This is a genomic window from Enterococcus sp. RTP21361st1_A6_RTP21361_211029, from assembly GCF_040910045.1.
Lineage (GTDB): Bacteria > Bacillota > Bacilli > Lactobacillales > Enterococcaceae > Enterococcus_D > Enterococcus_D gallinarum.
Genome location: NZ_JBDGBK010000003.1, coordinates 1 through 57,671 on the forward strand (window position 1 = coordinate 1; position 57,671 = coordinate 57,671).

The window sequence follows — 57,671 nt, forward strand, 5'->3', positions numbered from 1 at the left end:
AAAAATTCGAAACGAAGTAGATAAAAAGCTGTTCCAAGCTCGAGTTACGAGTTTGGAACAGCTTTTGTCTACAGTCTGAAAAAATTATTGTTGATGTTTCTGGACTCATCCTATACGAACGTTCTTGCGAGCGGTATATATTTTAAGATGATTTGCTTCGTGTTTTTTTTAATGCTTTAAATAAGGTGTGATATTGGCCTTTAAAGGACATGGCTTGTTCAAAAATATCTTCGCCGTCATTCAGCATCTTAACAGTAACCCAACCTAAAGATTCAGTAATAGCACTGGCTACCCCCGCGTTAATGGACGCGCCGGCGATCGTACCGACCCCCGGTACGAACTTGATAATATTCCCCACAGCGCTTCTACCTAAACTAACAACAACTAATTCTTTAGAAATGCTTTTTGCGATTCCCTCGACCCACGATTGACCAAACAACTTGTGTAGTCTAGCCATCATCGTCATTTGAACAGGTACAAGGAGTATCGCATCTGAAAACGGAATAGGTGAACAACCAATGATGGCCGCCGTCAGAGAAGCGGCATGGATGATTCGATGCGCTTTCTTCTTCGTAGCATCATCCACACCCATTAAAAATTCAGAGAAGACGGCATCAAATTGGGTACGGCTTTTTGCTTGGATCTTTTCTGCCGTATGTTTTGACTTCTCAAAAGATCGACGAATGATCCCTGCCGTTTTGTTTGGTAGTTTGGTTAAAACTTCTGCAAAGAATGACTGAAACTCTTCTTGTTCTGCCGATTCTTTCACTGGTTCATCCACTTGTTGCAGCAAAATCTCTTTTTGAGATTTTTTATTTTTGGGAGTGTTTCTCTTTAATTTCATAAAAACCACCTTTAATGATTAGTTGTCATAGATTTAGTTGCTTTCTCAACCTCTTATTTTCATCATACACTAACAAACAAAAATCACCTAAAGCCGCGCTCCAGGTGTTATAATTCTTAACGGAAGCACAAGAAATCAACTTCTTTCTAACAAAAAAGCTCACATGACCGATCCAACGATACCCCCTTTAAACGAGAGTCTCTCCCGTGGTATAATGACTACTTGTTTCTTGGGTATTATGAAAGTGTCATAACCTCTATTCAGAGAAGCGTGTCTAATCGAGCGTGTTTTATTCATATAGGCAGCAGCTGCTGCCAATCCCCACAACAAATCATCAATTGATAAGGAGAAAACAAATCAATGACCTATGCACTTGAAATAAAAGATCTAAAAAAAGTCTATGCGACCGGCGTCGAAGCATTACGCGGTATCAACTTGACAGTTGAAGAAGGTGACTTCTATGCGCTTTTAGGGCCGAACGGTGCTGGCAAATCAACAACCATCGGGATCATTACTTCACTAGTAAACAAATCTTCTGGCAGTGTCAAAGTTTTCGGTTATGATTTGGACAAAGAATTGGTTCAAGTCAAGCAACAAATCGGCTTAGTTCCACAAGAATTCAATTTCAATCCTTTCGAAACAGTACAGCAAATCGTCGTCAATCAAGCGGGCTACTACGGCGTTCCTCGCAAAGAAGCGATCGCTCGTAGCGAAAAATACCTAAAGCAATCCAATTTATGGGAGAAACGCGATGTTCGGGCCAGAATGCTTTCGGGAGGAATGAAGCGCCGTTTGATGATTGCACGGGCTCTGATGCACGAGCCGCGACTCTTAATCCTCGATGAACCAACAGCTGGCGTAGATATCGAACTGCGCCGAGAAATGTGGGCCTTCTTGCAAAAATTAAATAAAAATGGTACGACGATTATTCTAACCACTCACTATTTAGAGGAAGCAGAAATGCTCTGCCGCAACATCGGAATCATTCAATCCGGTGAATTGATCGAAGATACCAGCATGAAGACCCTTTTGTCCAAATTACAGTTTGAGACATTCCTCTTTGACTTAGATACCTATGTGAAACCACCTGTGATCTCCGGCTATAAAAGTGCTTTTGAAGATGATCAAACGTTAGCAGTCGAGATTGAGCGCAATCAAGGCGTTAATGATTTGTTTGAGCAATTTACTAAGCAAGGAATCAAAGTTCTTTCCATGCGCAACAAATCGAATCGTTTAGAGGAACTCTTTTTGAAATTAACCGAAGAAAAGCATGAAGCGGGGGAAAAAAATGTTTAGTCTTTATTTTACAGCATTAAAAAGTCTAGCGGTCAAAGAAACCAACCGCTATTTACGGATTTGGGTCCAAACACTCGTACCACCAGTGATAACGACTTCGTTGTACTTTATTATTTTTGGGAAAATGATTGGCGGCCGTATTGGCGAAATGGGCGGCTTCTCCTACATGGAATTTATCGTTCCCGGGCTGATCATGATGTCAACGATCACCAGTTCTTACGCGAACGTTTCGTCTTCTTTCTTTTCTCAGAAGTTTCAAAAGAATATTGAGGAACTTTTAGTTGCACCCGTACCTACTCATGTGATTATTTGGGGATTTGTTTTCGGTGGTTTGGGCAGAAGTATTTTTGTTGGTATGCTGGTCACAGTGATTTCTCTCTTTTTTGTTCCTTTGCATGTTTTTTCTTGGGTAATGGTTATTCTGACATTAGTGATGACCGCAATTCTTTTCTCACTAGCTGGTTTGCTAAATGGTATCTTTGCCCAATCATTTGACGATGTATCGATCGTGCCAACGTTTGTCCTACAGCCACTGACTTATTTAGGAGGCGTCTTCTATTCCATTTCGATGCTGCCACCAATTTGGCAAGCTATTTCTAAAGTGAATCCAATCGTCTATATGATCTCTGGATTCCGTTATGGCTTTTTGGGCACAACTGATGTGCCGATTTTAGTCTCTGTTCTGATTCTAGTTTTATTCATAATTGTTTTGTACGGTATCTGTTGGAAATTAATTGAAAAAGGCCGCGGTCTACGCAGCTAAGAAACTGACGGCTATCTTTCAATAAAAACAGGAAGGCTGTGCCAAGAACTAAGAGAGTTCTTGGCACAGCCTTTTTCTAATTCTTTTTGCCTTGTCTTTCGGGACTGACCCAAACACCGCTGCCGTGTCCCAAAATTGTTTTGACCGCTGGTATGAAGGTCGTTACGATCGTTAAAGCATTGACCATCCAATAAATCAGCATATAAAATGGTGCAAAAATGAAATACTTGATTTTTCTGCCAGCATCGTCCACCAATAAACTAGTCAACAACTGCATGATCCCAGCAACCATTTCAAAACAAACGAATAGGAAGGCCATTGTCACCATATGATACATTCGTTCAATGTTTCCTTCGAATGCAAAACGAAGAAAAGAAAAGATGAACAGTGCTGAAGAGATCCAAAAGAAGATCGACCAAATAATACTCAATGTTTGATCCACAAACATGACGGACCGACCAATATTTTGAAATGGATGAGTGAATACTTTTTTGAAATTTGTCAGCCAGACTTCTGTACCGCCTTTTGCCCAACGTTTCCGTTGGCGATAAAGCATCTTCATGGTCTCAGGAACTTCCATGAAAAACATGATCCGCGGAGCAAACAAGGACAACCAGCCTTGGAATTGGTGATCCCAGGCAATACTGATATCCTCGGTGGCACGATTTTGGCGGAAGAGTCCCACATCGATCAAAGCATTTTTTCGATACATCGTGTTGGCACCGCTGTATGCATAGATAACACCTAGCACGCCTTGTTGCGTCCGCTTGATAATACCTACGATACTTGAAAATTCAACAGTTTGTGACTTACTGACAATCGTCGTCCGATTCTGAACGTCCATGTTTGCAGTGATCGCTGAAATATTTACCGCATCTTGGCGAATAAAGTAATTGACATATTTCCAGAGTGCATCGGGTTCCGGTACAGTATCTGCATCGTTACTCAAAATCAGTTCTCCATTAGCAAAACCGATCCCGATATTAAAGGCATGGGCTTTTCCTTGGTTTTTTTGGATGCGTACCACTCGTAGATTAGGGTAGGTTTGCTGCAAACGCTTAAGGATTTCTGGTGTTTGATCCGTTGAGCCATCATCTTTGACTAACACTTCGTAACGGGTATAATTCAGTTTATTCATTAAGTAATGAATGGTATCTTTAATGACCACTTCTTCATTATGGGCAGGGACCATGGTCGTGATCATTGGCTCTACTTCTTCGGGAATGGGGATCCATTCAATCTGTTGATGCTTAAACAAATACGTATGACAAAGGACGCCAATGAACCAAGCAAAGCCGCCTAAGATTGGATAAGTAAATAAAATGGCCACTAATAGAAAAAGGAAGAAATCCACTATCGGGTATCCCGTATCGATTTGTTCAATCATAGAGAGACCCCCTTATCTTTATACAACTTTACTATTTCTGTTTCCGTTAGATTTTGTTCCGGTTTCACTTCATAATAACAAACAGAATGCCGCATCTCTTCAGGACCAAAACGGTCATCAAAAAATTCTTCCAACACTTCTTTGCGCTGTTCAAGTTTTCTTTCATCATGCAAGACTTCTTTCCGCAATGTATGGCGAAAACGCCGATTGTTCCTCACGGTCAACAGAACAAAAAGAATAACTAAAAGAACGAAGGAAATTCCTAAAAACAATGCTAACAATCTAAAAATAGTGGCTTCCTCCACATAGGTCCTAAATCGTATTTGAGCGGCTGTTTGCGGAAAGAAAACCGGGAAAGCGACCCAAACGAATGGTACGATCACAGCAATCCACGCAAGCAGTGTCAAAAATGATTGCCACAACGTTAACTTTAAATGTCCTTTTTCAAAAAACAAATCTGAAACCAGCTGTTGACTGACTTCTTCTCTGGTGATTCTTTTTTTCATCCCACATCCTCCTTTTGGCTGTAACTCTCTTCTCCATCTATACATCGCTTATTACTAAAAAGAAGCATCAACCCTGGTAGCGGTCACAAAAACACTTAATCAATAAAAGCTATATTTGACCTCTTGTAGGACTAGGTCTAAGCGAGTATACCTACATTTTAGTTGAATCGATTCGAAAGAAAAAGAAACTAGCTTGCGCCAGTTTCCTTGTGATCCTATTCTTTTAATTCGACTTCCTAAAAAGAAAACCGCTAACAACAATTTCAAAAGTTATCAGGCAAGTCCATTTTTTTGAACACCCACGAATCTTGCTTTTTAGTACCCTTTCATCCAGACAGATTCTAATTGATTTCCGTCCGGATCAAGCACTTCAAAACCAAGCATTTCTTCCTCTGGAATCCCCATCTCTACTTGAAACGACTGTCCCCCATTGGCTTCAGCCGCTTTAGCAAAGTCTCGAGCTCCTTCAGGTGTATCAAAGCTAAATGCGAGCAAGGCAGCATTCGTCTTTTGCGTATCCGCAATCTTTCTACCATTTAAAAACTGTTCATAAAACGCATATTCTGACAGCATCACCCAAATCGTCTCATTCCACATCATTCCACTTGATGTTTCATTCGAAAATTCTTCATTCTTGCTAAAGCCCAACGCTTCATAAAAACTAGTAGCTCGCTTGATATCTTGAACAGGCAAATTGATAAAAACCATCTTTCCCATGCTGTTTCCTCCTTTGACAAACCCCAGCGACATGTCATTGCTCCTTTATTATAAAGGGCCGATCCAGATATACAAAACAATCAATTTGAAGCTATTTTCACAAAAAATGCAGCGGCATTTTTCAGGATGACTCCTTTTCTCCATGCCAGCTGCATTGTTTCATATCGATTTTTCCGTTTGTTTTAAAGACGATCCCTTCTGCTAGCAGCCGCTGCTTTCGTTCTACGGCGGTAAAGCCCACGATCTCGCCGTCTGCTCGTACTACCCGATGGGCTGGTAATGACTCTGGGCAATATTTCATGGCGCGTCCTACAGCTCGTGCACCATTCAAGCGACCTAAAGCCCAAGCTATTGGCTGTAAGAAGCCACTTTGCCATACGGAATCTTCTTTACGAAACGATACACCTCTTCATAAAATGGATTCATACCTATCAAGCAGCTCCTTTCAATCGTTAGCGAATTTGCTTGTTCGCTCAATGTACGATAACTTGCATGCCATAAAGGGCATGTTCATAAAACCATTTTGCATCTGCAACAGTCAAACGGATACACCCATGAGAATTGGCTTTTTGTCCTAGTTCTTCTGCTTCTTCTTCAATGTAATCTCCCGAAGCGTCAATCGGCACCGAATGAAACAAGTAGACGCCATGATCTTTCCAAGATACCCAATAGTTCGCTCCCTCGCCAGAAGATTCATTAAAAAAAGTTTCTCCTCTTTCAGCTTGAATGGAATAAGTTCCTGTAGGCGTTCTTCGGTCTCCTCCTGATCCGGTAGAGCAAACCATCGTATAAAGCACTCGATTCTTCCGCATGATCTTCACCCGCTGGTTTGCCAATGAGACATCGACCCAATCTCCTTCTTGTAAAACAGGATAGGCTTTCTTCTCAGATGGATGACGCCAATCTGCGACGGCTACTTCTGTCGAAGAAGAATCCTCTGAGGATTTAGACGTTCCTGATCTCTCCTTTTTAGTAATTGCATTTTTTTTCGTAGGGATCGTTGCTTTTTTAGGAATGGTCTGTTTGGTCTGTTCTGTAGACTGGTTCTTCTGACCAGCGGCTACGTTATGTGATAGGCTGGCACTAACGATGAATAACAGCACAGCACTCACAAACATACCAATGGTTCTTTTAGGGTATCTTTCTTTCATTATTTCTATCCTTACTAAGCCGTCGAAAAATCTCTCAGGCACAATTTCCAGTTCATTTTACCAAAGCTGCTTCTAAAACGTGATTTTAATCAGCAGTGACAAAACAAGTTAACAGCAGATTTCGTTTCAGCGTCTCTTAAAAAACTCTTGATAAAATGATCCATTAGCAGTTTAACGCCTTTGTAACTAAAAAGCCAGTTAAAAATGAAAGAGTAGAACCAGCCTACAACATCGTGCAGCGCTTCAAACGGATGCGGACAGGCCTCATTCAATCGGGTGGTAACTAAACCCTCGTCCTAAAACTTCAGCTACATTGCTGGCAATTACAAATGCCTGCGGATCAATGCTTTCAATCAATTGTTTGATATCAGCAAATTCTTGATCGTTGACAACGATCAATAAAACTTGTTTCTCACTTCTTCGATGAACACCTTGTGCTTCTAACAAGGTTGCCCCTCTAGAAATTGCCGTTGCAATGGCCGCTTGAATCTCGTCAAGATATTCCTCACTCATGATCATCACAGACTTCTTGCGGTCCATCCCGGTTTCGATATAATTCATCACGATCGAAGTAATCACAATCGAAAGAATCGCAAACAAAAATTCTTCAAACCCAAAAACCAGTAAACTCATTGTTACCACAACCGCATCTGTGGCTAAAAGCCCGATGGAAGGATTGATATGGAAATATTTCTGGAAGATCAGCGGCGGAATCGTAGTTCCGCCACTAGAAGAATTATTTTTATATAAAATAGCAACCCCAGCAGCAAAAATCGCACTCCCAAAAATAACAGACAGCAGACGATCACTGGCCAACATATATTCAGGCACTACGGCAATTGCTAACGGAAAAACTATGCTGCCGAACAGCACCTTGAAGAAAGGCGCTTTCCCCAAAAAAACATAGGCCAGAACCAACATCACACTGTTCAGAACCATGATCACAAGCGCACGGTCCCAGCCCAAAGCAGATTCCATCAAGATTCCAATGCCACTGACCCCTCCAGCTGCAATATGATGAGGACCTAAAAACATGTTGATGCTCACCGCTAGAATCACCAGTGCAGAGAGTATTTTACTATAAGTTATCAATTGCTTCATTGTCTTCCTCTTTTCTTTGATCATCCGAATAGAAGCTGTCATTTTTCCGAGAACTTGTGCTTTTACTATACCCTCATCTCTGAGTTGAGACAAAATTTCTGTTCAGAAGACTGAAACTTTTTTTCTTATAGGATCAAGTACAGGTAAGAAAAATTTGCTCAAAACTTGGTTGTTCAGGAACCTTTTGACTTGCGTTCTGACGTTCATTTTCTCACAGAATCGTTGGAAAAGAGAAGCATTTTTTTCAGCCTTCTCTGAAAATGATCATCCAGAATGCTGCTGCATTTCCATCTTTTTGCACTTGACTCTCTTTAGAGATTCCCTTATTATCAAGGTTAACGATTTTAAATCAGAATTTTCTGAATTTTTAGGCGAGATAAACAAAATGAGGAAGGATGAACCATTTGAAGACAAACAAACAAACCACTTGGTCTGGCGAACCCAACGAAGCAGCAATCCAACTGCTCCAGCAAGAAGGCAAAGTCATCGTTTGCCCCACTAAAGTAGGCTATATTATTGCCGTCTCTGACAAGAAAGGACTAGAACGCAAGTTTTCTGCCAAAAATCGCAAACGTAATAAGCCAGGAGTTGTATTATGCAGCTCATTGGAACAATTACAAGAATTAGCGGAATGGAACGATGAAATTGCGGCAGTTTACCAAAAATGTTGGGACAACGATGTTCTTTTTGGCGCGATCTTACCATGGAAAGAGTCTGGAAAAGCATATATTCCTGACGGATCGCAAGAATTGATGATGGATACCAGGGAAACGAGTTGTTTCGTCATCAAATTCGGCGTTCCTGGAGAACAAATCGCTAAAGCTCTTTGGGAGGAAAAGCAACAGCTATTGTTTGCCAGCTCAGCAAATCCTTCTGGTAAAGGCAATCGTGGTCTGGTGGAAGGAATTGGTGAACAAATCGCTAACGAAGCAGACCTCATCATTGAAAGCAATGACTATGTCGCTTCGATCCAACCAGATAAAACGATAGAGACCCGCTACGAACAAGGAGTCATGGTTTCTTTCGTAGATTCTGCTGGCAAATTGATTCCTCATCAAGGCTCTCAGCGATCGATCACCCCGGCGCCTGTATTGATTCGGAAGGGTTTAGCTGTAGATAAAATCCAACTGTTTTTGTCCGATCACTTCAATTCCTGGGACTATCGCCACGGCGAATACTACTAAGCAATTCATAGATTAGGACATCAGTCCAAGCATTCAACTAACCTTAGCTACGACTCTTCGACCGTAGCTGAGACTTTAGATCGAACTGCTTACAGCTGATGTCCTAATTTTTTGAGGGTAATTCTTGCATACAACAGCATTTTCCTTTCAATACAACTCTTCACAGATCAAATCATTTCTTTGATCGTCATGATAGCGCTCCAGATTTAATGATTCAGCTTACTGGTTACATCAGTCAGTCCCCTGAAAACAGCCTCTTCCTAAAGAATAGAGCTACTATTTCTTGATGATCATCTGAATCGCTTGTTCCAGCTTCTGTGCTTGTTCTTGAGGATCTTTTTCTGGATTCTCGAAACAATCTTTCAAGTTCTCTGCAACAATCATGCCCATCACACGATCGATACTTGAACGTACCGCACTTAACTGAGTGATGATATCGATACATTCCTTCTCTTCTTCGATCATTTTTTGAACCCCACGAATCTGCCCTTCGGCACGTTTTAAACGATTCAGCACATTTTTTTGATCACTTCTTGTCTTATCCATCGTCTCACTCCTTTCCCATTAGAATATACCCTACAATGGTATAACGGTCAAACATTCTATTCGTATCCGCAATGTTAATCAAATCAAATCATTGACAAATATAGAAAAACGGGGTTTAATATACCCCATACCGTATATAAAGGAGAATGTCTATGTTTTCATTGTTTCGTTCTGTCCCTTCCATCTCTATTCGTGATTTTTCCGCAGCACTAACTGCAAAAACGAAAGTTATTGATGTCCGGACGCCCTCTGAATACCGGGGTGGGCATATTCGAAATGCCGCCAATGTCCCATTAAATAAAATCGCCCACTATTCAGGAAAAAAAGAACCGTTATATGTGATCTGTCAATCAGGCGTCCGCAGCAAACAAGCTGCCAAATTATTGATTAAAATGGGCTATGATGCCACAACGATTCGCGGTGGCATGAATCAATGGCAAGGACCAATTCAAGGAGGAAAATAAAATGAAAGTACTGATTGTCGGTGGGGTCGCCGGAGGCATGTCTGCTGCAACTCGATTACGCCGCTTAATGGAAGATGCTGAAATCATTGTTCTAGAGAAAGGTCCTTATGTGTCCTTTGCGAACTGCGGCCTTCCTTACTTTATCGCAGGTGAAATTACTACTCGCGATCAATTACTACTGCAAACACCAGAGTCCTTAAAGGCACGTTTTGGTTTGGATGTTCGTCCAAATCAAGAAGTACTGGCTATTCACCCAGAACAAAAGACTGTGACTATCCATCGAGATTCTGAGACTTATGAAGAATCATATGACAAGTTGATTCTTGCTCCGGGAGCAAAAGCAATCATACCAAAAATCCCAGGATTAGACCGTGCCACAAACTGCCGTCAGTTACGAAACGTGCCGGATATGGATGCTATTTTGCAGAAAATCGATCAACATACCCGCCAAGCCGTCGTAGTCGGTGCCGGCTTTATTGGATTGGAAATGGCAGAAAGTCTGAAAAACCGTGGCTTAGAGGTAACCGTCGTTGAGAAAGCATCGCAGGTTTTACCTTCGATGGATGAAGAAATGGCTGCCTATGTCAAAAATGAATTGATAGCGAAGGGAATCAAGGTCATTACGGGCCAATCCGCAGTTTCTTTTGAAGAAGAAGGGAAAAAAATTCGGTTAGAAGATGACACTGTACTGGACTCAGACCTGACATTATTGTCTATCGGGGTCCAACCAGAATCAAGATTAGCAGCGGAAGCTGGGATCACTACTGGTATTCGAGGAGGAATCCTTGTAGACGAAAACTACCAAACGTCGCAAAAAGACATTTACGCTGTCGGAGATGCTATCGTCACGAAACAACAATTAACTGGAGAAGATGCGTTGATTTCTTTAGCCTCACCAGCTAACCGTCAAGGCCGGCAAGTCGCAGACGTGATCGCTGGTCTGCCGAGGAAAAACCGTGGCAATATTGGAACTGCTATCCTGCGAGTCTTTGGGCTTACAGCAGCCATGACCGGATTAAGCGAGAAAGCAGCAGTATCTGCGGGCTTGCAGCCAGCTGTGATTCATGTCAGCGGAAAAGATCATGCTGGCTATTACCCTGATGCTAAAGATCTGCTATTGAAATTGATTTTTAATAAAGAGACAGGTACTCTCTATGGTGCTCAGGCCGTTGGACAGAGTGGCGTCGATAAACGAATGGATGTATTAGCCACAGCCATCAAAAGTGGATTGACGGTGGCAGATTTAGCAGAACTGGAACTGAGTTATGCACCGCCTTTTGGTTCCGCCAAAGATCCAGTGAACCTGATCGGCTATGCGGCATTGAATCTAATCGAAGGGATCAGTGAGTCAATCCAGTGGCATGAACTTTCTGCAGAATTAGCTGCCGGCAAACAATTACTAGATGTCCGCAATACAGCGGAAATGACTGGCCGCTTCAAAAACGCCCTGCATATTCCGCTGAATGAATTACGAGACCGACTGACTGAACTTGATCCGACTGCTTCTTATATCGTCAGCTGTCATAGCGGACTGCGAAGCTATTTAGCCGAACGGATTCTCAAACAATCTGGCTACGAGGCAAAAAATCTAGACGGGGCTTTTGCGCTTTATCAAACCGTCAGACCGGAGGAAATCATTCATGTATCGCTCGATCACAATGCCTGAATTTTATCAAGCAAGCAAACAACAGAAGTTCCACCTGATTGATGTCAGAGAAGTCGATGAATTTATCAGCGGCCATGTACCAAATGCGCAAAATAATCCGTTATCTCACTTCACTACTGCCAATTTGGAGAAAGACCTTGACTACTACGTGATTTGTCACTCAGGTGCTCGGTCAGAGCAAGCCTGTCACTATATGGACCAGCAAGGGTTCAAGGCGATCAATGTATTAGGCGGCACTTCTGCTTGGCCAGGTGAACTCGTTTAAAACACGTTACACCAAATAAAACCCAATGACCGCTACTTTGATCCAAGTAGCAGTCATTGGGTTTTGGTTTAAACTCGTCAGCTAACTATTCAAAAACAAATTGATTGTGGTAAAGTTCGGCATAAAACCCGTTTTCTGCCAATAATTCTTGATGGCTTCCTTCTTCGATGACTTGCCCCTCCCGCAAGACAACGATTCGATCGGCATTCAAAATCGTCTTTAGACGATGGGCGATGACAAAACTGGTCCGCCCTTTGATGGCTTCATCCATTGCTTGCTGAATCTTTGCTTCCGTCACCGTATCAACATTACTGGTAGCTTCATCCAAAATCAATAAAGATGGATTGGTCAAAATCGTGCGAGCGATACTCATCAACTGCTTTTGCCCGGTACTGAATAGATTGTTTTCTTCCGTGATTGGTGTATCATACCCTTGTTCTAACGTCATGATAAATTCATGGATGTTGGCCTGTTTTGCTGCTGCAATAATCGCTTCCTCACTGGCATCCGGCTTACCAAAAGCAATATTTTCCCGAATCGTCCCAGAAAACAGTACCGAATCTTGCAACACGATCCCCACATGCTCCCGCAATGCATCTAAATCTAACTGTCGAATGTCCTGACCATCAAATGTTACTGAGCCATTCGTCACATCATAGAAGCGATTCAAAAGATTCATGATGGTTGTCTTTCCAGAACCAGTTGGTCCTACCAATGCCACCATTTCACCCTTTTTGACATGGATGGTGACATCTTTAAGGATTAAACGATCACTATCATAACCGAAATCAACATGATTCAATGCCACTTCTTGCTTGATACCAGTGATTTTTTCACCATTTGCCGGTTTTTCTTCATCCGGTTCATCAAACATCTCATTCAAACGACGGGCGCCAGTGATTGCCAATTGAATCATGCTGTAACCAGAAGAAATCTGCATCAACGGTTGATAGTATTGTTGAGAATATTGAACGAAAGTCACCACAAGGCCTAGAGCAACTGAACGTTCCAAATCCCCATTCAATGCTAACCAACCGCCAAAGAAAATCACGATCGCCGTGTTGACCAGCGACATTCCTTGCATCATTGGGAAAAGCAATCCTGAGTATACTTGTCCTTTGTAAGTGGCTTCCCGAACACTTTGGTTGTGCTGCAAAAATCCATCAATCGTTTCTTCTTGAAGACCGTTGGTGATGATGATCCGTTGGCCGCTGATTTTTTCATCAATGTACCCGTTTAGTTTTCCTACTTCATCTTGCTGCAGATCGACATATTTGCGAGCTTTTTGGATCACAATGACTGCAATCAGGATGGCAATTGGTGTAGACGCAATCGTCGCCCAAGCTAATGTGACATTTTGTCGGAACATCATGATCAAAATCCCGATCATCAATACCACATTGGTCAATACTTGCAGCAATGCTTGATTCAAGCTGTTTTGAATGTTATCCAAATCGCTGGTAAAACGACTCAAAATTTCACCATCTTGATGGGAATCAAAAAATTTGATCGTCAATTTTTCCAATTTATTGAATAACCCGATTCGCATCCGATTGGTGGATTTCCCCACCACTTGCGTGAACAAGATACTATAAATAAAGTTTGCTCCACTTGCCAATACGTAAAACAGCAGTAACTTCCAGATGACAGATACGAATTTTGACTTGTCATCTACGCCTTGCATCAATCCACCAACATAATTCGCTAATTCCTGAAAGGCTTGCCCCACATAGACCGGTGCTTGGACTTGCAGATAAGTGGCTGCAATCACGGTAATGAAAATGAAAAAGAAAGAGAGTTTGTATCGTTTTAAATAGTGATAAAAAAACTTGCTTGCTTTGATCAAATCCGTCATAGTTATTCAGCTCCTTTCTGAGTCTCAAAAATTTCCTGATAAATTGGATTGTTGGCAGCTAACTCTTGATGGGTACCTACTCCAACCAGACGACCTTTATCCAACACCAGGATGCGGTCCGCATTCACAACAGAAGCAATTTTCTGTGCAATGATGATCGTGGTGGTAGCTTGCAGTTCTTTTTCAAAGGCTTCACGAACCAGTTTTTCCGAACGAGCATCCAATGCACTCGTACTATCATCTAGAATCAAGATTTTTGGTTCCCCGATGACACCTCGTGAAATAGACAGCCGTTGCTTTTGACCACCAGAAAAATTACTGCTTCGTTCCGCTACGGGTGCTTCAAAACGGTTCGTCAATTTTTGAATGAATTCACTTGCCTGCGCGATTTCTGTTGCATGGGTCATTTCAGGGACAGTGGCGTTCTTTTTGCCGTGGCGCAGATTTTGGGCAATGGTTCCGGAGAAAAGAATCGCTTTTTGTAGAACAAAGGAAACGGTTTGACGTAAGCTTTGCTCATTTACTTCTCGTAAATCGACGCCTCCAACTCGCACGGTTCCTTCTGTTGGATCAAACAAGCGCGGAATCAATTGAGCTAATGTCGATTTCCCTGCACCAGTTGCCCCGACGATCCCAATCATTTCTCCAGGAGCGATTGAAAAACTGATGTCTGTCAAAGCATTTTTCTCATCCCCAGGATAACGGAAAGAAACGTGCTCGAATGCCACACTGCCTGCTAATTCTTGCTGTGGAACATCTTTGTAGGACAAGTCTGGTTCGGTAACCAGAATTTCTTTCAATCGTTTGAGAGAGACCGCTGCCCGAGAAGTCATCATCATCATCATACCGCCGATAATGATCGCCATCATGATCTGCATCAAATAATTCATGAAAGAAGCGATTCCCCCGATCAATGTCGGATCGTCTTTTGCAAGGTCGCTGACAAAGAAGATCGCGCCTACGACCGCTAAGTTGGCTGCCAGCATAAAGGACGGAATCATCACAGAGAAAAGCGTACCAACGATGATGTTGTGTTTTGTTAGTTCGTCGCTGACTTTCGTGAAACTGTTCAATTGATTTTTTTCTTGAACAAATGATTTCACCACACGAATCCCTAAAAGGTTTTCTTTTGCTGCACTATTGATTTTGTCGATCAAATTTTGAATGATCATGAAATGTTTGCCCATCTGTGTAAAAGAAAGACCAGTAATGATCACTACTGCAACGATCAATGCGACGATTACCCACCAAAGTTGAGGCATCGTGGTCATGGCTAAGATAAAGGCACCAATAAATAAGAAAGGAATCCGAAACAACGACTGCAAGGAGATCATCACTAAATTTTGGATTTGGGTGATGTCATTGGTCAGTCGAACCACCAGATTTCCTGCTGAGAATTTCTCGATATTACCAAACGAGAAAGTTTGGATTTTACGAAAGGCTTCTTCACGAATATCCGCACTGACTCCTTGCGCTACTTTGGCAGAGAAAATAGTATTGATGACCCCAGCCACCAGCCCAAACACGGCTAGACCGATCAATTGGACCCCAATCGATTTCATTTCATTGTCGTCTTCTTTAATGATTGCTTCCAATACTTGTTGCAGCAGCTTCGGCTGCCATAACGTAGCCAGTACCATGACAGCTACAGAAACCAGCGCAATGAAGACAGCGCCTTTGTATTTCTTTACATGGCGTAAAACAAGATCCATCTTAAAACACACTCCTTTACAGTTTGACAGGCATTATTTAACACTGTAAAATAAAGCCGGACAATAATTTACCATTTTTAGAAAAATGTTGCAAGCGAACAAAGGATGATTTTTTTATGGGACAAAAGTTATCAAAAGAATCAATTATTCATGCGGCTTTTGCCTACCTAAAGGAAACATCTGACCTTTCTCAGTTAACCATGCGCAAATTGGCAAAAGTACTTTCTGTTCAAGCACCGGCATTGTATTGGTATTTCACGAATAAACAAGAGCTGTTGCAAGCGATGGCTGAAACGATGGAAAATGATCTGCCGGATGTCCCTGCGGGTAGCTGGCAAGAACAGTTGCAAACCTTTATGGCCAATTACTACGATCTCTATCTCCAATATCCCTGTGGTGCAGAACTAGAGATTCATACGATTCCTTCCTATCCTAGCCGACTGCTGCATTTAGAGCAAATGATCACTATATTGATCGAAGCCGGCTTCACTCCTGCCCAAAGCCGTCAAACCGTTCAGGCATTGCATCATCTCTTATTGGGACACTTACTCGATCGTCAAAAAGAAGAACAATTACGAGCAAAAATTGTAACTGGCGATGAAAAATTGCGGGCACATGTCTCTGCTATGCGCAGCTATGTTGTTGAGAATCATTTAAATGGGATGGCAGAAGGCATCCAACAACGCAAACAAATCGACGAACGTCAAGTTTTTCTGGAGAGTATCGCGATTTATCTGGCTGGCTTAAACAAGCGAAATACCTCTCTAAAATAAAAAAACGCCAACAAATCTCACTAAGTTTCCTTAAATCGCTTTCCGATTTCAAGGCACGAGGCTCGTTGGTGTTTTTGTTGCGTTTTTTAAAGCGTTGTTAGTTCTTCTTTTTGTTTTTTCGTCAATTTCTGATAAACCAGTTCATAAGAGGTCAAAATCAACTGTTCAATTTGTTCGTCTGTTACCTCATCCGCTGCTAGACGAATAGAATTCCAGTGGGTTTTATTGGCATAGTATCCGGGAATAATCGCCTCAGGGTATTGTTCACGTAATTCTTCATTGACTTCCGGTTTATTTTTCAACGTAATGATCGCATCATCATTCGCTTCAGGACTCATCATACCAAGCTGTTTGCCGATTAGACCAAAATAAATCGTCCCCCAATCCTCACGATAGGCCACATTAGCACCTGCCAATGACTGACCGTAACTTTTCAGGCGATCGATTCGTTGTTGGATCTGATTATTCATTGCCATCCCTCCGGTTTGAAACTGATTTTTTCTTTAGTGTACCATATCTTAGAGGGTTTCTTTCATAAGCAAACTGTTGATTTAGATAAAAAAACAGACCCGCTAAGCGAGTCTGTGATACGTATGAATGTTTGGCTTGATTAATACCAACCGTTAGCTTCCCAGAATGCTTTTGCTGCAGACCATGAACCATAACGTGAAGCAACATAATTATCGGCTACTTTTTCTTGATTGGCCGCTGAATAGTCCCCATTCAAGTAAGAGTTAGTCAACTGATAACGTCCATAGTATTGGCCATTTGTTGCTGTATAAGAACCGCCAGATTCTTTGTTCGCGATCCATTCTTTAGCTGAAGCTTCTGAGCCTGTTGCTGCAGAACTGCTTGATGCAGATGAGCTTGGGCTTGTTTGTTGGCTGCTGGCAGGTTGTGAAGCTGGTTCTTCATAAGTGACTGATGATTCTGCAGCTGCTGAAGAACGTTCAATTGTATAGCTGGCATCGTCTGTTGGTAAGACCAGTGTTTCACCAACATAGATCAAGTTTTTGTTCGTAATGCCGTTTGCTTCAACAATTTTATCAACGGCTTCTGAGGTGCCAAAATAGTTATAGGCAATCGTAGATAGTGTATCCCCAGATTGCACCGTGTATTCTTCATCAGCAAACGCATCTTGTCCACCTAGAAACACACCCAGACCTGCAAGGACAGCTGTACTAAGCAAAACAGTTTTCAATGACTTCATAAAATAATTCTCCTCATCTTGTAGCGTTTATAGTCTATCGCAGGAGAAATCTCCAACGCATAGACTAGTCTAACACCAGAGAATATTTCATAGGTGAAAATCTCGTTACAGATGATTACGAATGCGTCGAGTTCCTTACGTTTCGTAAGCGTCGCGTAATTCCTTTTGAATCAACAACGATTATCAACATAAAAATATAAATTAGTTATTTTATTTCAATAAAAGTGAATCCCCTCTTTTTTATTTGTGAATTGTTACAAATTGGATGAATTTACACACAGTCGTAACAAAAAAAGCTGCAGCTGAACAGCGCGTTTCCATGAATGCTTGTTGCATCGATTGGAGCAGGCGTTCACTTGCTGCAGCATCTTTCGCTGACACTTTATCAAACCGTTTTTTTCACTGGAATCAACTTATTCATCACAATAGCAGCAATCGCACTTAACGCAATCGGTGAATCCAATAAGTATTGTAGAAATTGCGGAGTTTCTTGTTTGATCTCAGCCGGCATGAACAAAAGACCGATCGCTAAGATTAGCGGAACACCAATAATATAGAGTTCACGTTCAGAAAACTCTTCATTCTTGATCACTCGAAAGCCGCTAAGCAAAATGATCACACAGACAACTGCGAAGACACCACCGATTACCGCTGAAGGTACGGCATGGATCAACGCTGATAACTTGCCGACAAATGACAAGAGGATGAACCAGCAGGAAGCCATCACAAAGACTTTTTTACTGGCAACCCCAGTAATGGAAATGATACCGGCATTTGTTGAATACCCCGTCACTGGTGTCGTTCCTACTAAAGCAGCCACCAGGCAACCGATTCCTTCACCAATGACACCTTTATTGATTTGTTCATCTGTCACAGCTTCCTCAGTGACAGAGCTGACGGCATACCAAGTTCCTGTTGTTTCTGCTAGTAATACCATATAAATCACCAGCATCGTCAAAATAGCTGAAACATCAAAATGAAGACCATAATTGACGAAAATAAGTTTCGGCAAACTGAAAAATGAAGCATCCGCAACAGACTGGAAGCCTACGCCGCCCATGAACCAAGCAATCAGCGTCCCGATCATTAAGGCAATAATCACCGAGCTAATCCGGAAATATTTACCTAAACGAGGGAAGTAATCACCTAACATCGAGAATAAAATCAAAATTGCTGCTGTCACTGCAGCCAAAAACATGTTCTGATTAGCCGATAATGTCTCAGTAGCTGGATAAATGTTGCTGGTAAAAGCTGTAGGTAACAATGTCAGTCCAACGATCATGATAATCGTGCCACTGACGATCGTGGGAATAAAGTTGCGGACAATATACTTATAGATCCCTGTCATCCCTAAAAGAATAACAGCCAATGCCCCGACAATACTAGCTCCTAAGACAGTATCCATACCTTGCGCTCCAAAATAGATACCAATGATTGCGCCTACTGGTACAAAGGACGGCCCTTGACAGACGGGCAATTTCAAGAAAAAGAGAACTTGGATCAGCGAAGCAATCCCAGCACCTAAAAAGGTGGATTGGATCAGCCCGGCTGCATCCGACGAGCTCATGGCAACAGCAGTTGCAATAATAAAGGGTGGGACATACACATCCATTGCCAACACGTGTTGTAAGCCAAGAACAATGGCTTGTCCTAAAGGTATATCTTCATTCATTCCGATCGTTAAACGATTACTTCTGGTTTCCACAGTATCAATCTCCTCATTTTTCATGTACTTTTTTTCCTTGCACCCAGACCTGACGAATGTTTTCAGCCGTTGCTAGATACAAAATCTTTTGTAATTGTTCTTTCGGTTGGTTCAGTACACCAAAAGCTGGCAATGGATTACCAGAATAACAAGTATCGATCACTTGAAGGTCGCAAGCGTAGCCTTCCTTGATAAGACCAATCGGTAGTCGTAGCGCTTCGCCCCCTCCTTTTGTCGCCAATGAAAAAGCGTCGATGACTGAGATACGCGCATTCGCAACACCTCGATTCGTTTGGGGCAATGTAACATCCACACCGTCTTCTAACATGCGGGAAGACATAACAGCTTGCTTGATATTGTCATACAAACTTGGAGAAAAGCCGCCGGAGATATCTGTGCCTAGTCCAATCGTTACGCCTTGTTCTTTAAGCCGATTGATAGGGATCACACCATTGGCAAAGTACGCATTGGAAATCGGGCAGTGAGCAACAGCAGTCCCTGTTTCCACAAAGATCTCACCATCTTTTTCATCGATAAAATTACAATGAGCCATCACAGCTTTTTCTCCCAGTAAGCCAAAATCCCGCAAGACTTCTGTGTCGGTTTTACCAAATCGTTCCAAGACGTGATCGTGTTCCCATTGGCCTTCACTGCAATGGGATTGTACATGGACATCGTATTTTTGTGCGAGTTGTCCTAACCCAGCCAGACCTTCATCCGTGCAGCTTGGGACGAATCGTGGTGTCACTACTGGATAGACTCCTTGACGTGTCGTTTTTGCCAACTTTTGGACTTCTTTAATGAAGGTTTCGGTCTCTGCTAGTGCCGTAGCAGTTGAGGCATCTCGATAAAAATCTGGGTTCGCGTCGGGATCATCCATGACTACTTTCCCCACTAGCCCTCGTTGACCCTTCTCAGCACAAATCTTGGCTAATTGTAAACTTGCTTCCAAATGAACGGTCGCAAAATAAAGAACCGTCGTTGTTCCTCGAGCCAGTAGTTGCGCAACTAAATCTTGGTACACTTCTGAAGCAAAACTTGAGTCCGCGTATTTTGCTTCCAACGGGAAGGTACACTCATCTAGCCATACATTCAACGGCTCATCCAATGCAACTCCTGCTTGCGGCCATTGGGGTGCATGAACGTGCAAGTCGACGAATCCCGGTAAAAAATACTGTCCCTTCTGCAATTCAACTAGCATTCCTTGTTTGGCAGCTGCCAGCATTTCTGGATAGTCTGATTGTTCTGTTGTGACCACCCTTTTGATCATCCCTTCAGCATCCACGCAAATGAGGACATCCTCTAAGTATTCCAGCACGCCATCTGTGGGTGTATGAAATACAGAACCTTTAAAATATTTTGTTATTGACATAAGTTTTCTCCTTTAACAAACTGCATCAGACTGCTGCTTTGACATTAGCAGTTTTCATTAAAATAAGCATCAATGGTTTTATTTTACATTCATTCGGATTTTTTTCAATAAAAACCGTACATTAATCCTGACAAAAAGAATCTAATGTTCGTTTTTAAGGCAAAAAAAAGACATTTGGTGTGTTCACCAAATGTCTTTCCTTCACTTAAAGCTGAATTGTCGTACCACTATTGCCAGCTAAAGTTTCCGCCGCTTTTTCCAATGAAGCGATCACTGCTTGACGCCCATCCTTGGAAGCAGCAAATGCGATCGCTGCTTCCACTTTTGGCAACATACTACCAGGTGCAAATTGATTTCGGTCAATGTACGTTTGCATTTCAGCGACAGTGGCTGTTGTCAATCCTCGTTGATCTGGTTGACCATAGTTGACAAAGACTTGGTCAACAGCGGTTAAGATAATAAAGATATCCGCATCGATCAGTGCCGCCATCTTGGCTGCAGCAAAGTCTTTGTCAATCACCGCGTCAACTCCTTTATAGCGAGTGCCTTCATAAACCACTGGTATGCCGCCTCCGCCACATGCAATCACCACTTGACCTGCATCTACTAATGTTTTTAGACTGATTTTTTCATAAATGTCCACTGGTTTAGGAGAAGGAACGACCCGACGCCAACCTCGGCCTGCATCTTCTATATAAGTGTCGCCGCTTTCAGTCATTAATTGCTGAGCCTTAGCTTCACTATAGTAGCCACCGATTGGTTTCGTTGGATTCGTAAAAGCTGGATCAGCTGGATCGACCACCACTTGCGTCAACATGGAAACGACCGGAATATGTGCCAATCCGCGAGAAACAAGCTCTTCATCAATCGCTTGTTGCAAATGGTAACCGATGTACCCTTGACTCATAGCTGTGCATTCAGGAAATGGCATGACGTCTTCTTGCGTTTTGCTGGTTTCCTCAAATGCTAAGCGAATTTTGCCAACTTGAGGACCATTCCCGTGAGCAATCACCACGTGATGGCCGTCACTGATTAGATCAGCAATCGATTTTGCTGCCACTTGGGCTTTGGTCAATTGTTCGTGCGCAGAGTCGCCTAAAGCATTTCCGCCTAAAGCGATGACAATTTTTGACATACGTCTCCTCCTATCTTTGCGGTTGTTGTTGCGTGATACAGTGAATATTCCCGCCACCGTATACGATCTCAACTGTATTTACGCCCACAACTTCTTTATCTGGGAAAATCTCTGCTATTTCTTCAAGTGCCCGCGCATCATTTTCGTCTCCGTATTGAGGAACGATCACACCGTTGTTTGTAATTAGAAAGTTCATATAAGAAGCAATACAAATGTCGCCATCTTCTCGCGGCATGGTTCCTTCTACGTAATCAATCTTGAAATCCCCATTGATCGTGACATTTTCTACTGGGCAGCAAAGCTTATGAACTTTTAATTTGCGGCCTTTGGCATCGGTCATTTCATTCAAACGCTTGTATGCAGCTTGAGCCGCTTCATAAAATGGGCTGTTTTTATCTTCAGTATAGATACAAGCCACTTCTCCAGGACGTACAAAACATGCCACGTCATCCACATGTCCATTGGTTTCTTCCGGATCGATCCCGTCAGCTAACCAAAGGACCTTCTCACAGTTCAAGTAGTCGCATAATTTTTGTTCGATTTCTGCTTTTGTCATATGGGGGTTCCGGCCATTACTCAACAAACACATCTCCGTCGTTAACACAGTGCCTTCCCCATCGACATGGAAGGATCCCCCTTCTAAAATAAACCCTTCCGTCCGATAAGAATCCACTTGCTCGATCTCACAGATCTTTTGAGCAACTAAATCATCTTGATCCCAAGGAAAATACAAGCCATCGACTAATCCGCCCCAAGCATTAAATCCCCAGTCATTGCCTCGTAATTCGCCTTTGTCGTTGATGACAAAGCTAGGACCACAGTCACGAATCCATGCATCGTTATTGGACATTTCATAGACAGTGATGTCTGCAGGCAATTGACGACGGCAGTTTTGATATTGTTGTTGCGACACGACCACATTCATTGGCGTGAATTTGCTGATCGCTTTTGCGACTTCAGCAAATGCTTCTTGAGCTGGTTTGGCCCCATCACGCCAGTTATCCGGGCGCTCTGGCCAAATCATCCATACTTTCTCTTGTGGTTCAAACTCTCCGGGCATTCTAAACCCGTCTTGTTTCGGTGTGGTCTTTTCGATTCGTTTCGCCATGATACAGCACTCCTTCTTTTTTGATTTTTTTGATCCAGATAATGGCTTCACCAACGAGGGCAAATACAATTGCTCCAATCGTGATTGGTAATTGCTGACTCAGTGATTCAGCGTCAAATTGCAAAGGAAGCGCTGTGAAAATCAATGAGATCACGATCATGATCATCGGTAGTGCGACTAATACCTTCAAGAACAAATCGCTGCCGCTCACCTTGAAAGGTCGAGGTGTGTCTGTATCAATTTTACGTAATTTATAAAACGCAGGAAACACAGGGACATACGATAGTAGGAACATTACTAGGTTCAGTGAGAAAAATGCCCAGAATAAATCTTGATTTGGTAAAATTGGGGCGATGACGACGACGATAGAAGCAACGATACCATTCATAATCGCCGCACCAGTAGGCATGCCATTTTTTTTGCTGCGTTTGGCAAATACTTTCGGCATATCGCCATTTTCGGCCGCATAGCAAGCAGTATTATTGACCCCTAACGACCAAGAAATCATGTTGCCAAACAATGTCAGCAAGAACAAAAAGGCCATCGAAATAATGAACCAGCCGCCTGTTGATCCTGTCAATAATTTAAAACTATCCATCAATCCACTGCCGGTACTGATTTGATCCGTAGGAATCGCTACACCGATCCCGAAAGCAGAAAAAATGTAAATGGCGGCAATCACCAGTCCACCGGCAATGATCGATTGAGGAATTTGCTTCTTAGGGTTTTCCATGTCACTTGCAAATGTACAAATCACTTCGAATCCTAATAAGTTAAAAATGATTACCGAGATAAAAGACAAACTATTCAAATTGAAGCTTGGCAGCATCGAAGAAAGAGTGAACTCATTCGCAACACCTTTGGTAAGGGCCGTATAGAGACCTAAGCCACCAATCAAGATTGCTAACAGCATCTTGATCACTGCTGCCCCATTCAAAATCCACACACTGTCACTGACCGGATAAAAACTGATCCAAACGATGACCCATATAAAAATCAGTTCGATCACGATAGCAGCCACCGTGGAAAATTCACGACCTGTGATAGTCGTCAACAAGTCAGGACAGACTACGGCTAGAGAGGCTAACCATAATGGATAATTGATCCAGTAGTACCAAGAAACCCGAGAACCCCAGCGATGACCGAAAGCTTGTGTCACCCAATCATAAATACCACCATCACCAATATACGTTGTTCCTAATTCTGATGAGATTAACCCATAGGGCAAAAGGAACGCAACCAATAGAAAGATCCACCAAAAAAACTGTGAATTTCCGATTGCTGCTACCGGTGCAGCCGCTTCTGCCACAAATACAACACAAATAACCGATAAGATAGCACTCATCAAACTAAATTTTTTCTTTTCTCCCATTGTTTTCTTCCTTTCCGGTACAAGGGAATAAGGGTTGACCAACGATTGAAGGATTCTTGCAACTAGCGGATTTCTCTCTCGTGAATCCCAGTTCAGCACATAAGCTGCGACATTATTAGAACGAGCTTCCGCTCAAAAGAATCGATTCGCAGTTCGTTGGCCCCTCCTCAAGAACCAAAACAGTCTTCACGCATCCCCTTGATACGCAGACTATTTCCTTTCCTCATCTCTTGCGTCTAGTTTCATCTAACAAAACTTCCAAGTCTTTTTCAGCCGCTGCTTTTTTGGTCTCGTCGATTGGATTTTTATCCGCATAATCTCGCATCAAGTACACTAAGAGACCGCGAATCGACGTTAACCGGTTTTCTGCTTCATCAAAACAGATCGAGTTTGGTCCATCCATGACCTCATCCGTGACTTCTTCTCCACGAGTGGCAGGTAAGCAGTGCATAAATTTCGCTTGTTCACCAGCGCGTTTCATCAAGTCAGCGTTCACTTGGTATTTAGGGTAAAAAATACGCATGCGTTCCTCTTCTGATAATTCTGCTTCATACAGTCCATACCAAACATCTGTATAAACAAAATCCGAACCTTCGATCACATCGATTTGATCTGATATCGTATAGGAACCGCCAGAATCTTTACAAATCGCGTCTAATCGTGCGCGATGGTCTTCGTTTAACTGGAACCCTTCTGGACCAAATTGAACGAATTCCATCCCCATTTTTGTTGCAATCAATCCTAAAGAGAAACAGACTTGTGTGGCATCACCAATAAAGGAAATCTTGCAGTCTTCGATTTTTTTGCCTGCTGGAAGATGTTCGATCATGGTGCAAAGATCGCCAAGTTCCTGCGTTGGATGGTTGAAGTCAGACATACCATTAATAACTGGGATCGTCGCATTCGTTGCTAAGTCATACACACTATGATGCCGTTCCACGCGAGCCATCAAAATGTCAACTAAACGAGAAAGAACACGGCTTGTGTCTTCTATCGTTTCATGACCACCCAATTGAATTTGTCCTGGTGCGAGATATTCTGCATGTCCTCCTAATTGTGTCATTGCTGTTTCAAAAGAAACCCGAGTTCTGGTAGATGATTGTTGGAAAATCATCCCTAATACTTTGTTCTTTAGTAAAGGGGGGTAATAACCATTTTTGATGGCCGCTTTGATTTTCAATGACAGGTCAACGATTTGTTGGATCTCCTCCTTCGTGTAATTTTCCGTTGTAATAAAATCTCTTTTTTCCATAATGAAACCTCCTAAGTGATTTGTTTGCTTTTGCATCTTCACTTTAGGTAAAAAAGGCGGAGTTTACGATAAGCTATTAGTTGTAAACGTTATCACACTTATTCTATACTTGCTGAGGACAAGTTTATTTTTGGATATAAACCAGTTATTTTCCAAGGGTTTACAAAAGTTTAGAGGAAAGTTTAGCGGAATTAAAAGTAAAGAAAAAACAAATGGTGTTATAATTAGGATAAGAAAATTGGTGTAAGAAAAATTGAAAGGGGATTCAATATGATAGCTATTTTTATATACAATATTTTATTGATCATTCTATATTCAATCACGATGACTTTTGCTATTTATTCTTACTTAAAAGAAAAAAACAAATTATTTCTTTGGATTAGTTTGTATCTGGCATTCTTTATTTTTGACAATACAATTATTTATATGACGGAATTTCTCAATTCCTTTGCCCAAAGTTATGATCAGGCATTTATGAGTGCACCAGCAGTTAAAACTATTATATTTATGGGAAATGCCTTTTTCTCCATTTCTATTCTTGCCGAACTACACAAAGAAAAACTCTCTCCCCTCCATTATACGCTATTGATCGTTTTGGCCATTTGGATGATTACGACCCCACTGATGGAAAACTCAGCATTTAAAGTTTGGCTCTATTATCTGGGTAATCAACTCTTCCTTTTTTATCTAGGAATTTATTGTTGGCAAGGGACCAAAAAGAAGCTCCCTCTACTGAACAAACACTATTTAAAACAGTTGATGATCATCAATCTCTTCTTTAGTATTTTGATCATAATTGAAGATAGCTTCGTGATTTTCAATGTCGACCAGTACAGCTCGTTAGCGACAAAGATTTATAATCGCAGTATTTCAGAGGATATCTTTTCGATTGTTGTTTGTATATTATTACTGCACTTCTTTATCAAAGAACGCCAACCACAGGAAGAAAAACCGCAAGAGCAAGACGCCTCTCTCTTGATTCAAAACTTTTGCCGTATTCATCAGTTTACCCAACGAGAAACGGAAATCTTTGCGTTGCTGTTGTCCCATCAAACCAATCAGGAAATCGCCGATCAGCTCTTTCTTTCATTGGGAACGGTCAAAACCCATGTTCATAACATTTTTATCAAACTTGAGATAAAAAAACGCACGCAAATTATGATTCTTTTTGAAAAGTACAAAGAGACCCATGAGGCAGCTGCCTAAAAAAGACCTGGAAGGATCGCTTCCAGGCCTTTTAAAGTTTAAAAACCAGTCATTCATTGCTCTGAACGGCTTATTCTTCCATATATGCATACTTGATGATCGTTGACGGTCCGAAAGTTGGATAGTACACACCTTTCAGGGAAGGATTGACCATAATACTACGAGCTCTTTGGTAGATTGGGACAATCCCGGCGGTTTCTTCTACTAATAGTTTTTCTGCTTTGATCATCGTATCCCAACGTGTCGCTAAATCATTGGCATAGGTCGTATTGCTATCAGCAATCAACTGGTCATAGTCTTTATTTTCATAATTCGTGTTATTCGGTGAAACGAGATTGTAAAGGTACGTCATCGGGTCTTGATAATCTGGTCCCCATGTTCCGATAGCTAACTCGTAATCGCTTTTTCGTGTCAATTCAATCGAATTATTCAATGGGACAGACTTGATTTCAACGGTCAAGCCCGGTAAGACTGTCTGTAACTGATCCTGGATGAATTCAGCCACTTTTTTATCTGCATCAGTGTCTTTGGTTAACATCTCGATGGAGATCTTATCCCCAATATCAGCAGTGGCTTTTTGCCAGTAAGCGAGTGCAGTGGCTTTATCCGGTCCTTCGAGAGGCGCATCTTCTCGAAAATCTTTGCCAGTTTCCGGATTGAAGACAAAGTTATTCGGAATAAACCCATTGATTGCTTCTGATCCATCTGATAAGACATCTTTGACTAAAGCTTCTTTATCAATCGCATAATAAACGGCTTTTCGTACATTTTCATTGGCAAAGATCGTATCTTTACCATCTCTTTTCTGATTCATCTTGAAATAGTGGATATAAGAGGTCAGCACCGTCTGTAGTTCTTCGTTAGCGGCATTTTGCTTCACGTATTCCCCATAAATATCCGCCATATCCAACTGTCCTTCGTTGAAAAGATTATATCCTGTAACAGCTTCTTTGATCACTTCATAATGGATATTCTCCAGTTTGATGGCATCACGATTGTAGTAGTCTTCATTTTTTTCCAAATCCCATGTAGAGGAAGCTTGATCCCAATTTTTCATCAAAAAGGGGCCATTAGTTAAAATATTTTCACTTGATGTGCCATAAGCATCCCCTTTTTCGGTGACAAAAGCTTCATTTTGTGGAAAAAATGGAGTAAAGGCCAATATCGAAGTCAAATAAGGAACTGGCTGTTCCAATTGGATCTCGATCGTGTACTCGTCCGTAGCTTTCGCACCTAGTTCAGAAGGGTCTTTTTCCCCATTGATGATTTCGGTGCCATTTTTAAATGTACCGTCCAATAAAAACATGTAGTTTGCTTGATTGGCTGGCGTGGCTAGCCGTTGCCAAGCATAAATAAAATCTTTAGCCGTCACTGGCTCCCCATTACTCCAAGTAGCATCTTCTCTCAACGTGATCGTGTAAGTCAGACCATCGTCGGATATGTTGGGGAAATCTTTGGCGATAGCCGGTGCGACCTTATTGGTGTCATCGATTTGATACAATCCATCAAAGACATTGACTTGGGCATTGATACTTGCCGTATCTTGTGTAGAGAGTGTATCCATTGATCCGATTTCGCTTTGTTCCATCAAATTGACCACACTGCTCGTTTGGGCAGTCGCTTTGGATTCTTTCTGATAACTACAACCTGAAAAACCGATGACGCTAGCAACAACCAACAAAAACATCATTCTTTTTTTTCCTTTATTCCTCATTTACGTCCTCCTTTTTTACATGCGTCCCAACCGCTTATCGAAGCGCTTTTTCTAAAATCGTCATCTCAATCAATTCAGCTTGCCAATCCAGCTCATCATATCGGTAGCCTTTCTTGGCAGACTCAAATTCTCCCCGCTGATTGTCGATGGGGTCTGCTCGTAAGAATTGCTTCGCTACGGTAAATCCCCCTTGAATACAGTTATTAGCAGGTAAGCGAAAAATATCTAGGTTTCCAAAATAATAAAGCCAGCGCTCTTCATTTCCGCCTCGAAATGCGCTGCCCCCAAACGAAACATCTACATAAAGCCAACCGTACTCTGGTAGATAGAAGCGCGCCCAGTCATGAGGGCCCACAAAAAATTCTGAAACATATAAACCCGACTCCCATTCAGCTGGGATATTCGCCATACGACACAAAGTGATAAATAAAAGTGCTTGAACCCCGCAGTCTCCTTTCTGATTGACTGCGCAGTACTCACTGATATTCGGAATCGCATAATATTCTCGCATAAATGAATAGGTCACTTTGGTGGTCACAAAATGATAAATCGCATACGCACGTTCCAAGGGATTTTTTGCTTCCGGCAAAATTTCCTGCAATAATTGCTGTAGAAAAGGCGTAAATTGAATATGGGGAGCGAATTCATTGAGCGCTGATGCAAATGCGTTTTTTTCCGACTCAGTCAACTCACGAATCATGGTTTGCTCATCCAACAACTGGAATAAATCCGTATAAACAGCCGTCAATTCATAGCTGTGTTCCACAGTCGCTTCAATTGAGGAAGGGTCGTTGGTTTCAAATGCGATCGTTCGCTGTGGTGCAGCGAAGGGATCAATCTGCTTGACCGCTCCTTTTGTCTGAAGAATCTTGGCATTTGCTACCTTTCCAGTGTCTCGAGGCAAAGGAATGTGCGTCAAGAAAGGACCGTCTTCTTTATTAAGCGTTGTTAGTGGTCTAAGTGATTGTTTCAAAACGATTCGAGCAGTCCTTTGTCCGAGTTGTTTCATTTTTTCTACATTCTCATCCAGTTCTACTTGTCTGGCACTGTCAATTCCGTTTTCTTCCTCAAATAAATAGCGCGTATAATAGTCTGAGCGCGTCTTAACGAGATTAGCAATAAAGCGTTCATGGAAAACTTTTTTGCCGTTCAAGTAGATCCATTCAACCTCTCCTGCTTCCACTAAGCGATCCAGTTCTTCTCGCTGAAAATCGACAAAGGACTGTTGCATCATCTCCAGAGCTTTGGTTTCTTCATAGGGATATTGCTTTGCTTCAAAAACAGTCAAAACCTTTAATTCCGTGTGCAAACGATCTTTTAAGACTTCACTGATACGGGCATTGTTCAACTTCTGATGAATGAGTCTACGTGTTAAAGAAAAATCACCAAAATCTTTGGCTCGTTGAATGTCTTCTGGCAAAGGAACCACTAGATTGGATAGATCATTAGGATCCATACTCACTGCGCCACCTCCTCTTTTTGTTTAACGCCTAATCCAGCCGCTTCATTAAGTTGAATCACCGGTGTTTTTTCTGTACCAACAACCCCTTCATACGCAAGAACTGCTAAATCAAACGTCGCGTCGAGGTCAGCGAAACGAACATTTTTTTGTGCAGCAACAAAGTGAGCTGCCGCTGCGATACTAATATTGGTCTCCCCTGCCATACAACCTACCATACACGGGATATTCGCAGCTTCGCAAATACTATTGATCTGTAACGCTGGATAGATGCCGCCACATTTCATCAATTTGATATTGACAGCATCTACTGCATCTTTTTTGATCAATGATAACGCATCTTGGGGTACAAATGCCGCTTCATCTGCCATGATCTGTTGGTTGACTTGAGTTCTGATAAAGGCTAATCCATCAATGTCACTAGCAGGTGTTGGTTGCTCAAAAAAAGCGATGTCATATTTCTGCAACTGTTCAATCATTTTTATTGCCTGCTTTGCTCGCCAACCTTGGTTGGCATCAATTCTCAATTCGATGGCTGGACCGACAGCTGCCCGAATTTGTTTTACTCGTTCAATATCGTCTTTCTCATCCAATCCGACTTTGATCTTCAGTGCAGTAAATCCTTGTTCCACAAACAATTGAGCATTCTCTGCCATCACTTCTGGAGTATCGATGGAAATCGTCATATCTGTCTCTACTTGGTTATCCTGACCGCCTAACAACTGGTACAAAGGCAGTCCTGTACTTTTTCCCAATAGATCATAGCAAGCCATATCGAGAGCTGCTTTGGCAGACCCATTGCCTTTCATGCACTGGTTCATGATGCTATGGATCCGGCTTAATTGCCGTGGATCTTCTCCAGTTAATGCATCAGCCAATAACTTTAGAGCAGCTTCACAGCCTTCAAGTGTCTCCCCTGTCACTAAGGGTTCAGGTGTTGCCTCACCGATCCCAAAGTCCCCTGTGTCAGTGATCACTTTAATGGTCAAATTGCTGACCTCAGTAATAACGCCTAATGCAATTTTAAATGGCTTGCGCAGCATCATTTTATTTGCAGCAATTTCCACACGTTCAATTTTCATCTTCATTCCCCCCTCTAACTTAAAACTGACTATATCATTCCGTTTTTTTCTTTTCAACACTTTTTCTGAATTTTCTGAATTTTATTTTTATACAGATTATGCATAACTCTACCAACTTATCTCCTTTGAGCAGTAAATTTAATAACAAAAAAAGAGCAAAAATTTGCTCTTTTAATCAGATAATTGTATTTTATTAATAATCGTCGGATGCCAACGAACATTGATTTGTTTGATTGTATCAAGCGGACACTTTGGTTGTCGATCAGCTGTTAACAAACCGTTTTTTTCCTGTTCCACATCCGTCAACTGCGTATAACAAAAGCCGTGAAGAATTTCTGACTGATAGACAGCATCAATCACCCGCTGATAGTCCTGAATAAACTCTGCTTCATTAGCTGCATTGGTATATCCCCAGCCTTGAGCCCCTGTATCATAGCCGATCCCGCCAAATTCTGTTAACAAGATAGGAACATCTTGATGTTGAAATCCTGGACAATAAATTTTTCTGCGATTGGGTTCAGAAGTTAAAATCGTATCTTTTGTTCGCAAACTCGCCGCAAAATGGTCGTATTTCTCCAGTTCTTCTTTCGTTCCATGAACATAGCTGTGAATCCCACAAATATCACTTTCTGTCATCTCCCAGCCATCATTTGAGATAACCAATCGAGTAGGATCTAAAGAATGGATCAAGTGATAAATCGCCTGCGAAAAATGCTGTTGCTGACGATCGACACTAATGTTCGGTACCCCCCAGCTTTCATTGATCGGTACCCAAGTTGTGATACAAGGATGATTGTAGTCACGGTCGATGATCTCTTGCCATTCAGCCATCACTTTCCCCCCGCTAGTTCGTGTATAAACACTCGGTGAGGCACATTCTCCCCAAACAATGAATCCTAACTGATCTGCCCAAAACAAAAAACGGGGGTCCTCTACTTTTTGATGTTTGCGACAGCCGTTGAAGCCCATTGCTTTGGCTAATTCGATATCTTTCTTGTAATCTTCATCTGTAGGAGCTGTCATGAGACTTGTGGGCCAGTAGCCCTGATCCAACACTAGTTTCTGATAATACGGGCGGTTATTTAAGTGGACCATGCCATCTTGAATATGAATTTTTCGCATGCCAAAATAGCTTTTAACGGTATCGATACACTTTCCTTGTGACCAAACATCAAAGACGACATCAAAGAGATTCGGGGTCTCTGGAGTCCAAGTCCATCCGCGACCGTGAAAGTCACTGCGGTCGATCTTTTGATTGAATAGACTGTAAGAGCGTGTGAACTGGTGCTCGGTCAACTGCTGGCGATCAGAAACGATCAGCTCTTCGCCGTAATAAATTCTGGTACACAATTCTTTATCCGTCAAATCACCAGCATAATGATAGGCGATCTCTACGGATCCCCGATCAAACTCACTGGTATAAAAGACCTTTTCTAAATAGCCGTTTTTGTCAACTGCCTCCAACCACACCGTCTGCCAGATACCCGTTGTTCGGGTATACCAGATAGCAGCAGAATGTTCCTGCCAATATTGCTTGCCTCTTGGTATTTCTTCATCTGTTGATGGATCAAAGACCTTTAGTGTGAGCAGATCTTTGTCAAAGGTCAAATAGTGAGTCACATCAAAAGAAAATGAGGTGTGTCCGCCAATGTGTTCCCCTACTAACTGATGGTTGATGTAGACCCAGCAATGGTAATCGACAGCGCCGAAATGTAACAATAAACGTTTGTCTTGCCAAGTATCTGGCACCATCAGCTCTCGCTGATACCAAACACCGTCATGAAAGCTTTTGATTTCAATTCCACTTTGCTTGGACTGAAAGACATAAGGAACTTCGATCATCTGTGTCAATGCTTGTGGCTGTTGTTCCTCTAAGTTGTCGGTAAAATCAAATTGCCACTTACCGTTTAAATTCAGCCATTTCCTTCGTTCAAATTGTGGGCGCGGATATTCTGGTCTGTTCATAGTCGTCCTTTCCTTTTCAATTTTTTTTATTACGAGGCAAACTAGCCTTTGCTTCCAGAAGTAAGACTGATTCCTTGAATGAAATACTTTTGACCGAAGAAAAACAAGACTAACGCAGGAATCGTCATTAATGTAGAAGCCGCCATCATGATATTCCATTGAGAAGAAAATTGCCCTTTTAGTTGCAATAATCCGAGAGCTAATGTTTGTTTGCTAGGATCATTCAAGTAAATCAAGGGGCCAAAAAAATCATTCCAAGTATTCATAAACGTAAAAAATCCTACAACCATCATGGCAGGTTTAACTAACGGAAGCATGATCTTATAAAAAATCTGCCAGTGGGTTGCACCATCCAGGATCGCCGCTTCATCTAATTCTTTTGGGATACCAGCAAAAAATTGTCGCATCAAAAAGACATTGAACCCACCACCGCCAAAAAAGGCTGGGGCGATCAAAGGTACAAAGGAATTTACAAATCCTAATTTATTCCACATCATAAATGTCGGAATCAACGTCACTGCACCTGGAAGCATCATTGTCGCAATGACCATCGCAAACCACATATTCTTGTATTTAAAGTTCAAGCGGCCAAATGCGTAACCGCATAAGCAAGAAGTAAAGATATTCCCGATAATGCAGGGAATAATAATCAAAAACGTGTTAACGAGATAGGTCTTTAGATCCAAAACTTGAAAGACATCTGCGTAGTTAGAAAATAATAATTGATCAGGCAGCCACTTAGGGGGGAACTCAAAAATTTCATAGGAATCCATAAACGAGCTGCGTACTAGCCATAAAAATGGAACCAATGAGATCAGTCCAATCACCACTAATGGAACATACATCATGTATTTTGCTTTTCTCATGGTCATTTTTCTTGCCCTCCATAATACACCCAATTTTTTGCCGTACCAAAAACCAGCATCGTAAACAAACCAATAATCACAAATAGGATCCATGCTAATGCGGATGCATAACCAAACTGATTTTCTTGGAATGCTTTCCGGTAGATCAACAATGCGTAAAACAAGGTCGCATTATTGGGGCCGCCTCCAGTCATAATGTATGCTTGCGAGAATGTCTGGAAAGACCCAATCAACCCCATCACCAAGTTAAAGAAAATGATGGGAGAGATGGCTGGCAATGTCACATACAAAAATTTATGGCGCCAATTGCCGCCATCTACTTCCACAGCCTCCATTAGGTCTTGGGGAACATCCTGCAGCCCAGCTAAGAAAACCAGAGCGGTACCGCCACATCCCCATACGGCCATTAAAATCAAAGATGGGATCGCTGTTTGTTCATCAAAAATCCAGTTAGACGGCGGCAAATGGAAAAATTGCAAAACAGAATTCAGCAAGCCAAAATCCGGGTTGAATAACCACATCCATAAAATGTTTGAAGCCACCGCTGGAACTACCACCGGCAAGTAGAACAATGTTCGAAAAAATGCCTGTCCTCGAACTTTGACATTCATCAACAATGCGATCACTAGTGCAGCGATCAAACTACTTAGCGTACTGCCAAAAGCAAAGGTGAATGTCACAACCACCGATTTTTTGAAAAAAAGATCATCCATAAAAATCGTACGGTAGTTATCGATGCCGGTAAATTTGAAATCACCGATGACATTATAATCTGTAAAACTAAGAATCAGACTAACGATCATTGGGATGATGGTAAAAATCAATAATCCGAGAATTGCAGGGGCTGCAAAAGCATACCCTGCACGATTCTCTTCTTTGTGTAAATCATATTGTTTCTTTTTAGATTGTTCATCTGTTTTAAGTGTGATCATTCCTTCGTCCACCTACTTCACATACTCGTATTTGTCCCCGAACTGTTTCTCTAGTTTTGGCAAAATGTCTTCCTCAACTACTTCTCTTGGAGCTTTCTTGCCAGTCCAGACCTGTTCTAACGCGGGGTTCACGATTTGCTCGATCGAAGCAGCATCTTCACTGTAGAAGGCCTTGTTTTTTGTCAACGCTTGCTCTTTCGCTTCAACCAGTGCTTCTTTTTTATATTCTGGTGAACGATCGCTTACGGCCCATTTTTGAAGGTACGTTTCATCTGAGAACCAATTGTCTTGGTTAGGTAACCATAATCCTGAATCGATGACATCTAAACTATTCTCAGGGTCTAAAAGATACTCTAAAAATGTTTTGGTTTCTTCCCAATGTTCTTGTGTGTTTTCATTATCAAAAACCACGATTGGCGGACCAAAATTCATTTGAACGACTTTTCCCATTTTTGGTAAAACACCCATACCTAACGCTAACCCTTTTTGTTCGATAGCGTCCCCCAGGGAACGTAAGTCCCAAGATCCTGTGATCGTCATCGCTACTCTATCTGTCAGCATTGCGGTATCAGTTGAAGGAATCGTACTTGCCTGTGAGGGTTTCGGCATCACATAATCTTTGTACATCAAATCCTGAATTTTCTCTAACGCTTCAATCGAAGCATCTGTTCCAATCAGGATTTTTTTGCCGTCCTGACTAAGCACCCCACCGCCATTGCTGATTAAGAAAGATTCATAGCCTAGACCAGTAAAATTGGAGATCCCATAGGTTTTGATATTTTTTTCGTCAAAACCAGCATCGCCTGGATGATTGCCATTTCGGTCGACTGTCAGTTCTTTCAGAATGGATACAAATTTATCCCAATCCCACGCTTGATTGACGTCATGAGGTGGAACTTCAACCCCCTTTTCTTCAAAATATTTCGTACTGTAGAACAGTGTAAGCATTCCTGGCCCTGCAGGCGATCCAAAGATTTTCCCGTTGTACTCCGAGCGTGTCTCTGCGATTTTGTTCTCAAATGGTCCTCCTGATTCATACAGCTCTGTCAGATCCCTTAAGTTGCCGCTCTTCCCCCACTCTGCCGTGCTTGTTTCAACCATATAGCCGACATCTGGAAGTGTTTTGGTACTAGCTTGTGTGTTTAGCTTCTCCATATAATTGTCATAAGGGATCTGCTGCGCTTTTACTTGGATCTCGTCTTGTGATTCATTAAAGTTTTTGATTAATTTATCGATCGAAGCTTTCTCCAATGTATCGCCCCAAAAAGAAAAATTGAGGGTAACTTTACTCGCTTGATCACCAGCATCATCATTGCTCCCACATCCCGATAATAAAAAACTTCCGCCTATAACCAATGTGGAAATGAGTAGACCAATTTTTTTCATCTTCTTTGCTCCTGCCTTTTTATATTCCATTTGTATGCGCATACAATAGTTCAAAAAGAAAATCAGACGGATTATTTTTTACAAAATGATTGCTTCATGTTGCCAAAATAATGCTGTCTGTTTTTCTTTACAATTTATACTATACAAAACGAAAATACATATTTCTTCCCGAGTTATGTGTTCCTTATTCCCGATTTTTGTTTGGCTCTATTTTCTAAATTAGAAATCGATTACATTTATTCTATCAGGCACATCACACAGTAAAATAAAGAGAGCAACACCGCATCACTATCTATAGAACAAAGGAGTAGAATACATGAGCTTATACTTGGAAATTCCTGAAATCAATCCGCTGTTCCCTTTCAAAACCTTTACAAATGAAGGGTGGTCGATCACTTATCCTCACTGGCACAAAGAAATTGAATTTATTTATTGTTTGGAAGGAACTGTCAGATTAGGGGTGGATGACGAGATCATTCAAATGCATGAAGACGAGATCTATTTTTTTTCTAGTGGTGAACCGCACTTCTTCTTGTCTTCGCCAAATAGTGAACGAATCGTTTATCAATTTGATATCAAACTCTTTCAAGGGCATGACAATATCTCGCCAAATGATCGTCCATTGGCCAAAGTATTTGAGACCGTCGTCAATTACAGTAAAGATTGGCCTACCCCGATCCAAAAAGAGATCCAGACTATCTTGCTTTCTATTTATCATGAAAACCAGAAACAGCGTGAAGGGTATCAATACAGTATTTTGAGCAGTTTGTATAAATTAGCGAATCTCTTGTACCAACTGCCATTGAAGAACAAAAAAACAGAAAAAGCCGCTTTAGATAGTACATTAAAAAATCGCGAGACATTGTTCCAGATCGACACCATCCTCGACTATATTGAGTCCAATTATTTACATGCGATCACGATTCAGGATGTTGCTGATCATGTGGGGTTTAGTCCTAGTTATTTCTCACGCTTCTTCAAAAAAAATATCGGGATGTCTTTTACCAGTTATCTGGCAGAATACCGCATCCATCGGGCAAAGTATATTTTAGGAACAGAGCTGGTTCCCATGGCAGAAGTAGCTGCCCGCTCAGGTTTTTCTAGCGTCAAAACCTTTCATCACGTCTTTAAATCAATGGTTGGCACTTCTCCTATGAAATTTCAAAAAAATATTTTCGGCTTTCACTAAATAACTACGCAAACAAAACCGAAATAGATTCCAAATCGTTGAAACCGCATTTATCATTTTTATCTAGAATAGGCAATAGTTCATCAGAGAAAAAGAGATCGGAGACTTCCAGATCTCTTTTTTGTTCTCTCGAAGGAGTAATAAAAAAGCGGGGGAGACAGGAGGGTTAACTGCCGAGATAACAGAGGACTCCACGAAATTTGCTTTTCAATTTTTGGGGTATTTTGACTTATTTTCGAAGATGCTGCTTCTGCTCCCGCTGTGTAGGCGTGTTTAGAGCGTGGAACAAAAGGAAAAAACTTTTGTTCCACGCTCTAAAGAAGAATGACTTGCTACCCAAATGCCTCATCTACACAGAACTTCCTTGTACGGATCAAATAGAATAAACAGCACTCAATTAATTGGTAGAGAATAAATAGTCCCCCGTTTTTACTTGCTCTTGAATCGTTTTAGCAAAACTACCATGTTCGGGAGTATTTGTGACAATGACAGGTATCGTTACATCATATCCCGCTTCTTTGATTTGTTGTCTGTCAAAAGAGATCAGCGGTTCACCTGCTTTCACATATTGATTTTCTTCCACATGAAGAGTAAAGCCATCCCCCTCCAGACGTACCGTATCGATCCCAATGTGGATCAAAAGTTCCACGCCATTCTCTCCTCTTAATCCGATAGCATGTTTTGTTGGGGTAGTCATGATGATGTAGCCATCGAATGGAGCATAAACGACGTCATCCTCAGGGAGAATCGCAATGCCGTCTCCCATCATTTTCTCTGAAAACATCGGGTCATTCACTGATTCCAAAGAGACAACCGTTCCTTTTACAGGGCTATTTATTTTTACAGCTTCATTCGCCTGATTGAGTTTATTTTCTCTAATACGCTTCTTTTCCATGAAAACAGTGAGAGTAAATGAGACACAAATCGCAAGCAGAATAACAATGATCGAAAACCAGAAGTTTGCGTTAAAGCCAGAGCCATCTGTTGGGATGAATGTCGGAATGGCAATTAATCCTGGTGATACGACTGCGTACTGCTTCAGTTGAACAAATCCAGCTAAAATACCGCCAACTGCTCCACCTGTGATTGCCCCGATAAAGGCACTGCGGTAATTGATCAAGACACCAAAGATAGCAGGTTCAGTGATTCCCATCACGCCAGTTAATCCAGAAGAGAGTGCTAGGGCCCTTTTCTCGGTATTCTTTTCACTATACGCAATCGCTAACGCTGAAGCACCAACGGCGACATTCGCTGCTAACATTGCTGGCATGACAAATGAGTCATAGCCATAATCTCCTAGCATTGCAAAAACGAGTGGAAACAATGCTTGGTTTGTTCCTGTCATCACAAGTAAAGGTGTCGTTGCCCCCAACAAACCAACGGAAAACCAGCCTAATTTATCATACAAAAAGCTCAAGCCATTAGCAATATAGCCTCCCACTTCATTTCCGATAGGACCTAATAGAATCAAGGTTACCGGTACTGTGATCAAAATGACAAGCAATGGTTTAACAAAGTATTTGATAGACTGGGGAATCAATTTATCCGCGATTCGATCAATCACTGCCATAAATAATACCCCGAATATCACTGGAATCGTTGTGGTATTATAACTCATTGTCGGTACAGAAAGGCCTAAGAAGGTAAGTCCTTCTATACCATTGATCAGTGAATGAACAAGAATTGCCCCTAGGAACATCCCCATCATGCCATTGATACCTAATTTGCGAGCAGCACTAAATCCAATATAAATAGGCAAAAAATAGAATCCAGCATCATTCACTGCATTTAAAATCGTATAAGTTCCACTTTCTGCAGATAATCCGAAAAAGGTCACACCAATAGTTAAAACGGCAGATACCAATCCGGCTGCTACAAGGATAGGCAATACTGGAACAAAGGTACCACTGATAAAGTCAACGACTAATGCCCCATAATCTTTTAACCTTCTTTTTTTTCGATCAGTGGATGTGTTTTCACTTTTATGCTCTAATTTCTCCATAAACATTGCATATACCTTAGGGACATCTGGTCCAATGATTAATTGAACATCGTGATCTCTTTTTACTGTACCTAAAATCAGTTTATTTTTCTTCAGCTGATCATCATCGAAGGCGGATGGATCATTCAATTGGAGTCGTAATCTAGTAGCACAATGGTTCGCTGTTTGCACGTTTTCGATTCCGCCGATGTGATCGATGATATACTCAACTAGTTCACTATAATTTGTCATAGCCGATTCATCCTCATTTCATTTTATAAATCGCTTTCATTTCATTTGATAATCAAAACTGGATCATCTGTTTCTTAGCAAACTGCCTATCCGAACGATACTGATTTTGCTCCTAGGAACCGCAAGATCAGTGTCATAAAAATACGATTACTCGCACCGTTCAATGACTATCGTTCGGATAGTATAGTGTCTACTGTTTTATGTTACAAATTTATAGTTGTACCCCGTTTCCTTCTCACTCTGGTCGTTTCAGGGACTGCCCATTTGAATGAATCACTTCTTTGTACCAATAATAAGAATCTTTAGGAATTCTTCGCAAATCAAGCAATTCGTCATCTGTCGTATTGATATAGACAAGTCCGTAACGTTTTGCCATGCCATTTCCCGTGCTCAATAAATCCGTAAAGGACCATGGATTGTAACCAAATACTTTTGCCCCATCTTCAATGGCTAGACCAACTTGGTAGATTTGGTCATTCAAGAATGCAATTCGTTCTTGATCATGGACTTTGCCGTCTTCTCCTAACGTTTCATGGGCACCGTAACCATTTTCCGTTATAATCATCGGCAAATGATAATGATCCTCCATATAGCGTAATAAGTAACGCATGGCAACGGGATCGATCTCCCAGTCCCAATCCGTGGTCTCTACAAATGGATTCACTGTTTGAGCAAAAATACCTGGATAATTTGGATAAACGAATTCTCCTTTTTTCCCAGACTTATTCAACCCAATTTCTTGACGTTGTGAATCAGCTGGTGATTCTTTTGCAACATTGCTGCGATAACAATTAATGCCAAAGAAGTCAATTTTTGCTTGGGCAACGAGTTCCATGTCTCCAGGGCGAATATCTGGATCAATATTGTGTTCTTTCCAGTAACGTTTGATAAATCCATTGTATTCACGATTGGCATTGAAATCATTCCAAATTTTTTCGGTTAATTCTTCGGCATTCATTGCTGCAATCTGATCTTCTGGTTTAGCAGATTCAGGATAAAACGGAACCATCCCAGGAACGGGTCCAATTTTCCCATCCTCAACTAACTCATGACAAGCAATAACTGCTTTAGCATGACAGAGATTCATAATATGGTTGACTCTCCATTTGTCTTCGAACCACGTCTCTGGATACTTACAGACACCTAACCAATCACCATAGACGATCTGCATATTTTGTTCATTGATTGCTAGCCAGTATTTTACACGGTCTCCAAACGCATTGAAGCAAGTTCTGACATACTGATCGAAGGCATCGATGATCCCACGATCATACCAACCATTAAACTCTTCATCTACCCATACCGGCATGTCATAGTGATACAAGGTAACGATTGGTGTAATCCCATGAGCAACGAGTTCATCAATCAACTGATTATAGAAATCAATGCCTAATTGATTCGGAACACCAGAATTATCTGGATAAATTCTAGGCCAAGCAATAGAGAAACGATAAGAGGTAAATCCTGCGTCAGCCATCAATTGAACGTCTTCTTTGTATTTATGATAATGATCAGCTGCAATCGAATTATCGGTATAGGGCTTTTTTTTCTTACTATTCAAGTCAATGATCGCTGTAGAACGACCATCCTCTGCCACTGCGCCTTCTACTTGCCAAGCAGCGCTTGATGCTCCCCACAAAAAATTATCTGGAAATGTTGGTTGATCTTTAAAATGCATGACCTTAGCCTTCTCTCTTATATTTAAGTAAATAACCGTTGAATAATAAATCAAGGACAAAATCAATGCCATAGGTATAGTAAAGCAACTCATTGATTTCTTTCTCATGTGTTTGTGAACTTAAATGATATAATTTGTCAAAGTAACGATTGTAAATTGGGTTGCGGTTGTTGGTAAACAAGATCGCTGTTGCTGGAATCTCTTTAAATACATCTAGCATGGAAGAAACAAATAGACCCGAAAGTGAAAAAACAATGATCAGTGGCTCTTTATAAGTGGTTAATGCGACAGTTAGATCATCTTTTGAGGTTAGTAATGTGATTCGTTTGCCAAAAATAACCATCCGTTGCTGAAAAGTTTTGACGCTCCCTGCGATATTGCTGGAGCATAAAATCATTACCTCCTGATTGCTATTGATCAGTCGAACCAAGCGATCGACTTCTTGTGTGTTAAAGCGTAAGCTGAGTTCTTCCATTAAAGAAACAATGTTGCTTTGAAGCTTCGACAAGAAATCCTCATACCCATAAAATTTCTGAAATTCACTGATGCCATCATCAAATGTTTCTGCGTTTCTTTTCATTTCCAAAAAATTTTCGTACCCTAATTGTTTGGCAAACCTTCTAATTGAAGCTCGCGAGACATGCTTTTCTTCCGCAATTTGATAAATGTTCCATCGTGCCACACTCTTAAAGTTATCCAAGAAAAATTTTGCCAACTCAAATTCCACTGTTCCTACTTCATTTTCGTTCACAATATGATTCAGCTTATAAATAAAATTCAATCGATTATTATCCATTTTTTTAATCTCCCTTGGCCAAGTTTGATTGTATCCATAGTATAGCGTATCCGTTTACAAAAATGGGGTGCATATCTTGCACCCACAAGGAATATCCTAGGAAATCAACTAAGTTTGTTGCCCTTCCCTTCCAGTTTATCAATCAATCACGACTCCTTGATTAGAAGATTCATTGCATGTCACCTGAAGATAGCTTTTAAACAGTTCGTATTGCTGGGGCATAGAGTTTGAATAAAATGGGGGCCTTTTTACGAAAAAAAAGAATCAATTGGTTTTTTTACCAATTGATTCTTGCGAATGATCCAGCAAACAGTTGCTCACGGCTTACAACCTCAGAGCGGTTGCTGACATCTGCTCATTATAGAATGTTGTCATGCTCTATTTACAGACCTTCTTTCAGATGTTCTTTGCTAGTTTTTCTCACCCAGATGTCTTTACCAGTTTGTTCAATAAATACTTCAGTTTCAGGAGCTAGCTGACACTCAACTTTACCTTCCTTTAAAGTAATTCGCAATTCTTCCCCTTGATAAAAAAGCTTAAAGGCAAGTTCTGTTATTTCTTTTGGTAGGTGATTGGACAAGCGAATGCCTTCATCATAATAAAGACCAGCAAAACCATAAATCAAACTTAGCCAGCTGCCTCCCATATTTGCCCCATGGATGCCATCGACGACGTTTTTTTGCAGATCAGTCAAATCCATCAATGCCGTATCCATGAAATAGCGATATGCTTTTGCTGTTTCTCCGATACGACTAGCCATCACACTGAAAATCGAACGAGACAGCGAAGAATCATGGGTGGTGACTTTTTCATAATACTGATAATCTTGTTTTAGTTGTTCTAGGGTAAAATCACCCGTAAAAAGCATTTGCGCTAATACGGTATCCGCTTGTTTGCAGACTTGATGTTTGTAAATTATCATCGGATGATAATGCAACAATAAAGGATAGTTAGCAGCTGGTGTCTCTTCAAAAGGCCAGACAGATTGTTCAAGAAACTCATCATCTTGCTTGGTAAGTCCACGAGACGCATCATAACCGAAATACATGAGGTCTGCGGCTTGCTGCCATTGATCGATCAGTTCCATATGCTTTTCGTATCGTTTCGCCAGTTCAATGGCATAATATAAATTGTTTTGAGCCATTTTGTTGGTATAAAAGTTATTGTTGACCAATGCACTGTATTCATCAGGTCCGGTGACCCCATTGATACAAAAAGAAGGTTTGCCGTCTTTTTCGATGAAATCACCATAACTCAACCAAAATTTTGCCGTTTCGAAAACGACTTCACTGCCGACTTCTTCAATAAAGCGGACATCTCCTGTGACCCGTTCATAGAGTTGAAAAGCATAAACGATATCGGCATTGATATGCAGTTGTGCGGTTCCGGCAGGATAATAGGCACTCGTTTCTTGACCATCAATGGTGCGCCATGCAAACAGTGCACCGTCTTGGCTCAGCTCTTGTGCCCGTTTTTGCGCTTGCGGTAAAATAGTTGCTCGATAAGTAAGCAATGCTTTCGCAGTATCTGGATTGGTGTAAGTAAAAAAAGGCAACAAATACATTTCAGTATCCCAAAAATAATGACCTTCATACCCTTCACCTGTCAACCCCTTGGCAGCAAAATTGGTTCTGCCATCACGTCCTGCCCCCTGATTCAGGTGAAACAGATTGAAGCGGATCCCCTTTTGTAGTTCTTGATCACCCATGATCTCGATATCACTCGCTGCCCAAAACTGCTGATAGCTTTCCCTCTGTTCGGCAACAAATGTTTCAAAATCAACCGCTTCTTGATAAAAGGGTGCGCCCTCTGCTTCTTGTAATCGCAGTTGAAAAATCGTCGTCAGGGATTCTCCAGATTGGATTTGCCCATCGCCGCCTATCACCCGAATCGCCAGTTTTTTTTGACTATGAGGGGCTGTCCAAATGGCATAGTCGCCATGCTCTTCTTTCAGAAGCTGATGCTCTTTATTCGCAACACGAGGATCATCTGTTTGATTGACTGTGAAGCGCTGGTCCAATGGATGGGAAACAGTGATTGGCTCTGTGAAATTTGCATTTTTGATTGTGTAACGACAAACATAAAATTCACTGCGCGTCATGGAGGCAAAAGATTGCATCTCAAGATCAAAGCTTTTTCCTAATGGGGTTTCTACATGGTAAGACTCATGAAGGATGCCTTCTGCCATATCTAATGTCAGCTGGATTTGTTCCGTCTGCCAAACGCTGTCCGACGACTGCTCTTGTCCGATTCTTAAAGAAAGCCCCCGCAGGTTGGGTAACTTGCAGATGGTTTGGTGTTCTTTAGCATAGCCATAAGCCCATTCGCCGTATTGGATCGGTTCACTGTCAAAAAAACCATTGACAAAAGCCCCGGGATTCCCAGGATAGTTCGCATTCACTTTAAGGGGATGCCCTGCTCGGACACCGATTTGACCATTCCCCACAGCGAACAGCGTTTCTAAATATTCCGGTTTCTGATGAGAGAGTTCTTGTGCCTGCAATAAAAATCGTTTGTCCATCTCTGTTCGTCTCCTCCGCTTTTTTCTTTCAGTTCTATCCTACACTACTAAACACCCAATGCAAAGAATCCGACTTCAGCTGGGAGGGGCATCTACTTTGGTTCTTCTGACAGAGTATGGTACCATGAAACAAACTTGAAAGAAGGCGATTACTTGGATTTATGGCTAACAAATATTCGAATGGAAACAAGCTACATCAAAGAAAATGGCTGGACCTCTGGCAGCCAAACCAAACGGGCGGCGATTGGGATCAGTGAAGAAAAAATTACCGAGATCCTTCCCATGGATGAATGGAAAGACACGCCAGGAATAACTGTTATCGATGGTCAAGGCCAGTTATTGTTACCCGGCTTGATTGAAAAACACTGCCATTTGGATAAAAGCAAATTAGGAACTCCATGGCGTCCTGTCACACCGGCAGCCAACTTAGTAGAACGTTTTGAAACAGAGATTCCTCAATTGGATGCATTGCCTCTTTCGATTAAAGAACGGGCACAACAATTGATCGATTTGGAATTGCCTCATGGTGTCGTGTCCTTTCGCTCCCATATTGATATTGAACCAATGACTGAACTGCGCTATTTTGATGCACTAACTGAATTGCTTGCTGACAAACCATTTGGTTCGGAACTTGTTTTGTTCCCGCAACACGGTCTGCTGCGATCAAATGCCGTCACATTAATCAAAGAAGCATTAGCTACTGGTAAAGCTGCATTCATTGGTGGGATCGATCCTTATACATTAGATCAAGATTATCAGCAATCATTAAAAACAACCTTTGAGCTGGCAAAAAAAGGCAATGTTGGCATAGACATTCATCTGCATGACCGCAAAGAAGCCGGTCGTGCAACGATCAAAGAAATCATTCGGCTGACCAAAGAATATGCTATGGCAGGCAATGTCTTCATCAGCCATGCCTTTGGCTTAAATGATTTTGAAGGAGCTGAACGCACAGAAGTTTTTCAAGCTTTAGCAGATCAGGACATTCATATCGTTTCAAGTATTCCAATCAGTCAGGGAACGATTCCTCCCCTTAAAGAATTACAAAGTTATGGGGTTGCTGTTCACATTGGTTGTGACAATATTTATGATTCTTGGTCATCACTGGGTGACGGCTCCTTGCAAGAAAAGCTCGCTCGTTATTTAGAGATTTTTGGCGTTCAATCACAAGAGGCATTGACCCAGGCATTAGGCTTGGTAACAGATGGCAGAGTGCCATTAGATCAAGAAGGAAATCAACAATGGCCAAAAGTTGGCGATTCTGCTGATTTTCTTTTGACCCCTGTTTCTTCAACGGCTGAATTTGTCGCCCGCAAAGGTCACGTCAGCTGCAGTTTCTTTAAAGGACAACCAATCTACAACGCATAACCAATAATTATTGACAAAAAAGCCGATTTGCAACAGAAATGTAGGAAATCGGCTTTTTACGAATCAATGGTTGCACAAAAAATGATTCGGTCACCTCTCTTTTGCTGATTTCGCTTGACGCTGATCCGATTATTCGGTTTACTTATGATAGCGAATACAAAAAGTGAGGGATTACCATGTATACTGCAAACATGCAACGATATGAACGCATGACATATAACCGTGTCGGAAAATCAGGTTTAAAACTTCCTTCAATTTCCCTTGGTCTATGGCACAACTTCGGTGATACAGATCCAATTGCGAAACAGCGGGAAACGATCCTAGGAGCCTTTGATCTAGGCATTACCCATTTTGATTTGGCCAACAACTATGGTCCCCCTGCAGGATCGGCAGAAAAGAATTTCGGCCGCATTTTAAAAGAAGACTTACAGGCTTATCGGGATGAATTGATTATTTCATCAAAGGCTGGTTACTAATATGTGGCCTGGTCCCTATGGTGAATGGGGTTCTAAGAAGAATTTGATTTCCAGCTGTGATCAAAGCCTGCAACGTCTAGGCCTAGATTATGTCGATATTTTTTACCATCATCGCCCAGATCCAGACACACCATTGGCAGAAACGGCTCATGCACTGGACTTGGTAGTACGGCAAGGAAAAGCCCTCTATGTTGGTGTGTCCAATTATTCTGCAGAACAAACAAAAGAAATCGCCAAGATTTTGAAGGATCAAGGAACCCCCTTTATCATCCATCAACCTCGCTACAATATGTTTGATCGTTGGATCGAAGATGGATTAACAGCTGTCTTAGAAGAGGAAGGATTAGGTGCGATCGTCTTTAGCCCTCTGGCACAAGGATTATTGACTGATCGTTATCTGCATGGTATTCCCGAAGACTCTCGAGCGCATCGCTCAGATAGTCCTTTTTTAACAGAAGATCGTGTAGCTCCAACCTTAAATGTAGTCAGACAATTGAATGATATTGCTCAAGAGCGAGGACAAAGTTTGGCAGAAATGGCATTAGCTTGGCTGTTGCGTCAAGAGACTGTTGCTAGCGTATTGATTGGTGCTTCTCGTTTGAGTCAACTACAAGCAAATGTCCGGGCTTTGGACCAATTAACTTTTTCTGCTGAAGAACTAAAAAAGATCGACGAAATTTTAGTGCTTTTAAAGAAATAAGCGTTTGATTTGCTCGCTGGCCTTTCCCATGGGGGAACTGCCCCGCATTGAGTAAAATGGCGGAAACTTCATTTCAAACAACAAAGAAATCAAACGACCGCAGTGTGTATTGTCCAGAAGCTATTAATGCTTCGATGCAATAACCCTCGCGGTCGTTTGGTTCTTTTTTGCTACATTTTAGTTGATTGATTCTTTTTGCCAATCAATGGCTAATTGCAGGCAGCCTTTGATGCCACTTTCATTCACTAGTTGCCATGGAACAATGTACTCTTCTACACTTGGAATCGAAATGTAGCCCCCTAGTTCCAGCAAAAATTGTTCTCTGATTTTTGACAGCAAGTGGGTCTGATTCATGACACCACCGCCTAAAATAATCTTATCTGGTACAAAGGACAATGTATAATTGACCAATGCTTGCGCTATATAATAGGCTTGCAGCTCCCATACAGGATGATTTTCAAGAAGAGTCTCTCCCTTTTGCCCCGTTCGTGCTTCGATGGAAGGACCGGCAGCCAGCCCTTCAAAGCAATCCTGATGATAAGGGCAAGTGCCGACATATGAATCCTCTGGGTGCCGTTTGATCCGGATATGCCCCATTTCAGGATAAGATTTGCCTTGGAATAACTGGTTATTCACGATTACGCCGGCACCGATCCCAGTCCCCACCGTCAGATAAATACAGGTATCGCAGTCTTGAGCAGCCCCTTTTTTTAATTCCCCATAGGCCGCTGCATTGACATCTGTTGTCCAAACCATTGGAATCGGATAGCGTTGTTTTAACGTCCCCAAAAAGTCAAAATTTTGCCATCCCGCTTTAGGTGTTGCCAAAACATGCCCATAGTTGGCTTGCTTGGGGTCCAATCCGATTGGACCAAAGCTGCCGATCCCCATCGCGGCCAGCTCATACCTATCAAAAAATCGGAAAATTTCGGCCAGTGTTTCTGCGGGTTCTCTCGTAGCGATTCGCTGTGAAGCAATAATCTTCCCCTCTTGATCCGCTACTGAACAGTTCATTTTTGTTCCGCCTGCTTCTATGCCTCCATACATCATTGCCTATCCCTACTTTTCTACTCGAATATCGAAATAATCCATTACTAGCTCACAAAACATCATGTTTGCCCAAGAAAACCATTCACGAGTGTAATCCGTTGGATCATTGACATTGATACCCTCATGCATCAAATGCGTTCCTGCATCGATCGCTACCAACTGATCTAAAATTTGGGCTTTTTCTTCTTTGTTTGGTGTCGTCAATCCAGTCATCGCCATCGCGATCGGCCAAACAAAATTATGCGGTGTATGAGATGAGCCGATCCCACTAGCAAATTCGCCTTGATAGTAATAAGGATTTTCGTCACTTAAAAGTGTTTTTCTCGTAGCTAGATAAGTTGGATCTTCCATGGAGCCATAGCCTAGATAAGGTGCAGAAATCAGGTTAGGTACATTGCTGTCGTCCATGACAGAGGCATTGCCTAACCCATCCACTTCATAGGCATAGATCGTTTCGCCAGCTTGATTCGTCGTATACGCATATTTTTCGATCCCCGCTTGGATCTCTTGCTTTAAATCGGCTGCTTCGGCCACTAATTCAGGCACATCTAAAATGTCGGAGAAAATCAGTTCCAAATAACCTAATATCACAACAGCGAACATGTTTGACGGAATCAAATAGCCATAGACACAAGCGTCGTCGCTTGGACGAAATCCTGACCAAGTCATCCCTGTTTTAGCAACTGGGGTTCCTTTGCCGGCGAACTTCAGCGTATCTTCTTGACGTTCTGTTTGGCGCTCAAATTGATATGGTGACTGCGCGTGATCTTGTTCTGTCCGAAAGACGGTTAGGACTTTTTTGACCCCTTCAATAAAGTTTTTATCAAAGTGATCGGTGCGCCCGGTGTTTTTATAAAGTAGATAGGCTAACTGGATCGGATAGCACAATGAATCGATCTCATATTTCCGTTCCCAGATCCAGCCGTTCATTTCGGTTAGATCATCTTGGTGTCCGGCAAAATTTTCTGTTTCATTGAAGGCATTGGCGTAAGGATCGATAGTGATAAACATAAATTGCTTTTTGACTAATCCGGCAATCATATCAGACAGTTCTTGATCATCTTTTGCTAAACACAGGTACGGACGGACTTGAGCGGTTGAATCTCGCAGCCACATTGCAGGAATATCACCTGTCAAAACAAAGGTACTGCCATCTTCTTGCTTCTTGACAGTGGTTAATACGGTATTGGCAAATGCCGCATTAAAGTTTTCCGCCCAATTTGCATGGTCTTCGCCACAAAGCAACGTGATTTTCTCCATAAAACTCTTAATTACTTTCGGTATTTCGCTGTATCCCATCTTCTTTTCCCCTTTTACAAAGAAGAGCCGACAAAAGTAGACAAAGCCGCTGGTCTTTCTGCAACGAGAAGCTTCGGGTAGTTGATGTTCAAGACTGTTCAATCCTCCATCCTATGCCCGATTTGCTAAGAATGAACCAACCTTCGCTGATCTTGAAAATCTGCTGCCAGTCCTTTCGCTTTGTCTACTGATATTTCTCTTCAAACTTTAAATGATTGCAGCACTTTCTAATGCCATGACCCCTGATAATTGGTCAGACAAGAAAACACTAGTTGGAATTTCTGCGACTAACCAGTCTCGGTAAGCTAACAGATGTCCTTCCTTCTGACTATGCTCTAACAAGCGTTCACAGCTGGATGTCACAAATCCTTTGATGGAGGCTATGTCTAAGCCCACTTTTTCTGCTTCTTTGACTAAGAGATTCAAATAACGGTATTCAATGCCTTTGAACAATCCAATGTCACCACCATCTCCTTCATCATTGAAGACCCCATCTTTACCAATAACTTCAAAGGATGTTTTGGCACAAGTGATTGCATCTTTTAAATAAGAAATATCGTCAGTCACATGATAAAATTCTATCAATGCTCCAATATAGACCCCTTGGTTGTAAGTAAATTTCCATTGCACATCGATTTTGCCATCGCCATTACGATTGATACCATCTTCTACGAATTGTGTGTCCGGCTGTACCAAATATTTTTTCATCCATTCTAGTGTCTGTTGGCTTGTAGTCAGATAGCGTTCATTGGCTTCAACTTGATACAGACGTAATGCTAGAATAATAATTGGTGCATTTACAGGTGTATTCTTATAGTCAAGCTGCGTGCGTTTCCAAGCAAATCCGCCATTCATATGATCATTCCAAGCAGTATCAAAAATATCCAGACATACTTCTCGGGCGTCAGCTAGGTATTCTTTTTTCTTAGTCAAGTCATACAAACGTAATCCAGCTAATGCGTTCCACAACATGTCATCATAAAATTCATGCAGCAATGTGTTATGGTTTCTTGCTTTATTGTAATGATAGGTTTCTTCTGCTTGCTGCAAGTAAGCCATATCGTTGGTCCGCAGATAAGCATCAATGCGTACATCCACTAAATGCGCGATCCACCAGTAATTGAAGGTTTCATTTTCTTTCTCATCCCGCAATGGATAAACGTTGTTCATAAATTGTTCTTTGGAAGCTGCTTGATAGAAATAATCGATACTTGTTTGTGCAAGATCGGCATACTTGTTAAAATCGGTCATTCTCCTGATCCTTCTTTCAATATTTTGTCACCTTGTTGTTGAGCATTTTCTAGTGCTTTTTGCGGCGTTGTTTTTCCAGAAAAGACATTTTCTAATTGTGGAATAAGGGCTAGTTTTTCGACATCGGAATACCCCATAACAGTTGGTCGAATTTTAGCAAAATCCATGGTTTCCACAAAAGCTTTGTACTTCTCATTTTCAGTAAAGTAGGTATTTTGCGCTGCTTCGATATTTGCTGGTAGCCAAGTGGAAATTTTTGCAAACTCGACACCGATATCTGGGTTGGTCGTCCACCATTTAATAAAGTCCCAAGCTGCTTCTTGGTTTTTGGCCGTTTTGGGAATCACTAAACCAAAGCCACCCGTCAACGCCCCTTTGTCCCCATTTGGTCCAGTTACTGGAGGGACGACCCCATAATCCAAGCCATTCACTTTATCATAATCTGCTAATGCCCAAGGTCCGTTATAGGTCATCGCAACTTTACCAGCTGCAAATGCATCAGATCCATCATTAAATCCTTGTTGATAGACCTTCGCTTGATTCATTAATTGATCCCAGAAATCAAGAACGGTCATTCCTGCCTCAGAATTAAAAGCAGTGGCAGTATTATCAGCGTTCAGCATGGTTCCGCCAGCTTGCTGCAACCACATATTGAACAATCCAACGTCATCAAGAGAAAAACCAGCTTGCACTAACGTTTTTCCATCCCATTTTGTTGTTTTCTTCGCAACATCCAACAACTCATCCCAAGTCTTTGGTGGTTCTACTCCAGCTTCTTTCAGTAATGTTTTGTTATAAAAGAGAGAGCGGTTGTCTACTAAAAGTGGGATTCCATATTGTTTATTGTCGTATTGCATTTCTTTGACAGTTTCTTCATAAAAATCGCCCATATCTACATTGTCTTTTTTGATCAAATCATCTAGATCCAATAAGGCATTTTTTTTGGCATACATCGCTGTATTGACGCGATCCCACAAGATAACATCTGGAATTTCGCCACCCGCCATTCCGGTCAGCAGCTTTTCTTCAACGTTGTCTTGAACTTTGTAGGTCACCTCGTATTTGTCTTGGCTATCATTGTATTGATCGATCAATTGATTGAGCTGATCGACTTGGTCACCACTCCAAGAACCCCAAAAAGTGATTTTCTGCTTTCCGCCAGCTCCATCATTGCTTGCCTGATCATTGCCTCCACCACATGCACCTAACACTGTCATCGCTGCTACTAACAGCAATCCTTTGATTATGTTTTTCATCACATTCACTCCTTCGTTTTATTTGATACCGGCATCTGCCATGCCTTGTACATAATTTCGTTGTGCAAAAATGAATAGAACTAAAACAGGTAGTGTTGCCAAAATCGTTCCTGCCATCAATGGACCATAATTTGTATTGTAGTTGTATTGGAAAGCTGCCAGTCCAACTTGGACCGTTTTCATTTCATCTGCATTCAAGACAATCATCGGCCACATAAAGGCATTCCAGCCTGCTTGAAAAGTCATAATACCTAGCGTTGTCAAAGCAGGTTTTGCTAGCGGAAAATAAACATTCCAGAAAATCTTGAACTCACTTGCACCATCGATTCGAGCACTTTCTCCGAGTTCTTTTGGTAATTGTTCGAAGAATTGTTTCATAAAGAAAATCGAGAACGCTCCTGCTGCTCCGGGAAGCAGGATTGCCCAATAGGAATTGATCAATCCTAACCCACCAGTACCAGTTAGATCATTTCCTCCAGCCAACGGGAATCCGCGAAGCACAATAAAGGTTGGAATCATTGTGACAATACTTGGAACCATCATTGAAGCTAGAAAAACGAGAAAGATTGGTTTCTTCCCTTTGAATTTCAGCTGACCAAAAGAATAACCAGCTAATGAACCAAAAAATAAATTTGTCGCTACACCCCCAAGTGCTAATATCAATGAATTTTTTAAATAGTTTAAGAAAGGCATCGTTTCAAAAACTTCTTTATAATGATCCCAAGTAAAGTGGCTTGGAATGATTTGCATCGATCCACTGAGAATCTCGCTATCGGATTTAAAGGATGTCGACAAGGTCCAGATAAACGGCAGAACCGTTGTCAAACTGATCAGAATCACCAAGCAATACCAGATGAATGACTGCATATGTTTTGTTTTAGCCATCGTTTTTTCTCCTTTAGTTTGTTTCTGTATTGGTCAAACGCATATTCACCAGTGAAAAAATGAAAATGATCATGAACAAGATAAATGACAGCGCAGAAGCATACCCCATTTCTAGTCCACCAAATCCTTTATTATAAATATAGTAAACAAGGGTGATTGTGGAATTTCCAGGTCCGCCTTTTGTCAGCATATAGGCTTGGTCAAATACTTGGAAAGCGCCGATGATCAATTGTGTGCTAACTAAGAATGTTGTTTTGGATAATTGGGGCCAAGTGATACTCTTAAATTTTTGCCACGCATTTGCGCCTTCAATATCTGCTGCTTCATAAAGAGCAGGATTGATCCCTTGTAAACCCGCCAAGAAAATCATCATGTTTCCGCCAAAACTCATCCAGACACTCATAATGACGATTGCAGTCATTGCCCAATTGGAACTATACAGCCAAGCTGGACCATTGATTCCAATCAAACTAAGCAACTGATTGAGCAAACCATACTGTGGATTTAAGAGCCAATACCAAATGGTTGCTGTAGCCACCGATGAACATAAGACTGGCAAGTAAAAAAATGTTCGGAAAAGACTGGTGGTCTTCATTTTGCGATTCAGCAACATGGCGGCTGCTAGAGAGACGACTAATCCCAATGGCACATACAGTAAGGTGTAGACGATAGTGTTCTTTAAGGAAATAAAGAAAAATTCATCTTGAAAGATACGCGTGAAATTCTTTAAACCGATCCAATTGGGGCTTTCAATGATCGTATAATCGGTAAAACTATAGAAAAGTGCCATCACTATCGGGATAATTGCAAAAACAACTAGTAGAAGAACAGGAACCAGAATAAATACATAGGCAATGTTTTGCTGTTCATTGATCCCTCTCTTTTTCTTTCCTAACTCCATTTATTAACCCCCTTATTAAATATAATATAAAACTATTTAATATATTAAATATCTTTACAAGCGAATTATATAGAATTAAAAAGAATATGTCAACGGTTTCATAAAAAGTTTTTTTGATTAAACTGCTTGCTTTATTAATATAATATATTTAATATATACATAAATAGTTCTTTTATTTTTTGAGAAATGGAGGCGCATGCATGAGTAAACCTTTGTACCAAACGATTTATGAAGATTTGAAACATCAAATCGAAACAGGCACTGTCGCAATCAATGACACACTGCCTACTGAAAAAGAATTATCAACTACCTATAGTGTTAGTACGATCACGGTCAAAAAAGCACTGGATCTGTTAAAAGAGGATGGCTACATTGTCAGAAAGCCTCGAAAAGGTTCTGTCGTTGTCACAAATAAGAAGGCAGACATTGTTCCGAACAAACTCATTTTCGGATTGATCATCACCAACTTTACAGACTTTTTTGGCGCTCAAATACTGCGAACAGTTCTAGAAACAAATACTGAAGAAATCAATTTCATCGTCAAGATCAGTTATGGTGATCCTGATCGCGAAAATGAGTTGATCCAAGAATTGATTGAAATGGGCATTCAGGGTTTGATCCTACTGCCGACATCATCAGAATATACCTCGCCAAAAATCTTAGAATTGATTTCTAAAAATTTCCCGATCGTTGTAATTGATCGTCTGATGGCAAATTTGCCGATCTGCAGTGTGCAAACGGATAGCTTTGCTGCTGCAAAAGAATTGACAAATTATCTCTTTGCCAAACACCATGACAAGATTGGCTTGATTACTTCCGATAGCAGTGTTTCAACGATTGATGAACGAGTCAATGGTTTTCTCTCTGCGCATGTGGATGCCAACCGGGCTGTCAGCCAAAAGCAGATCTTGTCGAGGATCGACTCTGTGGTCCCCAGTTCTTCTCGCAAGATCGAAGATGATGTGGCACTTATCGTGGCCTTTCTTCAAAAGAACCCAGAGATCACAGCTCTTTTTACCACAGAATACAATATTGCTTTACTTGCCAAGAGTGCGATTGAACAATTGGGAAGGCAAGTCCCACATGACTTTTCAGTTGTTTGCTTTGACCATCCTACCGTCAACATTTTTGACTTGAATGCTTTTATTTTCACTCATATCGAGCAAGACCAAACAGCCATCGGCAAGCATGCCATTGATCTTTTACTGACAAAAATTGCTCATCCTGATACGATTGAAAAGATCAACCTCGGCTATCGGTTGATTGAAGGAGATTCCGTTATTTCTAGATGATCGTCTGTTCCTCTATCGAAGCAGTACATTAGCGATCCGACTACAAATAGACAAAAAAACACACCTCCGTTCTGACTCGCTGAACGAGTCAGAACGGAGGTGTGTTTATTGGGATAGCTGTCATTCTTTAAACTAGACAGTCCTCCTTTTAGTTATTCTCGATGACTGCGACTTCTTTTCTTGTAGGCATCCCCGTTTGGGCACCTAATTTTTGAACAGAAAGTCCTGCACCAAGATTCGCTAAAACGACCGCTTCTTTAAATGGCACCCCATCACTTAATGCAGCCGCTAAGATACCATTGAAGGTATCTCCTGCACCGGTAGTATCAACGACGGTCACTTTCTTTGATGCCACGGTCACGATTTTACCGGAATCAACGAAACTTACCCCTTGACTGCCTCGTGTCACTACCAATTTGGTAGCGTGCGTTTGCTGCCAAGCTAGAATCGTTGCTTCGATTTCAGGTTCAGGGATCAATTCTTTACCGATCAATGTGGCAAATTCCGTCTCATTTGGCGTTAAGATATCGACATAAGGCAGTAATTCCCCTACGATATCATGATAAGGTGCGGGATTCAGTAGTGTTGTCACGCCATTTTCCTTTGCGAGCTGTAACGCATACCGAAGCGTATCTACCGGAATCTCAATTTGTACCAGCAAAACATCGCTTTCTATGATTTTATCAGCTATTTGATCTACATATTCACGATCTATCAGTCCATTGGCACCGGAGATTACAGTGATGCAATTATCTTGCGGTAATTTAAAAATACTTGCGATACCAGTAAAGATATTTTTTTCTTGTGCAACTGACTGAACATCCAGTTGCTCTTCACTTAAGTGTCGATAGACTTTTTCCCCAAACGTATCTTGACCAATTTTTCCTAAGAATGTCGTTGTTCCGCCAAAACGGGCGGCTGCAACTGCTTGGTTGGCCCCTTTCCCGCCGACAAAATAATCAATTTGATCTCCTATGATCGTTTCGCCAATTTTTGGCATTCGCCCAGTCGTGATAACAATATCCATATTCACACTGCCCAAAACTGCTATTTTACCCACTAAATCACCTATTTCTTTTGTATATATAGAACGGGCCAAACGCTTCGCGACCCGTAACAGAAGTTGTCTCTATCAAAGAAAAACCGGTTTTCTCAAATAAGTGCTGCATCGGCTCATTCGTATGGTTGGTCAGAGAATAAATGGCATCCCCTGCTTTACAAAAGTCTCTTAGACAAGTTTTCACCCAAGCCGAGCCCAACCCATTCCCCATTTCTGATGCTTTTGTCACGAGCCTTTGGATACATTTTGTATGTTCATTATACCCATGACTCTCTTCGTGCGCCAAAAATTCTGGACTAAGGGTTCCTGCACTAACGATTTCTCCTGATTCATTTTTATGAATCAGTAATTGTTTTTTACAGATATCTGTTTTGACGATATCCTTATCAGGGTAACTGCTTGTCCATTGGCAGATCCCCTGTGTCTCCATATTTTTTTTTGCATCAACAAACAACTGCCAAATTTCATCCAGTTCTTCATGGCATGCATATATTAACTTATCCATCAAATCAATAAGGCAGTAACAACAGCGACAAGACAACTACTAGGATAATTCCTATGATCGTAGGAACACTGGTCCGTTTCAGCAAACGAACCGGACTCACACCAATCGATGACGAAACGATCATGACAACTGCTGCAACTGGTGAAATCGTCCGCGCTAAGTTAGCAATCATTTGCATTGGCAGCGCAATCAAGATACCATCGATACCGGCTTTTTGGGCAATATTGGGAATCAGCTCGATCACAGCATAGAACATGGCTAATCCACCACCACTCAAAATACCAAATAACGCTGTCGCGCCACTGAAAATCAGTGTGGTTAGAACACCGGCAGATTGAGAGTTTTCAACCGCACTCATCAAAGAATCGATCACGCCTAGACTTTGAATCGCTGTGGTGAATAAGGAACCCCCGACTACTAACATAACGACTTGGCTGAAACCTTGTCCCATTCCTTTGAACAGTTCGACTGCACTTTCTTGGGCAATCTTAAATGATTTCTTACGGAACCCTTCAATGATCAATGCTACGAAGAATGAGATCATTGTCAAAACAAAAATGTCCATCGTCACATTTTCTCTAAAAATACCAATAATTCCAACGATAATGATCAAGACTAAAGGTAATAATGGCAAAATGGCATAAAATGTCGGGACAACTTTTTCATCCGCCGCACTTTCAACTTCTTTCATCTCGACAAACGCTTCTGAACCTTCCTTTTTATCGCAATACGTTTGCCAGAAGTAGTGGACAACAGCTAAAATAAGTAAGGTTGGGATCGAGACCTTCGCATGATACAGCACATAAGTCAGAATGTTGTAATCCAACGTTTGTGCAGCAATCACATTGTCTGCTCCTAATGGTGTTGGCATGATCGTTGCGGTCATTGCAATGACCCCTGCTGCTGTCATTGATGAAATTCCAATACCTTGTAAGAGCGGATACAAAATAGCCATTAAAATAATTGCTAAACTAGAGGCACTTGGAACAACTAGAGACATCAAATTTCCTAACAGGAAAACAATCGGTATAAACAACGCTTTGGATTTGATTTTGGTCATTGGCTTGACTAAGATATTGACCGCTTTTTGATTGGCACCAATCAAATTCATATAGCCGGAATAGCCAAATAAAATCATGATCACTAATCCTGCTGAGCTAACTTGTGAGATGATCGTGTCTTTCAGTTTCAGAAAAATATCAAAGAAAGCCAGACCA

At 41.5% G+C, this 57,671-nt stretch carries 49 protein-coding genes and 1 pseudogene (1 of these 50 running past the window's edge); 12 read left to right on the forward strand and 38 right to left on the reverse strand.

Going from position 1 to position 57,671, the window contains the following annotated elements; translation table 11 throughout:
• Positions 1 to 142: 142 nt before the first annotated feature.
• Positions 143 to 844, reverse strand: coding sequence for a YcjF family protein (locus AB5Z52_RS00815; protein ID WP_034704047.1), 702 nt, complete (start codon positions 842 to 844; stop codon positions 143 to 145).
• 360 nt (positions 845 to 1,204) lie between these two features.
• On the opposite strand from AB5Z52_RS00815, the gene AB5Z52_RS00820 reads away from it, so the two are divergent.
• Both AB5Z52_RS00820 and AB5Z52_RS00825 read left to right on the forward strand, forming a co-directional pair.
• Positions 1,205 to 2,140 (forward strand): ABC transporter ATP-binding protein, encoded by a 936-nt coding sequence (locus AB5Z52_RS00820; RefSeq protein WP_003125657.1) that lies wholly within the window; start codon positions 1,205 to 1,207, stop codon positions 2,138 to 2,140.
• Entirely contained in the window at positions 2,133 to 2,903 is a 771-nt protein-coding gene (locus tag AB5Z52_RS00825; RefSeq protein WP_086269026.1) for an ABC transporter permease, read from the forward strand. Before AB5Z52_RS00820 ends, AB5Z52_RS00825 begins: the two co-directional genes overlap by 8 nt.
• Before the next feature lie 76 nt (positions 2,904 to 2,979).
• Here the strand turns inward: AB5Z52_RS00825 and AB5Z52_RS00830 are convergent, their stop codons facing one another.
• The 6 genes from AB5Z52_RS00830 to AB5Z52_RS00855 form a co-directional block, all read right to left on the reverse strand.
• Complete coding sequence (locus AB5Z52_RS00830; RefSeq protein WP_288551431.1) at positions 2,980 to 4,290, reverse strand: glycosyltransferase; 1,311 nt, start codon at positions 4,288 to 4,290, stop codon at positions 2,980 to 2,982.
• Entirely contained in the window at positions 4,287 to 4,796 is a 510-nt protein-coding gene (locus AB5Z52_RS00835; protein ID WP_005470580.1) for a hypothetical protein, read from the reverse strand. Before AB5Z52_RS00835 ends, AB5Z52_RS00830 begins: the two co-directional genes overlap by 4 nt.
• Before the next feature lie 315 nt (positions 4,797 to 5,111).
• Positions 5,112 to 5,513: a VOC family protein gene (locus AB5Z52_RS00840; RefSeq protein ID WP_288551432.1), complete on the reverse strand. Its 402-nt coding sequence runs from the start codon at positions 5,511 to 5,513 to the stop codon at positions 5,112 to 5,114.
• 121 nt (positions 5,514 to 5,634) lie between these two features.
• Entirely contained in the window at positions 5,635 to 5,814 is a 180-nt protein-coding gene (locus AB5Z52_RS00845) for a hypothetical protein (protein ID WP_353939393.1), read from the reverse strand.
• Between the two features lie 172 nt (positions 5,815 to 5,986).
• On the reverse strand, positions 5,987 to 6,664 hold the full coding sequence (locus AB5Z52_RS00850) for a L,D-transpeptidase (protein WP_005470576.1): 678 nt from the start codon (positions 6,662 to 6,664) through the stop codon (positions 5,987 to 5,989).
• 264 nt (positions 6,665 to 6,928) lie between these two features.
• On the reverse strand, positions 6,929 to 7,765 hold the full coding sequence (locus tag AB5Z52_RS00855; protein ID WP_003125648.1) for a YitT family protein: 837 nt from the start codon (positions 7,763 to 7,765) through the stop codon (positions 6,929 to 6,931).
• Between the two features lie 395 nt (positions 7,766 to 8,160).
• On the opposite strand from AB5Z52_RS00855, the gene AB5Z52_RS00860 reads away from it, so the two are divergent.
• Entirely contained in the window at positions 8,161 to 8,949 is a 789-nt protein-coding gene (locus AB5Z52_RS00860) for an L-threonylcarbamoyladenylate synthase (RefSeq protein WP_003125646.1), read from the forward strand.
• 276 nt (positions 8,950 to 9,225) lie between these two features.
• On the opposite strand, the gene AB5Z52_RS00865 is transcribed toward AB5Z52_RS00860, so the two are convergent.
• Positions 9,226 to 9,495, reverse strand: coding sequence for a metal-sensitive transcriptional regulator (locus tag AB5Z52_RS00865; RefSeq protein WP_003125645.1), 270 nt, complete (start codon positions 9,493 to 9,495; stop codon positions 9,226 to 9,228).
• A gap of 152 nt (positions 9,496 to 9,647) precedes the next feature.
• Here AB5Z52_RS00865 and AB5Z52_RS00870 point away from each other — a divergent pair, with 152 nt between their 5' ends.
• The 3 genes from AB5Z52_RS00870 to AB5Z52_RS00880 are packed head-to-tail and all read left to right on the forward strand — an operon-like array spanning position 9,648 to position 11,890.
• The gene (locus AB5Z52_RS00870; protein ID WP_003125644.1) at positions 9,648 to 9,959 is read left to right on the forward strand and encodes a rhodanese-like domain-containing protein; all 312 of its coding nucleotides are present in this window, start codon (positions 9,648 to 9,650) and stop codon (positions 9,957 to 9,959) included.
• 1 nt (position 9,960) lies between these two features.
• Complete coding sequence (locus tag AB5Z52_RS00875) at positions 9,961 to 11,625, forward strand: FAD-dependent oxidoreductase (RefSeq protein WP_005470570.1); 1,665 nt, start codon at positions 9,961 to 9,963, stop codon at positions 11,623 to 11,625.
• Positions 11,600 to 11,890 (forward strand): rhodanese-like domain-containing protein, encoded by a 291-nt coding sequence (locus tag AB5Z52_RS00880; protein WP_003125640.1) that lies wholly within the window; start codon positions 11,600 to 11,602, stop codon positions 11,888 to 11,890. The genes AB5Z52_RS00875 and AB5Z52_RS00880 overlap by 26 nt, the downstream gene beginning before the upstream one ends.
• 85 nt (positions 11,891 to 11,975) lie before the next feature.
• Here AB5Z52_RS00880 and AB5Z52_RS00885 read toward each other — a convergent pair whose 3' ends face one another.
• Both AB5Z52_RS00885 and AB5Z52_RS00890 read right to left on the reverse strand, forming a co-directional pair.
• Positions 11,976 to 13,745 (reverse strand): ABC transporter ATP-binding protein, encoded by a 1,770-nt coding sequence (locus AB5Z52_RS00885; RefSeq protein ID WP_003125639.1) that lies wholly within the window; start codon positions 13,743 to 13,745, stop codon positions 11,976 to 11,978.
• A 2-nt stretch (positions 13,746 to 13,747) separates the two neighbouring features.
• On the reverse strand, positions 13,748 to 15,457 hold the full coding sequence (locus AB5Z52_RS00890; RefSeq protein ID WP_005470568.1) for an ABC transporter ATP-binding protein: 1,710 nt from the start codon (positions 15,455 to 15,457) through the stop codon (positions 13,748 to 13,750).
• Positions 15,458 to 15,573: 116 nt separating this feature from the next.
• On the opposite strand from AB5Z52_RS00890, the gene AB5Z52_RS00895 reads away from it, so the two are divergent.
• Complete coding sequence (locus AB5Z52_RS00895; protein ID WP_288551434.1) at positions 15,574 to 16,230, forward strand: TetR/AcrR family transcriptional regulator C-terminal domain-containing protein; 657 nt, start codon at positions 15,574 to 15,576, stop codon at positions 16,228 to 16,230.
• Between the two features lie 86 nt (positions 16,231 to 16,316).
• Here the strand turns inward: AB5Z52_RS00895 and AB5Z52_RS00900 are convergent, their stop codons facing one another.
• The 8 genes from AB5Z52_RS00900 to ptcA form a co-directional block, all read right to left on the reverse strand.
• Positions 16,317 to 16,700, reverse strand: a complete 384-nt coding sequence (locus tag AB5Z52_RS00900) for an MmcQ/YjbR family DNA-binding protein (protein WP_288551435.1) — start codon at positions 16,698 to 16,700, stop codon at positions 16,317 to 16,319.
• Between the two features lie 140 nt (positions 16,701 to 16,840).
• Positions 16,841 to 17,440 carry a LysM peptidoglycan-binding domain-containing protein gene (locus tag AB5Z52_RS00905; protein ID WP_005470564.1) on the reverse strand — a complete coding sequence of 200 codons (600 nt, stop codon included), beginning with the start codon at positions 17,438 to 17,440 and terminating at the stop codon, positions 16,841 to 16,843.
• Between the two features lie 385 nt (positions 17,441 to 17,825).
• A complete protein-coding gene (locus tag AB5Z52_RS00910; protein ID WP_003125633.1) occupies positions 17,826 to 19,169 on the reverse strand; it encodes a uracil-xanthine permease family protein in 1,344 nt (447 codons plus the stop codon).
• Positions 19,159 to 20,517, reverse strand: a complete 1,359-nt coding sequence (gene guaD / locus AB5Z52_RS00915) for a guanine deaminase (protein WP_160805928.1) — start codon at positions 20,515 to 20,517, stop codon at positions 19,159 to 19,161. The genes AB5Z52_RS00910 and guaD overlap by 11 nt, the downstream gene beginning before the upstream one ends.
• 205 nt (positions 20,518 to 20,722) lie before the next feature.
• Positions 20,723 to 21,652 (reverse strand): carbamate kinase, encoded by a 930-nt coding sequence (gene arcC, locus AB5Z52_RS00920; RefSeq protein WP_142434569.1) that lies wholly within the window; start codon positions 21,650 to 21,652, stop codon positions 20,723 to 20,725.
• Between the two features lie 10 nt (positions 21,653 to 21,662).
• Entirely contained in the window at positions 21,663 to 22,760 is a 1,098-nt protein-coding gene (aguA, locus tag AB5Z52_RS00925) for an agmatine deiminase (protein WP_288551436.1), read from the reverse strand.
• On the reverse strand, positions 22,714 to 24,132 hold the full coding sequence (locus AB5Z52_RS00930) for an APC family permease (RefSeq protein WP_288551437.1): 1,419 nt from the start codon (positions 24,130 to 24,132) through the stop codon (positions 22,714 to 22,716). Before AB5Z52_RS00930 ends, aguA begins: the two co-directional genes overlap by 47 nt.
• Positions 24,133 to 24,355: 223 nt before the next feature.
• The gene (gene ptcA, locus AB5Z52_RS00935; protein ID WP_003125626.1) at positions 24,356 to 25,384 is read right to left on the reverse strand and encodes a putrescine carbamoyltransferase; all 1,029 of its coding nucleotides are present in this window, start codon (positions 25,382 to 25,384) and stop codon (positions 24,356 to 24,358) included.
• Positions 25,385 to 25,654: 270 nt separating this feature from the next.
• Between ptcA and AB5Z52_RS00940 the strand changes: the two genes are divergently transcribed.
• Complete coding sequence (locus AB5Z52_RS00940) at positions 25,655 to 26,590, forward strand: response regulator transcription factor (protein ID WP_003125625.1); 936 nt, start codon at positions 25,655 to 25,657, stop codon at positions 26,588 to 26,590.
• A gap of 70 nt (positions 26,591 to 26,660) precedes the next feature.
• Here AB5Z52_RS00940 and AB5Z52_RS00945 read toward each other — a convergent pair whose 3' ends face one another.
• The 7 genes from AB5Z52_RS00945 to AB5Z52_RS00975 form a co-directional block, all read right to left on the reverse strand.
• The gene (locus AB5Z52_RS00945; RefSeq protein WP_368243307.1) at positions 26,661 to 28,304 is read right to left on the reverse strand and encodes a peptide ABC transporter substrate-binding protein; all 1,644 of its coding nucleotides are present in this window, start codon (positions 28,302 to 28,304) and stop codon (positions 26,661 to 26,663) included.
• Positions 28,305 to 28,338: 34 nt separating this feature from the next.
• Positions 28,339 to 29,760, reverse strand: coding sequence for a transglutaminase-like domain-containing protein (locus tag AB5Z52_RS00950; protein WP_003125622.1), 1,422 nt, complete (start codon positions 29,758 to 29,760; stop codon positions 28,339 to 28,341).
• Positions 29,761 to 29,762: 2 nt separating this feature from the next.
• Positions 29,763 to 30,845 carry a dipeptide epimerase gene (locus AB5Z52_RS00955; RefSeq protein ID WP_003125621.1) on the reverse strand — a complete coding sequence of 361 codons (1,083 nt, stop codon included), beginning with the start codon at positions 30,843 to 30,845 and terminating at the stop codon, positions 29,763 to 29,765.
• A gap of 171 nt (positions 30,846 to 31,016) precedes the next feature.
• Positions 31,017 to 32,810 (reverse strand): glycoside hydrolase family 2, encoded by a 1,794-nt coding sequence (locus AB5Z52_RS00960; protein ID WP_003125620.1) that lies wholly within the window; start codon positions 32,808 to 32,810, stop codon positions 31,017 to 31,019.
• 41 nt (positions 32,811 to 32,851) lie between these two features.
• Positions 32,852 to 33,682 carry a carbohydrate ABC transporter permease gene (locus AB5Z52_RS00965; RefSeq protein ID WP_368243308.1) on the reverse strand — a complete coding sequence of 277 codons (831 nt, stop codon included), beginning with the start codon at positions 33,680 to 33,682 and terminating at the stop codon, positions 32,852 to 32,854.
• Entirely contained in the window at positions 33,679 to 34,608 is a 930-nt protein-coding gene (locus tag AB5Z52_RS00970) for a carbohydrate ABC transporter permease (protein ID WP_003125618.1), read from the reverse strand. The genes AB5Z52_RS00965 and AB5Z52_RS00970 overlap by 4 nt, the downstream gene beginning before the upstream one ends.
• Before the next feature lie 12 nt (positions 34,609 to 34,620).
• Positions 34,621 to 35,994, reverse strand: a complete 1,374-nt coding sequence (locus tag AB5Z52_RS00975; RefSeq protein ID WP_288551439.1) for an ABC transporter substrate-binding protein — start codon at positions 35,992 to 35,994, stop codon at positions 34,621 to 34,623.
• A gap of 316 nt (positions 35,995 to 36,310) precedes the next feature.
• Between AB5Z52_RS00975 and AB5Z52_RS00980 the strand changes: the two genes are divergently transcribed.
• The gene (locus AB5Z52_RS00980; protein WP_029486470.1) at positions 36,311 to 37,183 is read left to right on the forward strand and encodes an AraC family transcriptional regulator; all 873 of its coding nucleotides are present in this window, start codon (positions 36,311 to 36,313) and stop codon (positions 37,181 to 37,183) included.
• 397 nt (positions 37,184 to 37,580) lie between these two features.
• Here the strand turns inward: AB5Z52_RS00980 and AB5Z52_RS00985 are convergent, their stop codons facing one another.
• The 4 genes from AB5Z52_RS00985 to AB5Z52_RS01000 form a co-directional block, all read right to left on the reverse strand.
• Positions 37,581 to 39,416 (reverse strand): beta-glucoside-specific PTS transporter subunit IIABC, encoded by a 1,836-nt coding sequence (locus AB5Z52_RS00985; RefSeq protein ID WP_288551440.1) that lies wholly within the window; start codon positions 39,414 to 39,416, stop codon positions 37,581 to 37,583.
• Positions 39,417 to 39,651: 235 nt separating this feature from the next.
• Positions 39,652 to 41,094, reverse strand: a complete 1,443-nt coding sequence (locus AB5Z52_RS00990; protein ID WP_029486467.1) for a glycoside hydrolase family 1 protein — start codon at positions 41,092 to 41,094, stop codon at positions 39,652 to 39,654.
• Positions 41,095 to 41,098: 4 nt separating this feature from the next.
• Positions 41,099 to 41,890 (reverse strand): MurR/RpiR family transcriptional regulator, encoded by a 792-nt coding sequence (locus AB5Z52_RS00995; protein ID WP_029486465.1) that lies wholly within the window; start codon positions 41,888 to 41,890, stop codon positions 41,099 to 41,101.
• A 382-nt stretch (positions 41,891 to 42,272) separates the two neighbouring features.
• Complete coding sequence (locus AB5Z52_RS01000) at positions 42,273 to 44,411, reverse strand: glycoside hydrolase family 65 protein (protein ID WP_288551441.1); 2,139 nt, start codon at positions 44,409 to 44,411, stop codon at positions 42,273 to 42,275.
• Between the two features lie 153 nt (positions 44,412 to 44,564).
• Here AB5Z52_RS01000 and AB5Z52_RS01005 point away from each other — a divergent pair, with 153 nt between their 5' ends.
• Together AB5Z52_RS01005 and mgrA are read left to right on the forward strand one after the other, a co-directional pair.
• Positions 44,565 to 45,779, forward strand: a complete 1,215-nt coding sequence (locus AB5Z52_RS01005; RefSeq protein ID WP_288551442.1) for an amidohydrolase family protein — start codon at positions 44,565 to 44,567, stop codon at positions 45,777 to 45,779.
• A gap of 176 nt (positions 45,780 to 45,955) precedes the next feature.
• Positions 45,956 to 46,955, forward strand: a pseudogene (mgrA, locus tag AB5Z52_RS01010) (L-glyceraldehyde 3-phosphate reductase).
• A gap of 177 nt (positions 46,956 to 47,132) precedes the next feature.
• On the opposite strand, the gene AB5Z52_RS01015 reads toward mgrA, so the two are convergent.
• The 6 genes from AB5Z52_RS01015 to AB5Z52_RS01040 all read right to left on the reverse strand — a co-directional run bounded on the left by AB5Z52_RS01015 (position 47,133) and on the right by AB5Z52_RS01040 (position 53,597).
• Entirely contained in the window at positions 47,133 to 48,002 is an 870-nt protein-coding gene (locus AB5Z52_RS01015; RefSeq protein WP_134874763.1) for an ROK family protein, read from the reverse strand.
• Between the two features lie 12 nt (positions 48,003 to 48,014).
• Entirely contained in the window at positions 48,015 to 49,304 is a 1,290-nt protein-coding gene (locus AB5Z52_RS01020; RefSeq protein ID WP_113849336.1) for a glycoside hydrolase family 125 protein, read from the reverse strand.
• A gap of 207 nt (positions 49,305 to 49,511) precedes the next feature.
• On the reverse strand, positions 49,512 to 50,555 hold the full coding sequence (locus AB5Z52_RS01025) for a glycoside hydrolase family 76 protein (RefSeq protein WP_003125607.1): 1,044 nt from the start codon (positions 50,553 to 50,555) through the stop codon (positions 49,512 to 49,514).
• Positions 50,552 to 51,811, reverse strand: coding sequence for an ABC transporter substrate-binding protein (locus AB5Z52_RS01030; protein WP_003125606.1), 1,260 nt, complete (start codon positions 51,809 to 51,811; stop codon positions 50,552 to 50,554). Before AB5Z52_RS01030 ends, AB5Z52_RS01025 begins: the two co-directional genes overlap by 4 nt.
• Positions 51,812 to 51,829: 18 nt before the next feature.
• Positions 51,830 to 52,696 (reverse strand): carbohydrate ABC transporter permease, encoded by an 867-nt coding sequence (locus AB5Z52_RS01035; protein ID WP_003125605.1) that lies wholly within the window; start codon positions 52,694 to 52,696, stop codon positions 51,830 to 51,832.
• Between the two features lie 13 nt (positions 52,697 to 52,709).
• Positions 52,710 to 53,597: a carbohydrate ABC transporter permease gene (locus AB5Z52_RS01040; protein WP_003125604.1), complete on the reverse strand. Its 888-nt coding sequence runs from the start codon at positions 53,595 to 53,597 to the stop codon at positions 52,710 to 52,712.
• Between the two features lie 200 nt (positions 53,598 to 53,797).
• Here AB5Z52_RS01040 and AB5Z52_RS01045 point away from each other — a divergent pair, with 200 nt between their 5' ends.
• Positions 53,798 to 54,889 (forward strand): substrate-binding domain-containing protein, encoded by a 1,092-nt coding sequence (locus AB5Z52_RS01045; protein ID WP_005470543.1) that lies wholly within the window; start codon positions 53,798 to 53,800, stop codon positions 54,887 to 54,889.
• A gap of 148 nt (positions 54,890 to 55,037) precedes the next feature.
• Here the strand turns inward: AB5Z52_RS01045 and rbsK are convergent, their stop codons facing one another.
• The 3 genes in view from rbsK to dcuC are tightly spaced (at most 4 nt apart) and all read right to left on the reverse strand, a layout consistent with a single transcriptional unit that may run on beyond the window.
• Entirely contained in the window at positions 55,038 to 55,949 is a 912-nt protein-coding gene (gene rbsK, locus AB5Z52_RS01050; protein ID WP_288551445.1) for a ribokinase, read from the reverse strand.
• A gap of 4 nt (positions 55,950 to 55,953) precedes the next feature.
• Positions 55,954 to 56,454: a GNAT family N-acetyltransferase gene (locus AB5Z52_RS01055; RefSeq protein ID WP_131732007.1), complete on the reverse strand. Its 501-nt coding sequence runs from the start codon at positions 56,452 to 56,454 to the stop codon at positions 55,954 to 55,956.
• Positions 56,455 to 56,458: 4 nt separating this feature from the next.
• A protein-coding gene (gene dcuC / locus AB5Z52_RS01060) for a C4-dicarboxylate transporter DcuC (protein ID WP_003125600.1) crosses the window boundary here: on the reverse strand, positions 56,459 to 57,671 show its 3' portion. 158 nt of this gene lie beyond the right edge of the window; only the last 1,213 of its 1,371 coding nucleotides appear in the window; its start codon lies off the right edge, out of view; it ends in the stop codon at positions 56,459 to 56,461.

What these genes read in the sequence shown, in the direction of transcription:
- AB5Z52_RS00815 (WP_034704047.1), bottom strand. Translation starts at nt 844, where the DNA reads ATGAAATTAAAGAGAAACACTCCCAAAAATAAAAAATCTCAAAAAGAG.
- AB5Z52_RS00820 (WP_003125657.1), top strand. Translation starts at nt 1,205, where the DNA reads ATGACCTATGCACTTGAAATAAAAGATCTAAAAAAAGTCTATGCGACC.
- AB5Z52_RS00825 (WP_086269026.1), top strand. Translation starts at nt 2,133, where the DNA reads ATGTTTAGTCTTTATTTTACAGCATTAAAAAGTCTAGCGGTCAAAGAA.
- AB5Z52_RS00830 (WP_288551431.1), bottom strand. Translation starts at nt 4,290, where the DNA reads ATGATTGAACAAATCGATACGGGATACCCGATAGTGGATTTCTTCCTT.
- AB5Z52_RS00835 (WP_005470580.1), bottom strand. Translation starts at nt 4,796, where the DNA reads ATGAAAAAAAGAATCACCAGAGAAGAAGTCAGTCAACAGCTGGTTTCA.
- AB5Z52_RS00840 (WP_288551432.1), bottom strand. Translation starts at nt 5,513, where the DNA reads ATGGGAAAGATGGTTTTTATCAATTTGCCTGTTCAAGATATCAAGCGA.
- AB5Z52_RS00845 (WP_353939393.1), bottom strand. Translation starts at nt 5,814, where the DNA reads ATGAAATATTGCCCAGAGTCATTACCAGCCCATCGGGTAGTACGAGCA.
- AB5Z52_RS00850 (WP_005470576.1), bottom strand. Translation starts at nt 6,664, where the DNA reads ATGAAAGAAAGATACCCTAAAAGAACCATTGGTATGTTTGTGAGTGCT.
- AB5Z52_RS00855 (WP_003125648.1), bottom strand. Translation starts at nt 7,765, where the DNA reads ATGAAGCAATTGATAACTTATAGTAAAATACTCTCTGCACTGGTGATT.
- AB5Z52_RS00860 (WP_003125646.1), top strand. Translation starts at nt 8,161, where the DNA reads ATGAACCATTTGAAGACAAACAAACAAACCACTTGGTCTGGCGAACCC.
- AB5Z52_RS00865 (WP_003125645.1), bottom strand. Translation starts at nt 9,495, where the DNA reads ATGGATAAGACAAGAAGTGATCAAAAAAATGTGCTGAATCGTTTAAAA.
- AB5Z52_RS00870 (WP_003125644.1), top strand. Translation starts at nt 9,648, where the DNA reads ATGTTTTCATTGTTTCGTTCTGTCCCTTCCATCTCTATTCGTGATTTT.
- AB5Z52_RS00875 (WP_005470570.1), top strand. Translation starts at nt 9,961, where the DNA reads ATGAAAGTACTGATTGTCGGTGGGGTCGCCGGAGGCATGTCTGCTGCA.
- AB5Z52_RS00880 (WP_003125640.1), top strand. Translation starts at nt 11,600, where the DNA reads ATGTATCGCTCGATCACAATGCCTGAATTTTATCAAGCAAGCAAACAA.
- AB5Z52_RS00885 (WP_003125639.1), bottom strand. Translation starts at nt 13,745, where the DNA reads ATGACGGATTTGATCAAAGCAAGCAAGTTTTTTTATCACTATTTAAAA.
- AB5Z52_RS00890 (WP_005470568.1), bottom strand. Translation starts at nt 15,457, where the DNA reads ATGGATCTTGTTTTACGCCATGTAAAGAAATACAAAGGCGCTGTCTTC.
- AB5Z52_RS00895 (WP_288551434.1), top strand. Translation starts at nt 15,574, where the DNA reads ATGGGACAAAAGTTATCAAAAGAATCAATTATTCATGCGGCTTTTGCC.
- AB5Z52_RS00900 (WP_288551435.1), bottom strand. Translation starts at nt 16,700, where the DNA reads ATGAATAATCAGATCCAACAACGAATCGATCGCCTGAAAAGTTACGGT.
- AB5Z52_RS00905 (WP_005470564.1), bottom strand. Translation starts at nt 17,440, where the DNA reads ATGAAGTCATTGAAAACTGTTTTGCTTAGTACAGCTGTCCTTGCAGGT.
- AB5Z52_RS00910 (WP_003125633.1), bottom strand. Translation starts at nt 19,169, where the DNA reads ATGAAAAATGAGGAGATTGATACTGTGGAAACCAGAAGTAATCGTTTA.
- guaD (WP_160805928.1), bottom strand. Translation starts at nt 20,517, where the DNA reads ATGTCAATAACAAAATATTTTAAAGGTTCTGTATTTCATACACCCACA.
- arcC (WP_142434569.1), bottom strand. Translation starts at nt 21,652, where the DNA reads ATGTCAAAAATTGTCATCGCTTTAGGCGGAAATGCTTTAGGCGACTCT.
- aguA (WP_288551436.1), bottom strand. Translation starts at nt 22,760, where the DNA reads ATGGCGAAACGAATCGAAAAGACCACACCGAAACAAGACGGGTTTAGA.
- AB5Z52_RS00930 (WP_288551437.1), bottom strand. Translation starts at nt 24,132, where the DNA reads ATGGGAGAAAAGAAAAAATTTAGTTTGATGAGTGCTATCTTATCGGTT.
- ptcA (WP_003125626.1), bottom strand. Translation starts at nt 25,384, where the DNA reads ATGGAAAAAAGAGATTTTATTACAACGGAAAATTACACGAAGGAGGAG.
- AB5Z52_RS00940 (WP_003125625.1), top strand. Translation starts at nt 25,655, where the DNA reads ATGATAGCTATTTTTATATACAATATTTTATTGATCATTCTATATTCA.
- AB5Z52_RS00945 (WP_368243307.1), bottom strand. Translation starts at nt 28,304, where the DNA reads ATGAGGAATAAAGGAAAAAAAAGAATGATGTTTTTGTTGGTTGTTGCT.
- AB5Z52_RS00950 (WP_003125622.1), bottom strand. Translation starts at nt 29,760, where the DNA reads ATGGATCCTAATGATCTATCCAATCTAGTGGTTCCTTTGCCAGAAGAC.
- AB5Z52_RS00955 (WP_003125621.1), bottom strand. Translation starts at nt 30,845, where the DNA reads ATGAAAATTGAACGTGTGGAAATTGCTGCAAATAAAATGATGCTGCGC.
- AB5Z52_RS00960 (WP_003125620.1), bottom strand. Translation starts at nt 32,810, where the DNA reads ATGAACAGACCAGAATATCCGCGCCCACAATTTGAACGAAGGAAATGG.
- AB5Z52_RS00965 (WP_368243308.1), bottom strand. Translation starts at nt 33,682, where the DNA reads ATGACCATGAGAAAAGCAAAATACATGATGTATGTTCCATTAGTGGTG.
- AB5Z52_RS00970 (WP_003125618.1), bottom strand. Translation starts at nt 34,608, where the DNA reads ATGATCACACTTAAAACAGATGAACAATCTAAAAAGAAACAATATGAT.
- AB5Z52_RS00975 (WP_288551439.1), bottom strand. Translation starts at nt 35,994, where the DNA reads ATGAAAAAAATTGGTCTACTCATTTCCACATTGGTTATAGGCGGAAGT.
- AB5Z52_RS00980 (WP_029486470.1), top strand. Translation starts at nt 36,311, where the DNA reads ATGAGCTTATACTTGGAAATTCCTGAAATCAATCCGCTGTTCCCTTTC.
- AB5Z52_RS00985 (WP_288551440.1), bottom strand. Translation starts at nt 39,416, where the DNA reads ATGACAAATTATAGTGAACTAGTTGAGTATATCATCGATCACATCGGC.
- AB5Z52_RS00990 (WP_029486467.1), bottom strand. Translation starts at nt 41,094, where the DNA reads ATGCATTTTAAAGATCAACCAACATTTCCAGATAATTTTTTGTGGGGA.
- AB5Z52_RS00995 (WP_029486465.1), bottom strand. Translation starts at nt 41,890, where the DNA reads ATGGATAATAATCGATTGAATTTTATTTATAAGCTGAATCATATTGTG.
- AB5Z52_RS01000 (WP_288551441.1), bottom strand. Translation starts at nt 44,411, where the DNA reads ATGGACAAACGATTTTTATTGCAGGCACAAGAACTCTCTCATCAGAAA.
- AB5Z52_RS01015 (WP_134874763.1), bottom strand. Translation starts at nt 48,002, where the DNA reads ATGTATGGAGGCATAGAAGCAGGCGGAACAAAAATGAACTGTTCAGTA.
- AB5Z52_RS01020 (WP_113849336.1), bottom strand. Translation starts at nt 49,304, where the DNA reads ATGGGATACAGCGAAATACCGAAAGTAATTAAGAGTTTTATGGAGAAA.
- AB5Z52_RS01025 (WP_003125607.1), bottom strand. Translation starts at nt 50,555, where the DNA reads ATGACCGATTTTAACAAGTATGCCGATCTTGCACAAACAAGTATCGAT.
- AB5Z52_RS01030 (WP_003125606.1), bottom strand. Translation starts at nt 51,811, where the DNA reads ATGAAAAACATAATCAAAGGATTGCTGTTAGTAGCAGCGATGACAGTG.
- AB5Z52_RS01035 (WP_003125605.1), bottom strand. Translation starts at nt 52,696, where the DNA reads ATGGCTAAAACAAAACATATGCAGTCATTCATCTGGTATTGCTTGGTG.
- AB5Z52_RS01040 (WP_003125604.1), bottom strand. Translation starts at nt 53,597, where the DNA reads ATGGAGTTAGGAAAGAAAAAGAGAGGGATCAATGAACAGCAAAACATT.
- AB5Z52_RS01045 (WP_005470543.1), top strand. Translation starts at nt 53,798, where the DNA reads ATGAGTAAACCTTTGTACCAAACGATTTATGAAGATTTGAAACATCAA.
- AB5Z52_RS01055 (WP_131732007.1), bottom strand. Translation starts at nt 56,454, where the DNA reads ATGGATAAGTTAATATATGCATGCCATGAAGAACTGGATGAAATTTGG.